The sequence below is a fragment of the Desulfovibrio sp. genome (assembly GCF_009712225.1).
Lineage (GTDB): Bacteria > Desulfobacterota > Desulfovibrionia > Desulfovibrionales > Desulfovibrionaceae > Desulfovibrio.
This window is the reverse complement of record NZ_WASP01000006.1, coordinates 816,826-874,496: the sequence shown is the minus strand read 5'-3', so window position 1 is coordinate 874,496 and position 57,671 is coordinate 816,826. Positions and strand designations below refer to the sequence as shown.

Here is a 57,671-nt window from a genome sequence, read left to right as displayed (position 1 = left end):
TATGCTGGCTGCGGTCTCCACATTTTTTATGACCTGGGAAAAGTCTTTGGCTGCAGTGCGGTGCACGCGCGCGTATTCTTCCGCGGTGGCGGCGTTGCAGCTTACCTTGATCCATGAGGTAACAGGCAGCAGCCGTGCGGCGTGTTCTTCATCAAGAAAAACGCCATTGGTGGTGAATGCTACATCAATGCCGGATGCGTGGGCGACTTCAGCCATGCTGCAGATATCTTTATGCAGCAGAGGTTCGCCTTCGCCGGCAAACATGACGGAGCGCACACCCAGTTTTCCGCATTCACGCAATCGCTCGTACATGACGGCAGAATCGAGGAAGCGTTTTTTGTAGCCCATAAAGTCCATGCTGCAAAAAATGCATCGGTGATTGCAGGTCCCCGAAGGGGATATCTCGATATAAAGCGGAGCAATGGTTTCGCCATTAAGCCATTGGCTGACCCGCTCAGGATGAAGATGCAGCTTATGACCGTCTATATTATATTTGTCTGAGCCCATGACCGTTTACCGCCAGTGTTGTAGGCATGCGACAATTTCGTCCGCTGAAAGCGGCACATTGCCCTGCCGTCCTACCTGAATGCCCGCCGCCACCGATCCCAGACAGGCAGATTCCCATATGTTGCCGCCAGCGGCCAGAGCCAGACTGGCAACCACCAGTAAAGAATCGCCTGCGCCAACTACATCACGTGCCGCAGGGTTCAAAGCTGGCAGCTGATCCGTTGCGGAGCTGTCCTGCTGTACGAGAACCCCAGATTCACCCAGGGTAAGTATGACATTTCGGGCTGTTGCCTTTTTTAACAGCAGATCCGCCAGCACAACCAGACCCGCCTCAAAATCGTGTACAGCCAGCCGTGCTTCGCGCTCTGTGGGGGTCAGAAGGTGGGTAGAGCGGAAACGTGAAACATCTCCCATCTGCGAGGAGGACTGGCTGTCTGCTGCAATCAGGGTTTGTTTGGCGTTTGCCCATTCCGTCAATTGGTCCACCAGCGGTTGGGGCAGGCAGCCATAGTTGAAATCAGAAAAGATGAGCAGTTGTGCTTTTGCCACTTGAGGGCGAAGCTTTGCCAGCATTTCTTCAGTCAGTTTTTTATCAACTCCATGTTGCCTGAGATGGCTGACGCGCAACATGGTTTTTCCCCGGCAGCGAAAGCGTTGCTTCAAGGTAGTGGGACGCGTGGAGTCGGAAAAAAGGTCGCATGTAACGCCGTAATCCTGGCATTTTTCGCTGACAAATTCTGCTGCGTCGCCTTCTCCGCAAACGGCTGCAAAGTTTACACTGGCTCCCAGGCCTGCCGCATGAGCGGCGACAATTCCAGCACCGCCAAGGTATCTTTGCGTATCAATCGGCGTAACTACAACGGTGGGGTCCTCTTGAGACATCCCCAATGCATCGCAATTGATATATTCATCAACAATAACATCGCCAACAACGCATACCTCTACCTTTTTTATGCGCTCAACAAGATTTGCGAGTGACTGCACTGAAAGGGAATGGCGGTCCATATAGGCATGAGGCTGGATCAGGCGTGTTGATGCCTGAACCGGAGCGGCAGAAACGCAATCCATGGCTGAGGGAAGCGGCTGGCCCGATGAAAAGATCAGCTTTCCGCCAATTTCTTCCAGCACCTGCCATTCAATGTTTTCAGCCTGCTCATGTTCTTTGCCCTTGATCACAAAATCAGGGCGAAGCGCACGCAGGGTCTCGCCCAGCGGGTCGTTCACCATGCAGGCGTAGTCAACCATGCTTAAGGCCTGCACGTTGTACAGCCTGTCCTGTTCATCAATGTCTGCATTGAAATCATTGCGGGGCAAAACACCCACTACGAGCAGGTCGGCCATTTCTTTTGCAAAACGCAGCAGTCGAATATGCCCAGGGTGGATAACCTTGAAGTTGCCTGAAACAAAACTGATACGCTGCTGCGCGTGTTGACGTCGAAAGGTGCGCAGGATGGATAGTAATTGTTCCATATTAAATCCTGTTGGTCGTCAGCATGTCCATCCAGCAATGCAGGATAGCAGCGTGGCAGCTTTCCGCCAGCCCATAGCTGTGAGTCTGCACAAATATATTGCAGTCGCCAAAGTTTCGAAGCGGGTTATCTTCAGAAAATGCAGAAACTGTGGCTATATAAGCACCTTTTTTTCGCGCTGCTGAAACCGCATGTAAAATGTTGGGAGACCGCCCAGAGCTGCTTATTGCAACGAGCATGTCTGTATTTTTCATGCATTGCTGTATGGGCAGCATAAAAACTTTTTCGTATCCTTCGTCATTGCCCATGGCGGTGAGCATGGATAAATCAGTGAAAACGCGTGTTGTAATGCAGGCATTTTTCATTATGTCTGCAGCGCAATGGCTGGCAATTGATGCACTGGCGCCATTGCCAACGAATACAATCTCACCCTGCTCACGGCACTTGATTGCCGCATCTCTCCACAGTGCCAGGGCGCTGTCCATATCCATCTCCAATCCAGAACCATCGGTGGCGCAAGATTCGGATAGAAGTTTTTCAATGGTGGAGGCATAGCATTGCCAGTTTTTGTAGGCGTTGCTTTCGGATTGTTTGCCGATGGACATGGAACTACGCCTTGTGTTTGTATTGTTGCGGCATTTTATTTAAAATATGAATATTATTTTTTACCCATATTATTACTTCATTGATACCTTTTTGAAGGTCGAATGTCGTTTTCCAGTTAAATTTATTCTGCAATTTAGAAGAGTCTAGCAGGTACGCTGCATCCTTACCAAGCCGTTCTTCGCCAGATATTACATGTTTGTCAGAATCTACTTTCATTTCTTGCGCTATGAGGAGCACAAGATCGCGGATAGACAGAATGTCGGGACTTGATATGTGGAATATTTCTCCAGCATCTGCCATTGTCATTATTTTCCATGTGGCATCGCACACATCCGCAATATGGATAAAGGAACGCACGGATTTACCACCGCCATGCAGCGTTATTGTATCTCCGGCAAGAAATTTAAGTATGGTAAGCGGAATGATTCTGTATAGCTGCTGGCAAGGGCCATAAACATTGGCGGCACGGGTAAAAACCACGGGAAAATTATATGCTTTGAAAAAGCACATCAGATTCATGTCGGCGGTAGCCTTTGAGACCGCGTAAGGAGTGCTTGGGGTGTAGCAGGTGTTTTCCTTAATGGCTTCACCCGCTGTTCCGTACACTTCTGGCGTTGATATCTGAACAAATTTTTCCAGCCATGAGCATTTTCTGAGCCGGTCATGGAGAATGAGGGGGGAGAGGGCATTGGTTCGGAGCCACTGCTCGGGATGCTGCCAACTCTCTGCAACCATGCCCTGCGCTGCAAAATTGACAATGTATGAAGGCTGATCTTCAGACATGCGCGCAGTGAGGGCATCAAGGTCGTGATTGAGATCTGCCTGCAAAAAAGAAAAGCCTTCGGGCTGTTTGCCGTGTTCATCATAATACGGCAAAAAAACAGGATGTGTCTCTGGGGAGCGGCTAACCCCAGTCACGGTAAATCCCTGTTTCAGGGCATGCTTAACAAAGTGTGCACCAGAAAAAGAGTTGCTGCCGAGAATGTAGATATGCTTGTTCATTTTTGCAGGTAACCTGGAGAGTCAAGGTCATTGTGAGTGGATTGCAATACTGCAAATTCCTTCTGTGCCGCAATATAACTTTTTACAGTGCCAATATCCCGGTGGTACGTTACATCTTTAAAGGTAAAGATTTGCCCAAGGCACTGAGGAATAAGATCCAGGCTGATATCTGGATTCTCTGTTTTGCAGTTTTCCAGCAGGGGCAAAACCTCTGGTTCCATCAGGTATACGGCTCCGTTTGCTGATGTCTCTTTAATTCCAGGAACTTTTTCGTGAAATTCCTGCACGACGCCCCGGCTGTCCAAAGATACAATGCCGCAGGATTCGGGAGTTGGCGTTTCAAAAAGCAGCATGGTCATGAGGCAGCCCTGAGGTCTATTTGAATGTGCTGTTAGAAACTTTGCCATATCAAAAACACTCAGGTTATCCGCGTGGGCAACAAAGAACGTTCCCGTTAGCAATTTTTTTAAAGCAAGTATCGTGCCGCCTGTGCCCAAAAGTTCCTTTTCGTGAACAAGCACAACGTCCTTGCTCAGTGGGGATTTCTGCACATATTGTTCGACCTGTTCAGCCAAATGATTCGTGTTTATTATAATTGGGCCAAATTCTGCCTCGTGGCATGCTGTAATCCAAAAATCGAGCAGTGGTCGGCCCCTGATAGGGACCATGCATTTAGGTATATGGTCTGTTAATGGGCGAAGGCGTGTTCCCTTTCCTGCTGCCAACAAAATTGCGGGTATCGACATTGAACATCGCCTTGAAATGAAAGTGTGCCTGTTAACAGCCTTGCAGATTCTTTTTGCTTGCGCATATTGCCATAAGGTAGTGGCTCATTGGCGCATAGCCAGTATGAATGACCTCATCATTCATGGAAAAAAGAAAAACATGCTGAAAATACTGGGCAAGGCTTTCTTTCAGGGTTGCGGCGGATTTCAGGTTGATATGCCCTTTTTTGCTTATTTCTGAAGCATATTGGTTTGCAGTAATATTCGGCGTTCCAATAATGCACACGCCGTGATCAGTCATTGATGCAACAATGTTTTCCAGGAATTTTTTTTCTTCACCTGGTTCGACGTGCTCAATTACATCGAGGCTGTACACGGCATCAAATACTTTATCGGGATGGTTTTTTGTAAAGTCATGGCAGCCAAATGACAGCCGCTCTCCAAATTCGTTCATTGCCCTGTTCTGTTCAATGACAATTGGTTCGATATCAACAGCGTGCAATTCGCCCACAGTTTGCAGTATTATAGGTGCGCCAACGGCATCTCCGCAGCCGACTTCAAGAACGCTGTTTTTTCCTTCAAGCATTTTTGCGCAAAATTTATACCTTGAAAGTGTAAACAGCAAATGGCGAGGGTCGGTTCTTATACTATGGCTTGTTCTTGCACCGAGGCGATATGCAGATTGTGTCTGATATTGTTCATAGAATTCGTGCTCATAATCAAATACAGATGTCTTTTTCATTTGTGTAATCCTGTTTTATATAGATATTTCGCCATGGTGTACATCACGCATAAGTGAATTTGATTCATGGGGCAGATGTTTTTCTGCTTTCGGAATGTTATCCACATCGGTAAATCCACTAAGCTTTCGTATTCAGTATGTCTCTTTTTTTAGGTTTAACGCGTATCAAATGATTAAATTAACTGTAAAAAAATACTTAAATAAAAAACTGTTATAATGTGATATTGTGACGAATGCTCTGTTCTGCGCTACCATGCGCTCCTGTGATCCAGATAAAAATACAGCAAGAATTTTAAACACACAGTTCGGAGCATAATGGAATCTGTGGGTTTATTAAACTGTACCAATTGTTAGTGCAGGATTGCCCGCAAGGCGGCAATTGTTGCGGCAACCTTTGTATATTACGCTGGATGGAGCAATGATATTGTCGTCCCCGATACGCGCGCCCGGCAACAGGGTAGTGCGCGCTGCAAGAAGATTTCGCGAGCCTACGCTGCAATTGCCAAGAATGAGTGAGAACGGGCCGACAAAATTATAATCTCCCACTGTTGCATCGTGCGAGAGATTGACTGCACCGTTAAGATAATTGGCATTGCCAAGCGATACATCGCAAAAAACCGTGCTATTGCGCTGAAAAATGTTGGCCTCACCTACATTGCTATCAGGATTAATGTCTGCCAGTGGATGGCACAAAGTAAAGAATGAAGCCCCACGCGATTTCATGGTCACATAGACATCTTCACGTAAATTTGGATTGCCTATACCAATGACAAAAATATCTTCATCATTAATGGAATAATCGAGAGCATCACCCAGAAACATGTTCTGTAGTTTTTTCAGATCGCCGCTATAATTACGCCAGGACAGGAACCCATGAAATCTGCAACGCGTCTTCAGGCTGGCATCTGCCGCGCACATGTCCTGAAAGAGCCAGTAGCATTCGCGGGCTGCACCAGAGTTGCCAATAATTTTGAGGCGTTGCATATCAGCGGCCTCCGGCAAGCATAATATTTTGCCCTGTAAGCCAGGATGCTTCTTGTGAAAGCATGAAGGCAGCCATGTTGGCGACATCTTGCGGTTTGCCAAAACCAAGAGGGTAGAGGGGCTGTTCCTTTTCCAGAAATGACTGCCCAAGTTGCTCTACTGTTGCGTCCATCATGGGTCCTTGCACCAGACCGGGAGAAATGCAGTTAACGCGAACTCCGCGCGGGGCCGCTTCTTTGGCAAGGCATACTGCGCCCGCAACCAGCGCTGCCTTGGCTGCGCCGTACGCCCCTTGCCCGGGATTGGGCGCAACTGCGGCAGCTGCGGCAATGAAAACAATTGCCGCGCCCGCGCCAGTATTTGCGCGGCGGTCGCAAAAAGCGCCGCCAAGCAGCAGGGGCGCATGGCAGCACAAGTCAAAAAGCTGGCGTGCTTTCGTCAGATCATAGAGGGCCATTGGGGCGTTCCAGGTTGCCCCTGCGCTGCATACAAGGCCGTGCAGGGGGCCGAACTGACGGCTCAGCCCTTTGAGCCATGCGGGCAGGGCATCCATGTCCGCCGTCATATCGCGCGGCGCAAGCAGCATGCGCGATGGATCGGCTGATTCATTTCGTACCTGCTCCAGCCGTTCTGTAGCACGGCCATTGGCAAGCACAGTGGCCCCGCGCTCGTTGAGCAGCAAGGCGATGGCACGGCCTATGCCAGAGCTGGCACCTGTGACCAGAATGCGCTGCGCGGCGGAAAATGTCGTCATGCCTCAAAACCGGGCACCAGAAGGGCAACATCGCGAACGCATTTCAGCGCGTGCAACTGGTCAAAAGTTACCGTGATGCCAAGCTTTACGTCGAAATAGGCGATCAGGGCCATCATGGCCATCGAATCCCATTCCTCTATTCCTTCCAGAGTCGAATCCATGGCAATGTCGGAATCACTTTGGATGACGTCTTTAAATATATCAATAAATTCATTATGTTGCATCACGTTCTCCTTGAAGGTATTTGCACCAGAACCTTACCTGGGCTTCCGGGGATGCAGATTCGGAATCGGGGGCAGGTACGCTCAGCACTGGAGCACATGCGCAGTTTGCCGCTTCCCACAGGCAGGAGGCCCATGTGAGGCCGATGCCGTAACCGCAAAGCATGATTTTGCGCTTGCCGGTGCTTCCATCCTGACCAAAGAGGTCACAAAGCGAGGCAGGGATGGAAGCTGAGGAAAGGTTGCCGTAGCGGCTGAAAGTTTCAGACGGTGTTTTTTCCAGTGGCAGGCCTGCCTTTCGCGCGATTTCGCTGATAATCTGGCGATTGGCCTGATGCAGCACAAAGTAGTCTATGGTCGCAGGGTCAGCGCCGCTTCGCGCAAGGAATTCACGGATATGTTCCGGGATTACCCGCAGGGTAAAATTGAAGACTGCCGCTCCATCCATGTAAGTATCGCAAAGCCGCCAGGGATAGCCGTCGGCCCCTTGAATATCTTCAAAAAATGCGCGGTTGTTTTCAAATTTTTCTGAAAAAGGAACCCGTGCCCTGCCGCCGGGCTGAATAATATGGGCAAAGCCAGCTCCGTCTGTGCCGATGGAAAAAATCAGGGGAGCAGCGTCCACATCCCGTGTGATAAGCGTGGCGCTGCCAGCATCGCCAAAAATGGGGGCCATGATCCGGTTGCGCGGGTCGCGCGGCCTGTAGGGCGCATCGCCCACCAGCAGCAGAACCGAGCCGCAACTGCCGGAGGCTACCATGGTTCCTGCAAGCCAGAGGCCGTAGACAAAACCAGCGCAGCCTTGATTGACATCAAAGGTGGCGCAGGATTGCGGCAGGCCAAGGCGGTGTTGCAGGGCGCAGGCCGTTGCAGGCTGGTCAAAATCTGGCGATTGCGTCACAAAAATAAGCGCGTCTACACGCTGCTTTTCTTCAGGATGCGCGGCAAACATATCTGTTGCAGCGGCCTGACACAGGTCTGACGCGGTCTGGCCGGGAAAGGCCACCCTGCGGCGGTCAGTGCCGATCATGGATTTAGCCCGTTCGGCCTTTTTCAGGCTGCCGCCATAGTATTCCAGTTCATCCTCAATGCGGATTTCCTGTTGCGGTACAGCCGTGTGGATGGCTGCTATGCGTGCTCCATGAAGTTGTGCGAACACGATTTTTTCTCCTGAGCTGGGCACATTGGGGCAGCTGCATTATTGGCAGAACTGGCTGCGCGCTTTGCAATGTGCGGATAAACTCGCGGGGCGAGGGCTGCCGCAGGGCCTTGGTTACGTCGTATTTTTGGCTTTGGCGCAGTCAGAACATATATTTCGCTGAGTCTTTTGTACTGGCTGCTAAAAAATAAGTAAATAATCTCGAATGATTATTTTGATAAATGCTTGGCGCAGTCACGGTTTTGGCCTGTAGTGCGGGCCCCCGATAGCCAAATACAATGCATGAACCGTGCCTTCTGCAAAATATTCAATCAGCCCGCTTGGGGGGGCTTAATGTGGCCGTCATTGCACGAATGGCTTCCACGCGTACTGCCAAGCTGCCCATGTTTCAGTGGTCAGCTATGCTGCAATAGATACGTTCACTGCTGAAATATTTACAGATACTGTACGCGTGCCTTTTATGAATCGCAAGATGGTCACCCCTTGGGGCTGTCAGTTCAGTACTGTGAGAGCCATACCTATGGGGCCTTAACAGCAACTAACTGCATTTTGCGTATGCGACACGGTGTAAAAAGTTTCCTGCTGAGGCGATTTATTACCGTCAGTATGGTTTGTGACGCCATTATTCACTATAAGTCACTTGAAAAACAAATTTTTTTGTGCACCATGCTTCTGAGCGGTATCCGTCCGTTTCAGTCTGTTTAACCGTTATCGCAATCAAAAAAATCTGCCATGGGCATCCCGTCTTTTAAAGGGGTGCTTATGCGTTGAGAAAGCTGCACCTGTCTTTATAAATATGGCAGTCAGGCCTGCCTGTCTGTTATCGGGGCATTATTGCCGATACATAATTTTGTGCTGTAATCGAAAATATCGTTCTTCACCATGCTCAATGAATCAGATAAAAACAGGATCATCCAATGCCGTTTTCTTGGCAAAGCCAATAAAATTGATTATTAACGAATAGCTGTATAATGTTAATCAGGCCCTTATTTTTCCAGATTTTTATCCAGAATTGATTTTTCCATTTTTATCTGTTTTTTTAACATAATATCTTAATAAATACTACGCGTCCCCACGTGCAAACAGGGAACATCAATCTATGGAAAACAAGCTCTATGTCACAAAATCCAGATTACCCGATAAAGAAATTTTTTTTCGTCGGCTGGAGGAGGTTTTTCAGACAGCCTGGGTAACAAACCACGGTTGCCATGTCAGAAATCTGGAAACGTCTCTTTGTGATTACCTTGCGGTTGATGAACTCCTGCTCTGCAACAACGGCACTACGGCCCTTATGCTGGCCTTGCAGTGCGCAGGCCTTGCAGGGAAAAAAATTGCACTAACACCGTATACCTACGTTGCAACACTTTCTGCCATTCTCTGGATGGGCTGCACGCCGGTTTTTGTGGATGTTGATCCTGAAACCATGTGCCTTTCTCCTGAAAAACTGCGCAAATGCCTTCAGGATTCTCCTGACATAGCTGGCGTTCTTCCTGTGCATGTTTACGGTCTGGCCTGCGATGTGGAATCCCTTGGCGATATCTGCCGCGAGAACGGCCTTCCGCTTATTTATGATGCCGCGCAGGCTTTCGGCTGCCGCTATGACCGTAGTGGTTTGTTGAACTACGGTGATTATTCGGTCTGCAGCTTTCACGCCACCAAGCTTTTTCACACGGCCGAGGGGGGCTGTGTTGTGTCCCATTCTGCAGCTGCTCATCAGGCACTGTCACGCGCCAGGGCATTTGGTCATGAGGGTGATACCCACTATTGCCTGGGCATCAATGCAAAGATGAGCGAACTCCATGCGGCCATGGGCCTCTCGCTTCTGCCAGGAACGGAGGATGAGATCGCGCGGCGCAAGCGTGTGCATACCACCTATGATACCTTGCTGGCGGGCATGAATCTGGCTTTCCCCAAGCGCAGCAGTAAGCTGGATTGGAACTACGCCTATTATCCGGTCTTGCTGCCCGACGAAAGCAGCCTCTTGCGGGTGCAGGATGCGCTGGCTCAGCAAGATATCTACACGCGCCGGTATTTTTATCCTGCGCTGAATACCTTGCCCTATCTGAAGGCCGAATGGCAGATATCGTGCCCGGTGGCAGAGAATCTGGCCAGTCGCGCCCTTTGCCTGCCCATGTACGGCGATCTTGAGGAAGAACAGATCGCGAGGGTAGCTGCCAGCCTCGGTGAGGCATTGGCGCATTAGGGCTGTAGCCGGTGGCAATTGAAATGCTGTAAATACTGAGCCCCGCACACTGGCCCATATGCTGCGGTTAAAAGGCGGACGGTCAGACATCCCCGTAGCTGGGTTGGGGCTGACCGTCCGCTGTTTTTGCTAGGGGGAATCTGCGCAGGCCGACCAAATGTCTCAGCCGTGCTGCCCCTGAACCCCTCGCAGCAATAAGCCGGTGGTTATGGTTTGGGGCATTCCTGTTTGTATTTGTACATGCTGGCGTCGGCCCGCGAGATGGTGTCCTTGATACTGGCATCAGTGTCTTTGTCAAAAGCGGCAATGCCATACGAAAACGAGAGGCTGTATTCCCCAAAGGTAATCTGCTGTGCCTCCGCACACAGATCAAGCATGGCTGTTTCCAGGGCTTCTGGTGTCAGGTCGTGCAGAAGGGTAACAAATTCGTCACCGCCAATCCTATACGTTTCGGCTTTGCCCTTGAACCTGCGCAGCAGCAACTGCGCCATGGAGCGTATGTACTGATCGCCTGTGGTGTGCCCCATCTGGTCATTGATGGCTTTGAGCCTGTTGATGTCACAGGTAAGCACCAGCAGATTGGGTTGCGGGGTGCTGTCACACAGCGTGTGCATGGCAAGTTCATAGGCGTTACGGTTCAAGGCGCCGGTAAGCAGGTCTGTGTAGGCAAGCCACCTGTACAGGGGAATGGAAAAGCTGCGGATCAGCAAAATGGCCACCAGCCCCACCGAAATGGCAACGCAGATGCAAACAATTATTCCGTACCGTTGTGAATTTTTGGTATTTTCAGAAAAATAGCTGCCGTCAAATTCGATGGCCAGAGCGCCCACTGTTATGCCGTTCTTTTTAATGGGTTCACACGCGGGTATGACCATGCCCCATGATGTGTCAAGAATCTCTGTTCCGTGAACAATTTGTCCATCAAGGCATTTATTCACCACTGGCAAAATTTCTTCTTCAATGGGTGACCCGTAAGGGCGAAAATCGTCGTCTGTGTCCGGCAGGCCATCAACAACATATATGGCATTGCCATCTGAGTTGCGCTTAACTGTGTACAGATAGCGTACAGATGTGATCTTGCGTACATTGTTAAGCTCGCTCTGCACAATATTGTACAGTTCAGAATCAGCTATATTTCCCTTGTTAATATTTATGAGGCTTTCTGGTGGGATAAGTTCAAGGAGCAGAGAAAAAATTGAATCTGTCCTCATGACAGTTATCAATTTAAGCTCCATATTTCTATAATAGTTGAATATGGTAATAAGAGAAGCAGTTGTAATAAATATTGCAATAACTACAAGAGCTAAAATTTTTAATTCAGCTCGAGAAAATGCTTTATCAAACTTGCTGCGTGAAATTGAATCATCATAGTATTTTTTCAGCATGGTGCATTCTCCTGTACGGAATATGCGTGATACAACCAACTAATTAACTACAGTAAATAATAGTTTTTATCAACTTGAATAAAATTAAGAAATAATTAATATATTGCATATAGGATAATAAAGCTTGCATATTCAGTATAAATACAGGTTAAATATGAAATAAATTTATATATAAAGTTTAATAATCATGCTTTTTCCTGTCGTTATTTTTTGTTTTGCCTGAGTGGAGGCCTAATTGCATATGATGGCAGGGTAGAAACTGGGCAACTATTCGATTTATCAGTCTGATTTTAGGTGATGCAGTGGGGTTTGCAAGAGCCGGGTCATGTCCGCTTGTGAAAAGTGTTTTTTTGCACTGTTGCAAAAAAACACTTTTTTATTTTATCATTTTATTTTGGTATGTTATGCAAAAAATGTTGCAAATTTACAACAATGGTGCCGCCTGTTATTTTGCTAACCTTTTTAAAATAAACATAAAAATTTAATGAAAACATAGTGTTAATGACAATGGCACGGATGATGCTCATAGGGAGGCATTGAGATGAATATCACAAGCATCTCGCTTGAAAATAATCACCATTCAGGAGTTTCATCATGAGTCAGTGCGGTTGCTGCATGTCCCCCCAGGAAGATCGCGTTGTTAACAAGAGCGTAGACCGGAATGGCCGCGAGCGCGTTTATGGCATTCTGGAACAGAACCAGTTTACCTTGCCCCACGTGGACGTTGAACGCGCCAAGTATTTCACCGAATCCATGCGTGAAACCGAAGGTGAGCTGCTGACTCTGCGCTGGGCCAAGGCCCTCAAGAATGTGGCCGAAAAAATCACCGTCTACATCACCCCCAACCAGCTTATTGCTGGCCGCGTGGGCAAGTTTGGTCGCTACGGCATTCTGTATCCCGAAATCGACGGTGACTTTTACCGCGAAGTGCTCGCCGACCTCGAGCACCGCGACAAGAGCCCCTTCCAGATTTCGCAGGAAGACATCAAGGTCGTTATGGAAGAGATCGCTCCCTACTGGGAAGGCAAGACCTACCACGAACACCTCAACAATACCCTGCCCGCCGAAATCCGCAACGTCACCTATGTTGACGAACGCGGCCTCAAGTCCAAGTTTGTGGTGAGCGAAACCTCTTCGTACCGCTCGGCCCTTCAGTGGGTGCCGGACTACGAAAAGGTCATCAATCGCGGTTTCCTCGACATTCAGAAAGAAGCCTGCGAAAAGCTGGGCACCCTTGACCTGACCAACTCTGTGGACCTGTGGGACAAAAAGCCTTTCCTCGAAGCCATGATCATAGTGTGCGACGCCATCATGATCTGGGCCAAGCGCCACGCCGACCTGGCCCGTGAACTGGCCGCCAAGGAAGGCAACGCCAAACGCAAGGCCGAACTTTTGCAGATCGCCGAAACCTGCGATCACGTGCCCGCACACCCTGCCCGCAGCTTCCGCGAAGCCATGCAGTGCCAGTGGTTTGTGCAGATGTTCTCGCGCATTGAACAGAAGGCCAGCGCCATCATCTCCAATGGCCGCATGGACCAGTACCTGTACCCCCTGTACAAAAAGGATATCGAAGAGGGCAAAATCTCCCGCGAAGAAGCCAAGGAACTGCTTGAATGCATGTGGGTGGACATGGCCCAGTTCATTGACCTGTACATCAACCCCACAGGTGTTGAATTCCAGGAAGGCTACGCCCACTGGGAAGCCGTGACCATCGGCGGCCAGACTCCCGAAGGCGAAGACGCCACCAACGATCTGACCTACCTGTTCCTTGAATCCAAGCGCGAATTCCCGCTCAACTACCCCGACCTTGCCGCGCGTATCCATTCCCGTTCGCCCGAACGCTTTCTGCGCGAAGTGGCCCTGACCATCAAGGACGGCTCTGGTTTCCCCAAGCTGATCAATGACGAAGAGGTGGTGTTCCTCAACACCATCAAGGGTTGCCCGGTTAACGAAGCTCTGGATTACGCCGTTTCGGGCTGCACCGAAACCCGCATGCCAAACCGCGATACCTACACCTCGGGCTGCGTGTATGTGAACTTTGCCACCGCGCTTGAAATGACCATGTACAATGGCCGCATGCAGCACTACGGCGAAGAGGTCGTGGGCATTGAAACGGGCGAAGCCACCAGATTCAAGAACTGGGAAGAATTCTACACCGCCTATCAGGCCCAGCACCTCAACTTGCTGCGCAAGGCCTTCCAGCAGCAGCACGTGGTAGACAAACTGCGCCCGCAGCACTTTGCCGCGCCGCTTTCTTCCGTGCTGCACAACCTGTGCATGGAAAACCTCATGGACCTGCACTGCGAAAAGATTCCCGGCGGTGTGGACTACTCATACTTCGAATTTCTGGGTTACGGCACGGTGGTAGACTCCCTTGCCGCCATCAAAAAGCTCGTGTTTGAAGAAAAGCGCCTGTCCATGAAGGAAGTTGTGGAAGCCTGCAAGGCTGACTTCAAGGGCTACGAACCCGTGCGCGAAATGCTGCGCAACGCCCCCTGCTACGGCAACAACGATCCCTATGTGGACAGCATCGCCAAGGACGTGGACCGCTTTACCCAGGTGGAAGCCGAAAAGAGCTCGCGTGACCGCGGCGTGCATGTTGACGTGCGCTACGTGCCCATCACCTCGCATGTGCCCTTTGGCAAGGTGGTTTCTGCCACTCCCAATGGCCGGCATGCCTGGACCGCTCTTTCCGACGGTTCCTCGGCTTCGCACGGCGCAGACAAAAACGGCCCCACCGCGGTGCTGCTCTCCAACTACCATTCCAAGAACTACGGCATGGTCAACCGCGCTTCGCGCCTGCTGAACATCAAGCTGTCGCCCAAGTGCGTTTCTGGCGATGACGGCACGCAGAAGATCGTCAACCTCATCCGCACCTGGTGCGATCTCAAGCTGTGGCACCTGCAGTTCAACATTGTGAACAAGCAGACACTGGTCAACGCGCAGAAAGACCCCGACAACTACCGCAGCCTGCTGGTGCGTATCGCAGGTTACAGCGCATACTTCTGCGATCTTTCCCGCGATCTGCAGAACGACATTATCGACCGCACCGAGCACGCACAGTTCTAAAACCTGCTGTGGCGGGCAGCCGTTGCCCCTTTCCGGCTGCATAACTCTCCTTGCCGGAACAGACTGCCGCCCGCCACAATTCTCTCCAAGCCTTCAGTCCCCACAGGTAAACAGGCAAACAGACCAGAAGGGGAGGGGGGCGCCCCTCCCTTTTTGTTTTCTCCCGGCCAAGCCTGATCCTCCCTTTTCAACCAGTGCGCCGGTGCTGGCCGCACATGAAGGATACCCCCATGACTGACGCACAAGTACAAGGCATTGTTTTTAATATTCAGAAGTTCAGCGTGCACGACGGCGAAGGCATCCGCACCCTTGTGTTCCTCAAGGGCTGCCCTCTGCGTTGCCGCTGGTGCAGCAACCCCGAATCGCAACATCTGCAGCCCGAGCACGCCTTCAATCCATCACGTTGCCTCACCGCCGAGGTGTGCGGGCGCTGCCTCAAGGCCTGTAAAACGGGTGCGCTCACCCTCATCAACGGCCTGATCATGCACGACCGCTCCAAGTGCACCGAGTGTTTTGACTGTGTGCGCGCCTGCCCGTCTGGTGCGCAGAGCGTGTATGGAGAAGCCATGACCGTCGAACAGGTGCTTGATAAGGTTGAAGAAGACGGCGTGTTCTATCATCGTTCCGGCGGCGGCATGACGCTCTCTGGAGGCGAGGCCATGATGCAGCACGAATTTGCCACTGCCCTGCTGCGCGAGGCGCACAAGCACCACATCAACACTACCATCGAAACCTGTGGCTGCTACCCCTACGAGCACCTGTACGAGGCCTGCAAACACCTGGACAAGCTGATATTTGATATCAAAAGCCTTGATCCGGTGCTGCACAAAAAGCATACCGGTGTGGATAACATGCTGATTATGCGCAACTTTGCACGAGTGATCGAAGATTTTCCTCAGCTGCCTATACTGGCGCGCACCCCGGTGATACCGGGCTTCAACGATACGGAAGACGATATACTGGCCATCCGCGAATCCATCCCCCGTCGTCCCAACATTGAGTTTGAGCTACTTGCCTACCACCGCATGGGGCAGCCCAAGTACGCCTACCTGGGGCGCGAATATGAGCTGGAAGGCGCTAAACTTGACGAGGAAAAGATGCAGCGTTTGAGAGAAATAGCATCATAACATTCATGCTTTGTTATATTTTTAATTGCGAAAAACGCCAGGGTAGTATTGCTCTGGCGTTTCTTTTTGGGGGAGAAATATTGGTTGTGTAAAAATGCACAGAGTGTGCGGCGGGGTGTGTTTTTTTGCACAGCATGGGGGTTTAATATTTATTTAATTACCATGAATAGTTGTGTTTTTACTAAAATTCCTATTGTTGCAAATTTGCAACAATTTTTATTTTGGTTGCCGCGCTGGAGAATAATTATCATTACTAATAAAATAAATAAATAATATCATCATGTTAAATATTAAAAATGTGAGTGCCATCACCATTTTTACCACGCGAGGGGCCCATTTTTAGCAGCGAATCTGGGCTACGCATTTTGTGAAATCGAGTTTGGGAAAGAAATTTAGATATTGTTTATATAACTATTTGTAATTAAACATATTATTTAACAATATCAGTATCTAACAGTGTTAAGATGACTGTTTTTGCACTCAATTTCACAATAGGCACGCTTTTTGCCTTTAGGGGTTCATAGCCGAGAGGCACAATTTTTTATTCCTAAAGGCACACATATGAACATCATTGATTTTCGTTTTCGCCCCAGTACTCCGGACGCCGTTAAGGGAATGCTCTCCAACAAGGTTTTTGGCGGCATGTTTGAACTTTTCAAATACGCTGACCGCGCCAAGCCGGAACCCATTGAAAAGATCGTGGCCGACATGGAAAAGCAGGGCGTGGTCAAGGGTGTTGTGACTGGCCGCGATGCAGAAACCACCTATGGCCTTGGCTCTGCCAACCCCGGCATTCTTGAGCTTATGCGCCAGTACCCCGACAAGTTTATCGGTTTTGCAGGCCTTGACCCGCACAAGGGCATGGACGCGACCGCAGAGCTTACCCGCATGATCGGGCTTGGCATGAAGGGCGCTGCCATTGATCCGTATCTTGCCCGCATACCCGCCAGCCACGCCAAGTATTACCCCATCTACGCCAAATGCTGCGAGCTTGATGTGCCCATCGTCATCACCACCGGCCCGGCCACCCTGGTTGACGGCGCTGTTATGGACGACGCCCACCCCCGGCACATAGACCGCATCGCCGCCGACTTCCCCAAACTCAAGATCGTTATCAGCCACGGCTGTTACCCTTGGGTGAGCGAAGTCATCATGACCGTGCACCGCAACCGCAACGTGTACATCGACCTTGCGGAATATGAAGAACAGCCTTTTTCCGAAGGGTATATCAAGGCTGCCAACAGCCTTATCGGCGACAAGGTGCTCTTTGCCAGTGCCGCGCCCTTTATGGACTTTCAGGAACAGATCGAACTCTACAAGCGCCTGCCCTTCACCCCTGAAACGCTTGAAAACGTTATGTACAACAACGCGGCGCGCCTGCTTAACCTGTAATTATTACAGCATAATAGTACCCAATCAAGAGCTTTGACCGGGAGCGAAAGATAGGCTTCGTGTCCTGGCAAAAATAGCCGAAGTGGCATTACGGGAATGTTCCCCCCATGGCTCTGGCGCTTTGTCGCAAAGGCCAGTATGAACATCCAGGCAAAAGGATCAAAAGGAAAACCATGCATAGCGAACAAATGACTCACGAGCAGAAGAAGAACCTGCGCCGCGTTGTGGCCTCGTCCATTATTGGCGCCGTCATTGAGTGGTATGACTTCTTTCTGTACGGCGTTGTTGCCGGGCTTTTCTTCAACAAGCTGTATTTCCCCGATTTTGACGCGCGCATTGGTACCATGCTCGCTTTTGCCACCTTTGCGGTTGGCTTTGTGGCGCGTCCCTTGGGCGGCGTGATTTTCGGCCACTTCGGCGACAAGCTTGGTCGTAAAAAGATGCTCATCCTGACCCTTGAAATCATGGGCATCGCCACGGTGTGCATTGGTCTTATCCCCACCTATCACAGCATTGGCATCTGGGCGCCTATTCTGCTCATTCTCTGCCGTCTTGCCCAGGGCATCGGCCTTGGCGGCGAGTGGGGCGGCGCTGTGCTTATGTCTTACGAATCTGCCCCTGCCGACAAGCGCGCTTTTTACGCCAGCCTGCCGCAGATCGGCATGTCGCTTGGTCTGCTGCTTGCCTCTGGTATTGTTGGCTTCTTCTCTGTGATTCTTACCGACGAAGCCTTTCTTAACTGGGGCTGGCGCGTGGCCTTCCTGCTTTCTGCCGTACTGCTTGCCGTTGGTGGCTACATGCGTAGCACCGTGCAGGAAACCAAGGACTTTTCTGAAGCCAAACAGCAGATGCCCGAAGCCAAGTTTCCCCTGCTGGACGCTTTCAAGCGCTACCCCAAGATGATGCTGGCCTGCATGGGTGCCCGTTTTATCGACGGCGTTTCTTTCAACGTCTTTGGCGTGTACTCGCTCACCTACCTTACGCAGCAGCACGGCATTGGCCGCTCTGCCGCCCTTACCGCAGTTATGATTTCTTCGCTTGTCATGTCGTGCTTCATTCCTTTCTGGGGTCACATGGCCGACAAGCACGGTAAGGCCAAGATCTACGGCGTGTGCGCTGTGCTGCTTGGTCTCTCCAGCTTCCCGGCCTTCTGGGTGCTGCACAACTTCTCTGGCAACTACCTGTGCGTGGTGCTGGCCCTGGCTCTGCCCTTCGGCATCCTGCACGCCGCAGTTTTCGGCACCATGTCCAGCGTGTTTTCTGAAAGCTTCGACGCTTCCGTGCGCTACTCTGGCATCTCCTTTGTGTATCAGTTCACCGCCATCTTTGCCTCGGGCATGACCCCCATGGTTGCCGCCATGCTCACCGGCTATGCCGATGGCGCTCCGTGGTACCTCTGCGGTTACCTTGCCGGTATCGGCGTGCTCAGCGCTCTCTCCACCCTGTGGCTGAGCCGTATGGCCCGCGCCCGTCGCAATGCCCAGGAAGTCCGCACCGCTGCTACCCAAGCCCCTCAGGGTGTGATGGCTGAAGCCACCAGCGCCGAAGGGTTCTAAAATGGAACACGCTGTCGGCTTTTGCCGGACGGCAGCGCCTTTCATCTGCTCCCATGCCCGCAAGACGGGCATGGGGGCACACTTGCGCCCTGGGAGTTAATGCATGTACAATCCTCACATGCTAGCAGAATACGTAGAACAACTTTGCGATACCTTTCGCGATGCCATATGCGTGACCGACCGCGAGGGCATTGTCACGCTGGTCAACAAGCGCCACGCCGAGCTCACGGGTATTGCCCGCGAAAAGATGATGGGCAGCCGCATTCAGGACATGGTGCAGAACGGTATTTTTGACGTGGTGCTCAATCCGCGCATTGTGGAAACCGGGCAAAAGGTATCGAGCGTGCAGAACCTGTACAACGGGCGCACGCTGCTGCTCGATGGACATCCCGTAAAGGATTCCACCGGCAAGGTTGCCTACGTTGTAACCGTCATACGCGATATCACGGCTCTGACAGAACTGCGCGAAGAAATCACCGCCCAGCGCGAACTGCTTGAAACTTTTCAGAATCTCAGCAGCGAGGGCGCAAGCGGCAACCAGTACCCCCGTGTGGTGCAAAGCCCTGTGATGCAACGCCTGTACGCCGAGGCTTCAGCCATTGCAGAGACAGACGCCACCGTGTTGCTACTGGGTGAAACCGGCGTGGGCAAGGATGTTGTGGCGCGGCACATCCACCGTAACAGTTTGCGGGCCGACGCGCCCTTTATCAAGGTAGACTGCGGCAGTATCCCTGAAAATCTTATTGAAACCGAGCTGTTTGGCTATGTTCCGGGCAGTTTTTCCGGTGCCAGCAAGCACGGCAAAGCGGGGCTTGTGGAGGCGGCATCTACCGGCACGCTGTTTCTTGATGAAATTGGCGAGCTGCCCATGACCATGCAGTCGCGGCTGTTACGTGTGCTGCAGGACTGGGAGGTGCTGCGCGTGGGCGCTACCGTGCCCAAAAAGGTGGACGTGCGCGTTGTGGCTGCCACCAACAAGGAGCTGGAACGCGAGGTTGCCAAGGGCACCTTCCGTTCGGACCTGTACTATCGCCTCAAGGTGGCTGTGCTCAACATTCCGCCCCTGCGCTCGCGCCGCGTGGATATTCTGCCGCTGGCGCAGAGCTTTTTGACCTTTTATGGCAAAAAATACCGCAAGTCGGTGAATCTTTCAGAAGAAGCCAAGCAGGTTCTGCAAAACCACACCTGGCCCGGCAATGTGCGAGAGCTTGAAAATCTTGTGCAAGGTCTTGTGGTTACCTGTAAACATGGGCTTGTGGGCATACGCGATCTGGCGGGTATTCGCCCCTTGCCACCGTGCGAATCGGGCGAGGGCCAGTACGCGCTGCCTTCCATTGAAGGCCGTTCGCTCAAAAGCATCATGAAAGAAGTGGAAACCGCCGTCATTGAAAAAGGCATGCAGCGCTATGGCTCCATCAGCGAACTTTCACGCCATTTTCAAATGGACCGCAGCACCATCTTTCGCAAGGTCAAGGAAATTGAAGCCATCAAGCCCGGTTAGCCCCGATACCGCAGTTTCCCGCCCCGCCACATCATGCGCGATAAAACCAGAAGGCAATGCCGTGGGCTGCACCAGTTTTGCCAGCTCCCTTCCGGAGCTGGCCGCTGTGCCTTGCGCTGGCCCTGTCGGCGCGCCAAATGATCAGGAGAATCTATGCAGGGTCTGAAACTTGCCCGTGAATTTTATCAGGTTTGCCGGCCCATACTGCGGGCAGAACTTACGGGAATCATGGATGCCGCGGCTGTGGGGCTGGTGGGCGAAGGGTCCGAATGCTTTGGCTGCGACGATGCCCAGTCGCGAGATCACGACTTTGGCCCGGCTTTTTGCCTTTGGCTGCCGCGTGAGATGCTGCTGGCGGAACAATCGCGCATAGAGGCCGCTTTTGCCAAACTGCCGGGCGAGTTTCAGGGCTTTGAAAGCAGGCTTGCGCCGCAACGCAGGCAGGGCAGGGTGGGTCCGCTGCCGCTGGAAGATTTTTACGCATTCTTTACGGGGCTCAATCGTGCTCCGGTCACATGGCAGGAATGGCTGGCCATTCCTGAATACCAGCTTGCGGCTTGCACCAACGGCGAGATTTTTGAGGATAAGGGCGGTGTGTTCACCCGCTGGCGCGATGTTCTGCTGGGCTGCTACCCGCGCGATGTGCTGCTCAAAAAAATGGCCGCGCGCTGCATGGTCATGGCGCAGACCGGGCAGTACAACCTGCCCCGCAGTCTGCAGCGCAATGACCCCGTGGCGGCCATGCTGGCTTCGGCGCGGTTTGCCGAGGCGGCGCTTTCCTTTGTCTTTCTGTGCAACCGCCGTTACATGCCTTTTTACAAGTGGGCGGGCAAGCTGGCTGGTGAGCTTCCGGTGCTTGGGGCGCAGGTTTCGCAGGTTCTGCATGCGCTGGCGTTCGCACCCATGCAGGCAGAACAGGGCAGCCAGGTTGTGGCCGCTGTTGAGGATTTTTGCACCCATGCGGCCAACCATCTGCGCGCCGTGGGCTTAAGCACGGCCCCCGGAAACTGGCTTTGGGAACACGGTCCGCAGATCATGCGGCATGTTGAAGAACCGGCACTGCTGCGTATGGATATGCTGCAAGGCTGAAAGGAGTTGCCCTATGGCATCGCAACGCCAATGGCTGGGTGATTTGCGCGCGGCGCTTGATCTGATGAAGCAGGGCCAGCCGCAAAGCTGTATTGAAGCGCTTGAAAAACTTGCCGCGCGTTACCCTGATGACGCCCTGTGCCGCGCCCTTGTGCTTGACGGCATGGGACGCGCCAACTTTGCGCTGCAACGGCCAGAAGCGGCCATAAAGGCACTGGAAGACAGTGTAGAGCTTTTGCGTTCCACCCTTGGGCCAACAGCGCCCATGACCCTTGGAGCCATGCAGAATCTTGCCCACGCGCTGCTTGGTATTGGCAAGGTAGAAGAAAGTCTGGCCATTGGCCGCGAATCGCTGCACCTGACCGTTGAGGTGTGCGGGCCTGATTCGCCTCAGGTGGCGGAAGCCCAGTTGCGCCTTTCTGCGGCATATTACCGCAAGCGCGATTTTGACCGGGCCGAATCCCTTATGCGCAAGGCCAAGGAAATATGGGAAAAACAGGGCTTCTGCGTCCCCCAACTGGGCGTGTGTCTCAATAATCTTGGGCGCATCTGCGAAGAACGCGGCCAGATCAACGAGGGTATTGCCCTGCACCGTCAGGCGCTGGCCCTGCGGCGCGAACTGCTGGGCGAGAACGACGAAACGGCCTTTTCGCTGGGCAACCTTGGCGTTGCCCTTGCCTCTGACGGCCAGTGGCGCGAGGCTGCTGAATCGTTGCAGGCAGCGGTAGAAATGTATGATCGCCTTGGCCTGGGCAATGGCGAAGAAGCCCAAGGCTACAAAAAGAATCTTGAGGTCTGCCTTCAGGCCATGGCGGATACCCCGTCCAAAGCCTAAGCAGAAGGAGCTGGCAATGCAGGAGAACACGAGCCGTGAGGCAGTGCTTGCAGAAATTGTGGAGCGCGAGCTGGCCATGTTTTTGGCCACCAATAATGAGGGCGGCGTTTCTGTCTGCCAGACACGCCCCGAGACCTTTCGCGCCATGCGCAAAATGTCCCATTCCGCCCACGATGAAGCGCTGCTGGTTTCATATCTGGACGATCTGCGACAGGCAGAGCTACACGGGCGCAATTTTATGGTTGAAAAATATGCCCGTATGGACGACCGGCTGCCGCCCCTGAGCACAAGCCCTCTACTTGACCAGATTGCCGATGCGGAAGAGGCCTTTTTGCAGGATGCCCAGCGGCGTTACCCCCATGTCATCAAAAGCAACGGGCAGGGCATGTTCCGGCGCTATCTGCGGTGCGAGCTGGAGACCCTTTCGTCCCGTACCCTTGAGCTCTACGCCGTGCAGGTCAGCCGTGCGCAGCACGAGGGCCGCAACCTTGTGGTAGAGCGCCACGATTATCTGATGCGCCTGCTGGGCAAGGGCGGCATTGATGCCTGTAATACCGCCGGTGATGCGACAGGCAGTGCCGCAGATATGGGTAAAAAGCAGGAGCACTAGGCATGGAATTTGGCTTTATCGGCGTGGGTGCCATGGGCGGCCCGCTGGCCCGGAATCTTATTCGTGCGGGCAAAAACGTGCACGTTTACAACCGCAGTGCTGCGGGCAGGGATAAAACCCTGGCAGCCGGTGCAAGCGGCATCGCCGCCATGAGCATGGCCGACATGACCTCGTGCAAAGTGGTTTTTACCTGCCTGGCCCTGCCGGAACACCTTGCGGAAAAGGCTCTTGGTCCGGATGGCCTGTATGCCCACATGCAGCCCGGAACAGTGCACGTGGAGCTTTCAACCATCGATTCGCAAACGGCCTTTACGCTTGCCGAGGCTGCAGGCAAACAGGGCGTTGCCTACATTCAGTGCACCCTTGGCAAAACACCCGCCCATGCGGAACGTGGCGAAGCCCCGCTGTTTGTGGGTGGCGACCAGCAGGCCATTGCAGCGCTGGGTGATGTGTGGCCCCTCCTTGGGGTGTTCAACAATGTTGGTACGGTAGAGGCGGCCTGCGCGGTAAAGCTGGTCAGCAACCTTGTGGGCATGGCCAACCTGGCCGTGCTGAGCGAGGGGCTGCGCATCGGCGAAGCCGCCGGGGTGGAAAAAAAACTGCTGCTGCGCCTGTTGGGCGAAACCGGTGCCCACAGCTTTCAGCTTGACGCACGTGGAAAAAACATGGCCGAGGGCGAATATGCTCCACCGCGTTTTACGCTGGATCTTGCCCTCAAGGATCTGCGGCTGGGCTGTGGTATGGCCCATGCCCTGAACGTGGATGTGGCGCTGCTGGATATGGTTTTTGCGCGCTTTGGCCGAGGCTCTGCCGCCGGTCTTGGCAACAGGGATTGCGCAGCCGTACACGAAGTGTAAGAGCGGCTGCCCATTTTTGTAGTCAGAGGCATCTGCAATTATAAAACCCCCGTCAGGCGGGCAGGCATTACCGAGAGGGGGCCTGCCTTTCTGGCGGGGGTGTTTTATTTGTTGGTTTATGCAGCGGGCTGTATGCAGGCCCTGAAATATTGGGTGTGTGAAACGTCCTTGCTCCGTGCACGGATGCTTACTTTAACGCCGCAGCGCCAGCCTTTGAAACGGCGGTATCTTCAGCCACGCTGCCGCCGCTCACGCCAATAGCGCCAACAATAACGCCGTTGCGGATCAGCAGTTCGCCGCCGCCAAAGATAACCAGACCCCGGTTGGTAACTTCAATGCCGTAAAGTTCCTTGCCCGGCTGGGCGGCAGCACCAAGATCTGCCGTAGACATGTTGAAATAGCGGGCCGTTATGGCCTTTTTTTGTGCAATGTCTATGCTGCCAATAAATGCCCCGTCCTCACGGGCAAATGCCTTGAGGTTGCCCCCGGCATCAACAACGGCGATATTCATGGGTATGCCCTGTTTTACCGAGTGGGCGAGGGCTGCGTTGAGCACGGTCTGGGCTTCGGCCAGCGTAAGATCACCGGGAAGCTGCTTGGCAGGTGGAGCCGCGTGGACGTTGAAGGCGAACAACAGAAGAACCAGAAAAAACGGTATGATGCGACGCACGGGTTACTCCTTAGCTAATGTTGGGGAAATAAGGCTTTAACCGTGGTGGGGGGAACCGGCAGATGCGGGTTCGGCCTCCGCTTGTTTTTAGTCTAGGCTTTTGTGCAAAAAAGTACAATATCTGCTTTGGCTGCTCTCGTCAGTCACAGGTCATCCGCTGGCAAACCATCTCACTCAAGACCCTGCTCCAACAGCAAAGTGCTGCTTGTGCGGCATGCGACTGCAAAGCTTCCATACGTGTGGAACGTTTTAAAGGTTTTGCTTGCCGGACAGAATAATGCTGTTATACTTGCGCACAAAATTTCTGACAGTAGATTGTAGCTGCCAGGAGATATTGGAGAGAAATTCCAGATGCAACAAACAGCTTCTGTCAGCTATGCTGGCCCAATCGCAGCCATTGTTTCTACTGTTTTGTGGGGTGGGGCATACGTGGCAATGAAATTTGCCCTTGAGTGTTTTCACCCCATGATAATGATATTTTTGCTGCTGGTGGTATCTTCTGCCACCTTTCTTGCCCTGTTGCCCTCCATGTGGGCAAAACAGCGGTACACAAAGGGTGACTGGCGCATCTTTCTTGTTCTTGTGATCTGCGAACCCTGTCTTTACTTTGCTTTTGAGGGCTATGCGCTCAACTACACCTCTGCCTCGCAGGCAGGCATGCTCAGCGCCACCTTGCCCATATTTGTAGGGGCATTTGGGTATTTTCTGCTCAAGGAAAAGATAGGTCTTGTGGCCTGGATTGGCTGCGTAATTGCCATAGTGGGCGCGGTGTGGCTGAGCGTGGGATCCGTGGCCGACGAACATGCGCCAAACCCACTGCTAGGCAACACTCTGCAGATATCTGCCATGGTTTTTGCGGCACTGTACGCCATTTGTGTGCGGCGGCTTTCGCGCGGGTATACGCCCATGTTCATCACCGCGGTGCAGGCCTGGGCAGGGGTTGTTTTTTTCTTTCCCACGCTGTTTTTGCCCGGCATGGGTATGCCGCAGGACGGGGCCACCGCGCTGGCCTGGGCAAGCATTGTTTACCTTGGGCTTGGGGTCTCTGTGGGCGCGTATTCGCTTTACGGGTTCAGCATCAGCCGCATGCCCGCTGCCAGAGCCAGCATGTTCATGAATCTCATACCCGTTTTCACACTCATATTTAGCATGATCATACTTGGCGAGCGCCTTGCGCCCTCGCAATACATGGCCTCAGCCCTGGTGCTGGGGGGCGTGATTATAAGCCAGCGTCGCTGACATGTTGATTTGCAGATAAAAAAACGGCCACCGGATTTGTCCGGTGGCCGTTGTGCTTTGTAAGCCGGTTTGCCTTCTAGGCTGCCGCGCCCTGGTTTTTCATTTCGAGAATAAGCTTTTTAAGCACCTGCGCCTGCTGCATCAATTCGGCAACGGCATTTGTGGCATGCCCCATGGCCTGAGCTGTCTCGGCGGAGATGGTGGCAACCTGCTCGACAGACTGGTTGATTTCATCACTGGCGGCAGACTGCTGCTCACTGGCCGTGGCAATGGAGCGCACCTGATCGTTGACCTGATCAACAAAGGCCAATATCTGGGTGAGCGACTCGCCCGACTTGACCGAAAGCAGGGTGGCGTTTTCAATGGATGCCGCCACGTGCTCCACATTATCAATGTTTTTGCGCGTACCATGCTGAATTTCGGTAATGGCTTTGCCCACTTCCTGCGTGGCGGTCATGGTTTTTTCCGCCAGTTTTCTCACTTCATCGGCCACAACGGCAAAACCGCGTCCGGCCTCACCCGCGCGGGCTGCTTCAATGGCGGCGTTAAGGGCCAGCAGGTTGGTCTGGTCTGCAATATCGGCAATAACGTCAAGCACCTGTCCAATGCCCTCGGCCTGTTTGCCCAGTTGTGACATGTCTTCCATGATCGACAGAGACTGGGTTCGCACCGCTTCAATGCTCCTTACAGCCTCATTGAGAATGCCCGAACCTTCAGATGCCTGCTGCTTGGTCTGATTTGAGGCCGAAGCCGCCTGCTGGGCATTGCGCGCCACCTCAAGCACCGTGGCGTTCATTTCTTCCATGGCGGTGGCGGTTTCGTGCACCCGGTTCGACTGCTCGTCTGCGCCACGGCTGGACTGAACAATCTGGGCAGAAAGCGATTCAGACGCGGAAGAAACAACTTCCACAACGTGTTCAAGCTGTGTTGCGGCATGGAACATGCCCTCGGCCTTGGCCTTCTCTGCCTTCTTGGTGGCCTCGTCGGCCATGGCTTTGGCCTCGCGTGCGGCCAGCGCTTCCTGCTCTGCCTGCTGTGATTTGGTTTCTGCCAGCGCTATTTCTTCCTTCAGTTTGTCGACCATCTTGATAATGACGCCGTAAACGCCGCCATCACCCTTAACGGGCTTGAACTGAACATCCAGATTACCCGATGCAATCTCGTTTGCAACAGCGTGCAGATAGCCGGGGTCATCTCCCAGCTGCTTCAATACACCCTTGATGATAATCGCAGAAATGATGACGGCAGCGGAAAGTGAAAAAATGATAAGGCAGATGTTAAGCAGTTTTCCCTTATTGTATGCATTTTCTACATCAATTGCAGACTGCTTGCTGCCCTTGTTGTTAACCTCAATAATTGTTGCAAGGTGCTTGAGGGCACTCAGATACTGTTCGCGGGCCCCGCCAAGTACCTTTTTTGTCGCTTCTTCAGTTTTGTTTTCCCGCGAAAGCATTTCTACTATTTTATGGTTTTCAATGTAGCTGTTCCATGCAGCAAGAAACAGCGGAAAGACCGCTTTTTCTTCCGGTTCGCTTATCATTGGTTCATATTCTTTTATCTTTTGTTTGATGTCAGATTCTGTCTTGCGAAGCCTGTTTTCATATTCTTTTGTCAGCGCTTCGTCATCTGAAAGGATATGAACCAGCTCATTGCGTCTGTATTCATTCACAAGCCCGTTAAGCTCGCCAACTACTTTTATTGCCGGGAGCCAGTTTTGGGAAAGATCCTGAGCTTCTTCATTCATGCTCGACATGCCAAGCATGGACAGAATTCCAATTATTACAGAAAAAGATGAAAGAACTGCTGACAAGGTAATCAGCTTTGTTGACAGCTTCATTATATGGCTCCAATTTTTTTATAGGCGTTATTATATTTGTTAAATAAAGAGTGTCTTTTTGATTTTGTTGCGTTTATGCGACTATTTTGGGCACTGTTTGTCGCGTGAAATTGCTTAACGATGAAAAATCACAAAACATTATGGTATTCAATGTGGTTACCCAATTGCAAAGGCCGATATTTTAGTTTATTACGCTGAAATATAACGAAAATTTTAATAAAAATTTTTCTTGTTAGTTTAGTGCGAATGTTATTGGCTTGTTGCCAAATAATAGAAAATTGATTTCAGTAGAGCTGCAAATAATAGTTGGCGAACAATCTGTAGCATTCACCTTGAAAATTTTGCTTTAAACTACTGGTGACAGGGCTTGCTGTATGTGATTTGCGGCATCAACCGCCGTGGAGGTGCAGCAACTGCGAGAGGCGAATGCGGCATGGCAGGGTAGTGAAGGTGAATACTGGTGGCGCTGTTCTGAAAACGCGGAAGTCTGGTTGCGGCGGTAGCTGACAGGCATTGTCCAACCTGTTATAACCCTTGCAAGATAAAAATATGCGCAACCATTTGACACGACAACAACTTGAAAGCCTTACCCTGTGCTGGGAACAGTGGGAAGCCGAGGCAACGACACGCACGCAAAAAATTTTGCGGGCGCGTCTGCATCTGATTTTTTTGCTTATGCGCTACGGCGGATTGCGACTGGGTGAGGTGCTTGCGCTTGAGCCGCAATCATCCATTGATACGGTCACCGGCATGCTGCGAGTTTCTGGTTCCAACGCGCGCGAAATTCTGCTGCCAGTAAGCGCCATGCGCAACATCCGCCGTATTCTTGGTCTGCCGCAGGCGGCAGAACCTGATTTTATGCAGTTTGATCAGAGCTTTCTGCGAAAGAAATTTTATGCCGTGGGCAGCATAATGGGTTTGTCTTCAGCCTCTGTGGGCCCGCGCGCCATTCGCTATTCACGCGGGCTGGAGCTGCTGGAGCTGCATGTTCCCATGCCGCTGGTACTCAAATTTTTGGGTCAGCAGGATGCGGACCAGCTGCTTGCCTTTCTGAATTTTTCTGACGGTGAGGCGCGCAGGCTGCTCACCAGCCAGGCCCACGGCAAAGACAACGCCGGGGCTCCTTGTCATGGCGGCGAAGCCGACGACGGAACCAATCTTTTTTGGGGAATAGTTACCCGCATATATGCAGGCATGCGCAAGGTATATGTGGAGGTGACCACTTTTTCTGATTTCAGGCTTGCGGCTGCCTGCACCCCGGAAGAAGCCGCTTTGCTTGAAGTGCACGAAAACCAGGTGCTAAGCGTGCGGGTTGACCCCGAGCGAATAGTGCTGAGCCCGGAAAAGTCTTCCATGAGCCTTGCCAACTGTATCAAGGGCGTGGTGGAAAGCCTGCACTCTGACATGGTGGAAACCTTTGTCTGCGTGGGCCTGCCAGACGGCACAACCCTGCGGGCCACCGTGGACACCTGCACGCTTGAGAACACGCATCTGCGTGACGGTAAAAAGGTTTATGCCCATTTTTCTTCCAGCGCCGTTCGTCTGGTCGCCGACTAGCCCCGAAAACGGGCTGATGGCCCCATGAATCGTTTTGTTGCCCCCCATATTTGCACCTTCTTTGCAATCTTTTATGTCCCGATTTTTCATGATAGCGTGATTATTATCTCGTTGAAGAGATTTGTCTGTTTGCGATTACCTTTTGCAAAAGGAGTCTGATTCATGTTTCGTTTTTCCCGTTTTCTGCTTACGGCCTGCGCTGCAGGCTACATGACCTGTGCCGCGCCTGTTCTGGCCGCCGATACCCTTATGATGGCCACCACCACCAGTACGCAGGATTCCGGCCTGCTTGAATATCTCGAACCTGTCTTCAAGCAGGAAACCGGTATTGAGCTCAAATGGGTGGCAGTGGGAACTGGCAAGGCGCTTGAGATCGCAAAAAACTGCGATGCCGACGTGCTGCTGGTGCATGCCCCTTCGGCCGAGCTTGAATTTGTAAAGGCCGGGCATGGCGTGGACCGCCGCCAGGTCATGTACAATGACTTTGTGATCGTTGGCCCTGTGGCCGACCCCGCCAGCGTGAAAGGGCAGACCACTGCCGAAGCCCTCAAGCGCATTCTGGATACCAAGGCTGGCTTTGTGAGCCGTGGCGACCAGTCTGGCACGCACAAGGCCGAGCAGAAGCTGTGGCAGCAGAGCAACATTGTGCCCGACAAGGACCCCAAGTATTTTTCTGCCGGGCAGGGCATGATCTCTACGTTGAACATGGCTGCCGAGAAGCAGGCCTATGCCCTTACAGACCGTGGAACCTGGATCACCTTTGCCGACAAGATGGGCGACAAAAACCCGCTGGCCATCGTGGTTGAGGGCGACACGGCGCTGTTTAACCAGTACAGCGTCATTACGGTCAACCCCGCCCAGTGCCCCAAGGTGAACCCCGCTCTGGCCAAAAAGTTTGAAGACTGGTGGGTTGCCTCGGCTACCCAGCAAAAGATTGCCGGGTACACCCTCAAGGGCAAGCAGCTTTTCTTTCCCAATGCCAACAGGTAATGCTTTTCGGTAATGCAGGCATGTAACGTGCATTCGTCCGGGGCCGGCGGTGTGTCCGGCTTCGGGCGAATGCCTTTTTGATCAGCAGCGAGCGGCCGCAATGGATTATCTCGTCAACGGGTTCAGCAACGCCCTTTATCTGCTTACGCATATGGATGCAGCCACGCTTTCGGCCATTTATGCGACGGTTGCGTCCACCTGCTACGCCATGGCTGCAGCTCTGCTGCTGGGCGTGCCGTTGGGCTTTCTGCTCGGACATTGCTCCTTTCCCGGCAAGCGCGCGGTCAGGCTTGTTTCAGACACTCTGCTGGCCTTTCCCACTGTGCTGATCGGTCTGCTGGTCTATGCCTTCATCACCGCACGCGGCCCTCTTGGCGAGTACGGCCTGCTGTTTACCCTGCCGGGCATGGCCATCGGCCAGGCGGTGCTGGCCCTGCCCATTGTGGTTTCATGGACCGCGCAGGCGCTGGAAGACCTCGACCCCCGTTGCCGCGAGACCCTGCTTACGCTTGGCGCAAACGGCAGGCAGCTTGCCATGTATTCTCTGTGGGAGTGCCGGTATGCCGTGGGCATGGTGTGTGTCACGGCCTTTGGGCGCGTCATTACAGAGGTTGGCGTGGCCATGATGCTGGGGGGAAACATCCGCTATGCCACCCGCACCATGACAACGGCCATTGCGCTTGAAACAAGCAAGGGTGATTTTGCCCAGGGCATTGCCCTTGGCCTTGTGCTGCTGCTCATGGCTTTTGTGGTCAATCTGGCGTTGGCGTTTTTTCGGCGCAGGGGGCGGGCATGAGCATGCCTCTGTACGAAGCGCACAACCTCGTGCAGCGCTACAACGGGCGCGAGGCGCTGAACGTGCCGCACCTTGTCATAGGGCAGGGCGAAACCGTATTTCTCACCGGGCCCAACGGTTGCGGCAAATCAACCCTGCTGCGTTTGCTGGCCTTTCTTGAGCGCCCCGCAGCGGGTGTGCTGCATTATGCCGGTGGGGCAGAAGGGCGCAAGGAGGCAACCCTTCTTTTGCAGGATCCCTACCTGCTGCACATGAGTGTTTTCAACAACGTGCTGCTTGGGCTGAAGTTTCGCGGCCAGTCGGCAGGTCATGCGCCCGATCATGTGTTGGGCATGCGGCAAACCTTTGAACGCTGCATGAAGGCTGCTGGTTTTGACGACCCATGGAATTTTGCCGATCGCGGCCCGCGTGAACTTTCTGGCGGCGAGCGCCAGAGGGTTGCCCTGGCATCGCGCCTTGCCCTGCACCCAAAAGTGCTGCTGCTTGATGAACCAACGGCAAATGTGGATGCCGCAAGCGCCCGTGCCCTGGCACAGGCCGTAAAAAACTGTCAGACAGACGGTATAACCGTTGTCTGCGCCACACACGACCCCGCCCTTCTGCGTGCCATCGATGCCCGTGAAATCAGGCTTGGTTCAGCCTGGGATATGGACGGGCCTGCCTGATTTTTGCGGCCTGGTTTTTTGGCCGGTCTTTCACTGGTCTGATTTCGTAAGAGCCTGATTGACCACAATCCACGCCACAAGCGGTGATTTGCCGTTTTTGTTTGTATATTCATATAATTCAGTAGATTATCAAAAAAATACCCTTTTTTGTCTTTGATTTTACCTCAATGGGTAAAAAGCGCGTCATTTTTTTCAGGTACTTGCACTTTTTTCATTGAGGGGGGTATCAGACAATAAACACGTACAGGCGTTGCCACGCCTTTTTAAGGAGGCTCCATGTTCCGTTTTTTGCGCGTCAATATGGCGACCAAGACCTGTGTTTTTGAAGAAATCCCTCAGGAATACGCTGGCCTTGGTGGCCGTGCGTTGACCTCTACCATTGTGGCCCGTGAGGTTCCGCCCACCTGTACCCCCATCGGCCCGCACAACAAGCTTGTTTTTGCTCCCGGCCTGCTGGGTGCCACCAACAGTCCCAACGCCAACCGTATTTCTGTGGGCTGCAAAAGCCCGCTTACCGAAGGCATCAAGGAATCCAACGCTGGCGGCCAGCCCGGCGGCCATCTGGCCCGTCTGGGCATCCTGGCTGTTATTGTGGAAGACATGGCCAAGGAAGGCGAATGGTGGCAGCTCGAAGTGAGCAAGGACCACGCCAAGCTGATTCCCGCTGAAGTGGCGGGCCTCAACAACTTTGAAGCCGTTGCCAAACTGGTGGAAAAGTACGGCAAGGATTGCAGCTACATCACCATTGGCCGAGGTGGCGAATTTAAGCTTACCGCAGCCTCCATTGCCTGCACCGACCGCGAGCTGCGCCCCATGCGTCATGCCGGTCGTGGCGGCGTGGGTGCTGTTATGGGTTCCAAGGGCCTCAAGGCCATCATTGTGAATCCCGAAGGCGGCAAAACTCAGCCTCTGGCCGACGAAAAGGCTTTTCGCGAGGCTTCCAAGCGTTTTGCCACTGCACTTTCCGAGCACCCGATCACCAGCAAGGGCCTTGCTGAATACGGCACGGCCGTGCTCGTCAACATTTTGCACGAGGCGGGCGGCCTGCCCACCGCCAACTTTACTGTTGGCCAGTTTGACAAGCACGAGGCCGTTTCGGGCGAGCTTCTGAACCAGCTCACCAAGGAACGCGGCGGCGAGGGCAAGGTTGCCCACGGCTGCATGAGCGGCTGCATGATCCGTTGCAGTGGTATTCTGCCCGACAAAAAGGGCAAGTTCCAGAGCAAGTGGCCCGAATACGAAACCCTGTGGTGCTTTGGTCCGCACTCTGGCATTGGCGATCTTGATGCCATCTCCAAGTACGATTACATGTGCGACGACATCGGCGTGGACACCATTGATGTGGGCGTTGCCGTGGGCGTTGCCATGGCTGGCGGTGCCATTCCTTACGGTGATGCCAAGGCTGTGCTTGATGTTATGAACGGCATCAGCGAGGGCTCTGCCCTGGGCCGCATCATCGGTTGCGGCGCGGCCACCACTGGCCGTGTGTTTGGCGTGCGGCGTGTGCCTGCCGTCAAGGGCCAGAGCCTGCCCGCGTACGATCCGCGCGCGGTCAAGGGCCAGGGCGTTACCTACGCTACCTCTCCCATGGGCGCCGACCACACTGCTGGCTACGCCGTTACGGCCAACATTCTCAACTGTGGCGGCTCGGTTGACCCACTCAAGAAGGAAGGCCAGATCGAGCTGTCGCGCAATCTTCAGGTGGCGACCGCCTCTGTGGATTCCGTGGGCCTGTGCCTGTTCACGGCCTTTGCCATCCTTGACGTGCCGGACGCCCTGCCCGCCATTGTGGACATGCTCAACGCCAAGTTTGGCTGGAAGCTCACCGGCGACGACGTGGTGACTCTGGGCCAGCGCATCCTCTCGACAGAAATCGACTTCAACCGCCGCGCGGGCATCACCCAGGCTGCGGACGTGCTGCCCGATTTCTTTACCGACGAAAAGCTGCCCCCGCACAACACTACCTTTGATATCACCCACGAAGAACTCAAGACGGTCTTCAACTGGGTTGAAGAAAAGAAGTAAGCAACCCCTGGCTGCCGCTCCGGTCTGATCGGGGCGGCGGCCTTAAATTTTGTCTTTCGGCGGTGCGGGCTTGTGCGCCCAGGTTGGCTTGACTGTTTTCGGGCAGGGCGGGCATAATGGTTTGAGCCCTTGGGGCAAGGAGTGTCCATGAAACTGACCGTTAAACTGAGCACCACCCTGCGCGACCATGTTAAGGACTACGCACCGGAAACGGGCCTGCAGGTGGAAATGCCGGAAGGCAGCACTGTGGCCCAGTTGGCCCGGCATCTGGGCCTGCCGCTGCAAGACATCAAGATTGTCATGGTCAACGGACGCCAGCATCAGGTGGACGATCCCATGCGCGACGGTGACCGTATTGCCTATTTTCCGGCTGTCGGAGGAGGCTAGGCCCGTTGACCATGACAAAGCCTGATCCCCATACCCTTTTGCGCCCGTATGTGCGGGCAACCTACCTCACGAAAACCGCCGCCGGTCAACAGCAAACGCTGTTTGTGAGCCTTGAGGGGCTGCGGGCCTGGGCGGGAGTGCTGGGGCTTCCCTTGCGCGATGCCATGTGCGACCTGCTTGAGCATCATATCTGGCCCGAGCGCTTCAGGCGCAACTTCGGAATGGTTGCGGCGGGCGATCTGGCGCGTCGGCTGCAAAGCCGGGTGCTGGTGCTGGGTTGCGGCGGTCTGGGCGGCCATGTGGCCGAGCTGCTGGCCCGTGCTGGCGTGGGCGGCATACGCCTTGTGGACAACGATACTTTTGACGAGAGCAATCTCAACCGCCAGCGGTTTTGTTCTGAACGCGTGCTGGGGCAACCCAAGGTTATTGTGGTGCGCGATGCTTTGGCCGATATTGCCAGCCATGTGGAAACAGAAGCCCTTGAACTTGTTGCCGACAGCACCAATCTTTCCAGCCTTGTCTCGGGTATGGATGTAGCGCTGGACTGTCTGGACAGCATAAGCGCAAAAACCGCCCTTGAGCAGGCGGCCCTTGCTGCGGGCGTGGCCTTTGTGCACGGATCAGTGCTGCGCGATGAAGGCTTCTGCTACGCCAGCTCTGGCCCCCAGGCACGTCTGGAGGAACTCTATCCCTTTGGGCAGAGTGCCAGAGAGCTTGAGCAGGCGCGTCGTGAAAGTGTGGGAGCTCTGGCCCCGGCCTCTGTCGCCTGCCTTATGGTCAAGCTGGCCTTGCGGGCCATATTGCAGCGTACAGCCAGCAGTGCCCTGTACCACCTTGACCTATCCGTGCCAGAGCTGGAAAGGTTTGACTGGGCGGACAACGATTAGCCGCCCGCCCTGTTTTCCCGCCCTGTTCCCCTTTCTATTTTCCGGGGTATTCCCAGATAATCTGCCCGGTCTTTTGCGTGCCGTAACCGCCCATGCCTTCCACCGTCTGGCGAAAGGCCTCGCTGCGTATTACTTCAAGCAGTGCCTGAACCGCCTCTGTTTCAAAAAAGCGCCTGGGAATAACCAGATCGTACTCCTCCACACCAATGGGCATAAAGGGCAGCCCCAGCGCATTGGCCGCGGCCCGCACCGCAAGCCCGGCATCCACACGGCCAGAAAGCACCGCCGCAGCAACGTTCATGTGGGTGTATTCCTCGTCGCGATAACCGTTGATGCCTGTGGGCGCTATGCCAAGGCAGCTCAGGCGGTAATCTAGCAGCACGCGGGTTCCACTGCCGCGCTGGCGGTTGATAAAGCGTACCTCTGGTCTGGCGAGGTCTTCGATACTGTTGATGCCAAGGGGGTTGCCGGGCGCTGTCAGAATGCCCTGTTCCCTGTCCACAAGGCGCAGCAGCACTGTGGGTTCTTCCAGATTATCTTCAATGGCCTTGATGTTGTACGCGCCCGTTGCGGGGTCGAGCAGGTGACTGCCCGCCAGATGGCACTGCCCGCGCTTGAGTGCCATAAGCCCGCCCAGCGAGCCCACATGGGCAGAGGTAAGGCGAAACTGGGGGTGCGCCTTGCGCAGCATGCTGTCGAGCAGGTCCAGAGTGTTGTCGTGGCTGCCGATGGCCAGCAGTGCGCCAGCAAGGGCCGTAGCCGGGCGCAGCAGCTCGACGGTAACCGGTTCACCGGCATTGCAGCCTTCGCTGTCACGCGGAATGCGGATAATGCCGTCGGCCCGGCTGAGGCTGGTGATGGTTCCTGCGCCACGCGGTAGCGGCACGGCCACAACCGTATCACCCACGCAGCCCAGCTTGACCCGCAGCCGTTCCTCCATGCCAGGGCGCGAGGGCAGGGGATTGCAGGGCACAGCCGTGATTTTTTGCCGTTCGCTCATGGCGCGTTTTTGCCACAGGGCCAGGAGGGGCAGAACGAACTCTTCCATGGATATGCCCGCAGAAACGGGATACCCCGGCACGCCCACAACCGGCTTGCCGTTCACAACCGCAAGCACCGTGGGTTTGCCCGGCATGACCGAAATGCCGTGGGTTACGACCGTATCCATCTGTTCCAGCACATGAGCCGTAAAGTCGTGGCTGCCCGCAGAAGACCCGGCGTTGAGAATAACCATGTCGGCGTTTGTGATAGCGCCGGCAATGGCGGTGCGGATAGCCTCCGGCTCGTCGGGAACCACGGGCAGGGTGGCGGCTTCGCCTCCGGCCTCCGAAATCATGGCCGAAAAAATCAGGGAATTGAATTCGGGCAACACGCGGCCTGCACGCAGGTCTTCATCGCGCGCATCTACAAGCGGTACAATTTCAGAACCGCTGGGAATGATGGAAACGCGGGGCCGCCGGAAAACAGGCACCTCAAGCGCGCCTCCAGCCGCCAGCGCCCCTAGGTCGTAGGGGCCGATGCACGTGCCGGGCGGCAGTATGATTTCTGTGGCCACCATGTCTTCGCCCATCTTGCGCACATGCTGCCAGGGAAAAGCGGCCTTTTCGATGACGGCCCACAGCGTTTCGCCGTGCGCATCTGGCCTGATTTCCGTGTTGATGTTTTCCATCATCACCACAGCATTGCAGCCCACGGGCAGGGGGTGCCCCGTATTGATCCAGTGGGCCTGTTCGCCGATTTTGAGCCGCAAGGGTGTGCGGACAGAAGCGTTGAATGTGTCCTCTGCATGCACGGCAATGCCGTCCATTGCCGCGCCGTGGAATGCGGGCGAAGAACGCAGGGCCGCCACAGGCCTGCTGAGCACGCGGCGCAGTGCCTGAGCCAGAGGTATGCGTTCTTCGCCAAGGGTAAAGGCTTTGGCGTCAAGGCACGAAAACCAGTTGGCGCGGGCTTCTTCCGGGGGTAGCAGGGTAAGATATGTGTTACGCTTCACTCTAGTTCTCCCAGATATTTTATGCGTGCTGATTAGCGAAAAAGTTCCACCAGAACCGTATCGCCAGCGTCATAGCCCTCGCGGTTTTCAGGGCAGACCATAAGCCCGTCTGCCGCTGCAATGCCTGAAATAAGACCCGATGCGCCCATGATGGGCTCTGCCTCGTACAACGGCTGAAGGGTGTTGCCCGTTTGTGGTCTGGTGGTGGGCTGGCCCGCTGGCTGACAAGACAGGGGGTGCAGCTTCACGCGCAGATAGTCGCGCCTGCCCTGGGCGGAAGCAACCGAGCGTGTGAGCACTGCAGCAACCTGTGGAGGCTTTGTAGAACCGGCATAACCCTGAAGGTGTTCCAGCAGTGGCGTGAGAAAAACGCGGGCGCAGACAAGGGCGCTGGTAACGTGGCCGGGCAAGCCCACAAGGCAGATATGACGCCCGTTAACACTGGCTGTTGCCAGAATGAAGGGCTTGCCGGGGCTGATGGCAACCCCGTGTACCAGCAGCTGGGCCTGTGGGAGGGATTCGAATATTTCCACGGTGTGGTCGCGCATGCCAGCAGATGAACCGCCTGAAACCACCACCACATCATGCGTTTCTGCAAGCCGGGCAATGGAGGTCTTGAGCCTGGCGGCGTCATCATTGACAATTCCGGCCCGAGTGGCTTGGGCACCGGCCTCGTGGCACAGGGCGGCAATGCTGTGGGCGTTGACGTCGCGTATTTTGCCCGGCGGCGGTGTTTCTGATGCGGGTACAACCTCGTCGCCCGTAGAGAGCACGGCAACCAGCGGTTTGCGGCGCACCTCTACATTCACAACGCCAAAAGCCGCCAACAGTCCTATATCCTGCGGGCGCAAACGGTGACCAGCCTTGAGAAGCAGGCTTCCGGCGGCAGCGTCGTCATCGCGAAAAATTATATTGTCGCCCGGGGCCTGACTGCGGGTAACCTCGATAAAATTGCCCCCGGCGGGGCGGGAGTATTCAACCATCACCACGCAGTCCGCGCCCTGCGGCAGCATGCCTCCGGTGAGGATGCGCGCCGCCTGACCTTCTTCAAGCGTGATGTCTGGCACTTCGCCCATACGGCAGTCGGCAATGCACTCCACTAGCGCGGGGTTGGCCTCCTGCGCGCCAAAAAGATCGCGCGCGCGAAGGGCAAAACCGTCTACTGTTGAACGGTCAAAGCCGGGCAGGTCTTCTGTGGCGTAAAAATCCTGCGCCAGAAAACGCCCAGCTGCTTCGTCCAGCGTGGCGGGTTCGGCCTCCACAAGGGGGAAGGCCCCAATGTGCCCAAGTACTGATTCAACTGATTGCAGTGTTAAAAAAGGCTTCACCCGGCCCTCCGGTTCATGTGCGCGACGGTATGTTAACTGCTTGTATATTGGCGCAAATAGAAGCAAAGGGCAACATTGTGACCAGGAACAGACACCAGGGGTATGGAGTTTGCGGGCAGAGGGGCTGATCTCTCTTTTACGGGCAGCAGCAGGTATAAACAACAAAGCCATATGCGTAACTCGCGCATATGGCTTTGTGTGGTTTGCGAAAGCGGACTGGGTGGTGAACCGTGCCCAATGAATCCTCACACGCTCAGCGTGTAGCAAGGTTGGTCAGTGTCCCTTTATCCGTTTGCGCACATGAGGCCGCTGAGGGTTAGCGGCCCTTGATGGTCAGAATAAGCATGGCAATGCCGCCTACGCAGGCGCAGCCCACAAGGTACAGCAGGCCACCCACATAGCTGCCAGTGACAGAAATGAGGAAGCCGATGGCCAGAGGCGCAAGGGCAGAAAAACCATTGCCCACGCCGTTCATGACGCCTGCAGCCGTGGAAATGCCCCGGGCGGGAACGATATCCTGCATCAGGGTCCATGCGGTGGGGCCGCCAAGACCAATCGACCCGATGCCGATGGCAAGGAATATGGCAGAGGTCATGTTGTCTTCGGCATTGGCACCAAAGTACACGCCCACAGCAACGCCAATCATTGCCACCAGAATGATGGGAGCGCGGCGGCCCATTTTGTCGGCCAGAATGCCCGACATGATCTTGGTTACCACGCCGAGAATCCACGGCAGGGATGAGAGAGCGCCCATGGCGGCCCAGGAGAAACCACGCGCTTCTTTAAGATATGAGGGCAGCCAGGTCATGGAACCCCACAGAACCGAGGTGTGCACAATATAGTACACAACAATGAGCCAGAACTGATAGTTGCCGGCAAAAGACTTGAGGCCCTCGGCAAAGGTGGCCTTGCCGACGGTCTGAGCCGATTTTTCCGCTGCCAGGCCGTTTTCGATGTGTTCCAGCTCGGCCTTGTTTATGCGCTTGTTGGTCTGAGGGGTGTCTGAGGTGTGGAACCAGACGAGATAAAGGGGGATCAAGCCCATACAGAGCAGGACAAAGAAGCTTTCACGCCAGCCAGAAACGTGGATAATCCAGGTAAAAAAGGGCATGGCGATGGCAGGCGCAAGGGCCATGCCTGTTTGCCATACGGCGTTGGCCTTGCCGCGCTCAGTTGGGGGAAACCATTCCTTGATAAATTTGCTTTGCATGGGAAAGTGCATGCCTTCACCCAGGCCAAGCAGCACGCGTGACGCAAGCATGATGGTAAACACGCTTGCAAGCCCGCCGATGACCAACGAAATGCCCCACATCAAAATGGAAAGCGACATGGCCTTGCGGGGTCCAAGAATATCACCCAGCGGGCTCAGCACCACGTTGCCCACTCCGTAGGCCGCCAGGAAAAGGGTCATCAGAAGGCCCTTTTGCACTGAATCACCCTCAATTCCCATGATTTTGAGAAATTCAGGGTCAACCACAAGAATGGATACGTTGACGCGGTCAATGTACGAAAAAAACACAACTGCCAGCAAGATTGCTGCAAGAAGGTGGCGTTGGCGCGTTGGTTTTTCTTCCTGAACGGCTTCTTTATCGATAGCGATTGACATAAAAACCCCTTTCAAAACGTGTACATCAATGAACAGCAGACGTGCCTGGCGGTAACTGGATCAAAAAAGAGTGTTGCCGTTCATATGAAATTTGTCTGTGTATATTGGCTATGGCTGCCGGGGTAACCGGAAAACCCCTCGCTGGCTGTAAGTTCGCGTGTGCTCTGCGGAGCCTTTGCGGCTCCGCAGAAACTCCGTGCCACTACATGTATTTTTTGGCGCGAGTAACGGTAACGATGTTGCACTTCTTGATAGTTTCGGGCGTCAATTCTTGGCCGATACCGGGCTTGTCCGGCACAGCGTAGCGGCCGTTGACGGGCTGGTAGTCATACAGGCAGGTTTCGCGGCTTTCGGGGTTGAGGGCGCGCTGATGGTGCTCGTGGATGATGAAGTTGGGGATGACCGCTTCAATCTGCAGGGCTGCCGCCTTGGAGATGGGGCTGCCGCAAACATGGATCTGCACGGCGCAGTCGTAGGTGTGGGCCATGTCGCAGATTTTTTTGGCTTCTGTGAGGCCGCCGCACAGGCAGATATCGGGCTGGATAACGTGCAGGGCCCGCTTTTCGAGGAAAGGCCTGTATCCATAGCGGGTGTAAATGCGTTCGCCAGAAGCGATGGGAATGTTAACCTTGTTTTTGATTTCAACCATGGATTCCACGTTGAGGGGGTGGCAGGGTTCCTCGTAGTAGAAAATGCGCAGGTCTTCGAGAGCGCGGCCAATCTGGATGGCGGAAATCGTATCGGTGTTGGAGTGGTTTTCAATGATGATGTCGAGATCATCGCCGCCAGCCTTGCGCATGGCCGCAATGCGGTCGTAAACCGTTTTGATGACCTTGTGCTCGAGGGGGCCGGTTATTTTCCAGGGACCCTTGCCGTCGGGTTGGTTACTGAAAATCAGCGGGTCAACCTTGATGGAGTCGTAACCCTCGGCCATGGCAACGCGCGTAACTTCCGCGTATTCTTCGGGTTCAATGAGCCGCTGCTTGCTGAGGTTGTTGCCCCAGTTGAACTGCAGCTGGCTGGCGTAGGTGCGCAGGTTGTCGTTGGTCTTGCCGCCCATGAGCTGCCAAACCGGCAGGCCAAGCGCCTTGCCCTTGATGTCCCACAGGGCAATGTCAATGCCGCTCATGGCAGCGCTTACAACCGTGCCGCCGCCCATACCCCAGAAGGTGGTGCGGAAAATCATTTCCCATATGCGTTCGATCTGCATGGGGTCTTCGCCCATGATCACTTCGGCAAAGTCCTGCACCATGCCCATGCCAGCGCGCCAGCCCTTGCCGTAAGCAAGGCCCACTTCGCCAAAGCCGCTGATGCCTTCATCCGTGTTGATACGCACGATAACCGGGCACCAGTCGCCGCGTGAGGCGCCCGCATTGCCGCTGGGAACCTGCATTACGTCTACGCTAACAATCTTCATGGCAAACATCCTTTCTCACCAAGGTGAGGTAATATGTTAAAAGCCCAACAAGACGTCTATTATATGCTCCAATAGCATTTTAAGCGTTTATATGCGTTTGTGTTCATTAAATTTGTAAATTGAAATGCATCCAATAAACAGGCCAGCGGCAGCGGTAATAAATATCATTTTGTATGCGTCATGCCCATAACTTCCGTCACTACCACGACCATAACTGTTAAGGATTATGCCAAGTGTGTATTGATAAAATGCAGCACCAAATGCAAGTAGCATATTAAGTGTGCCAATTGCTGTTCCTGAAAATGCAGAATGTGCAATTTCTTTGGCACAGGCAAAGCAGGATACAAAGAATCCGCCAGAAATACCGAAGTAGAAGAACAGACAGTAAAGCCCAAGAGGGGGAATCTGATCTGTAAAAAAGATAAATGGAATATACGCCAGCAGATGCAGAAAGCTGCCATAGAGCAGCACCAGACGGCGCGAGCGTAGCACTTTGTCCGAGAGGTAACCGCTGAGGGGGCAACCCACGGTCATGCCTATGGGAAAGAACATGAGCACGGAAGCTGCGCCCTGACGTGACAGGCCGTATACATCCTGAAGGTAAGGCCCAGCCCAAAGCGCACCCACACCCATGAATGTGCCGTAATACATGAATGAAAGTATGCTCAGAAGATAAAAATTCCTTGTGGATAACAACTGGAGCAGGGCAGCCATTACCGAAGGCTGCGGCTCTGTGTTCGACATTGCCTCGGGTGCTACGGCTTCAACAGGGCTGAAGCCCAGCTCAGTGGGCGAGTTGCGTATGAGAATATACGAAATTACGGCCACAATGACCGTGTACCAGCCGAGCCCCTCAAAAGTTGAGCGCCAGCCAAAGCCGCCAATAAGTACAACCAGCGGCGCGGTGGAAAGCAGCGCGCCGACATTGCCAACGGCCAGCAATGCTCCGGAGCAGGTGGCCAGCTCATTTTTTTTGTACCAGTCCGAGAATATTTTCATGGCTGCTATGTACACAGAGCTGACGCCAAAGCCGATCATGGAGCGGGCGGCTCCAAGCAGGGGAACAGAAGAAGAAACGGCAAACAGTATTGTTCCGGCTGCGGCAATGCCAAGGCAGAAGGTAATTGTCTTGCGCGCTCCGATGGCGTCGGTCAGCAGGCCAGAAGGCAGACAGGCAACTGCATAGGCCCAGAAGTACATGGAGCCGATGAACCCCAGATCGGTAGGCGAAATATTCAGATCATCCATCAAAACCGGGCCGACCACTGCCGAGGATGATCTGTGAAAATACGAGACCACATAGCTTAACGAAATGACCACAAAGATCAGCATTCGGTAGCGGTGCATCTTGTCATTGCGCGAAGAAGTGGCAGCGGTAGCGCAAGAATTGGAATTCTGGAATTCCAATTTTGACAGATTATTCATGATCTTGCTCCTATGAATGCGGTCTTGGAATGCTGGAATTCCAGCAACGGTTTAAAAAAATGGCGCTGTAAACGCCAGATTAATGATGGGTTGGCAGCACCCGCAAGTGTTCGCGCATGAGCATGGCGGCCTTTTCGCTGTCTCGGTCAATGACAGCCTGCAAAATTTCGCGGTGCTGCTGCACAGCAAGGGAAAGCTGGGCAGGGTCGCGCAGTGTTTCCTGCCGCGAACTTTTAAGCATTTCGCGCAGAAAATCGTTGACCTTGACCAGTATGTCGTTGTGAGAAGCCTTGACCAGTTCCTCGTGAAAGCTCAGTGAGGCCTGTGCCGCGCTTTTGCCGTGTACAATTCGTGCTTCCATCTCGGCCAGGGCAGCGGTGGCCCGTGTGATGTCTTCGTCCGTGCGGCGTTGGGCGGCCAGGGTTGCAGCCTGAACTTCAATGCCCTCGCGGGCTTCCTGAATGTCTGTTATGTCGTTTTGTTCAGACATAACCATAAAGCCGATGCACTTGATAATGTGGTGCAGGTTGATGCTTTTGACGCAAAAACCCTTGCCTCGAATAAAACGCACAACACCCAGAAATTCAAGAATTTTGAGCGCCTGCGTGACGGGCATGCGGCTTACGTCAAACAGGGCGGCAATTTCCCTCTCTGAGGGAAGGTATTCGCCTTCTTTGATATAGCCTTTTAAAATCCACAGGCGGATCTTTTCAAGAACCTGAATATAAAGAACATTGGAGTTCTCATCCGAGCCCTTGTTCAGCTTGCGGCAATCTTCGGGAATAGTGACCATGCACCTGACCTTTTTTTTCAACGTAGAGTGTCAGGGCGGGTTCGTCAAGCGGAATCTCAGAATACTGGAATTCCAGTTTGTAAATTTATTGGTGCAATATACTGATTTTAAAACAATAAAAATTTGATACTCTCGTGTCCTGGCGAAAGTGGTGATCTTGCCCTTTGGATTCATGCTTGCTGAACAGTATATCAACCAAGGCAGTTTTGCCTGTTTGGGGCTAGTGGTGTGATCAGCGAGTTTGCGTAAAAGTATCTGAATCCTGCAAAGCCCGCGCACTGGAAATCGGGCGGTTCAATCGGCAGAGCGAGGTCTGCGCTATAACTGCCACCACAGGGTGCCCAGCCCATAACACGCCATGTCCCCCGTACCAGTTCTGGCCCGGGGGACATGGCTTCATGCTGCGTAGCCCCGAAGGGCAATTCTTCGGGGCTACCAGTGGGGGAGTCTGCCTTTGATGCTGTTAGCTGGACACCGCCTGGGCATATTCCTCGGCTGTAATGCAGCCACCTTCATCCGGTGCCGTGGGTTGCACCTTTATCAGCCATCCCTGGGTGTAGGGATCGTTGTTGAGCAGTTCTGGTGCGTCGGCAAGGGCCTCGTTAATGGCCGTAACCTGCCCGGAGATGGGCATGATGGCCTCGCTGGTAACCTTTACGGATTCAATGGAAGCACACGATTCGCCCTGCCGGAAGCTGACCCCGACAGCGGGAAGATCCACAAAGATCACCCCGCCAAGCTGGTCCTGCGCAAAGTCGGTAATACCAATGATGCAGGTTCCGTCCGGCTGGCTTTGCGCCCACAGATGTTCCGCATGGTATTTTCTGTCGTGAGGAAAATTCACCTTGATCTCCTTGGCGGTTGCCGGGCTAGTTTTGTTCCACACGCGCTCTGGGAGCCAGAATGGACATGGACACAATTTCATCCAGTGTGGGGTGGGCAAACATGATTTCATGCAGGTTTTGTTCTGTGTAGCCTTCCTTGATCAGCAGAAGGGCAACCATCACAAGGTGCGACACGCCAGCGCCTACCGCGGCAATGCCTGCAATACGGCCATCACTCCACACTGTTTTGACAAAACCGGCTGTTCCGCCGCTTGCTTGGGCAATTGGATTGAGGGACAAGGCCGCCTGCGAGACTTTCACGTTTTTACCCTCACGCAACAGGGTATCTGCCGTCTGCCCCACGCGCATGACTTCCATGCCGCCGTATACGCATGAAGGCACCGGCCCGGACTGGTATTCCTCAGGGCGCTGGCCAAGAATGCGTTCGGCCACATACGCCCCCTGATGCTCCGCAGCATGCGCCAGCAGTACACGCCCGTTGACATCGCCCACGGCGTAGATATTGGGCGCGGCTTCAAGAAAGGTATCCGTTTCAACATAGCCGCGTTTGTTGAGCTTGCAGCCAAGCTGCTCGGCCTGCAGTCCGCCGGTGTTGGGCGTGCGGCCCACAGCCACCAGTGCCTTGGCGGCGGTAATGACTGTGCCGTCATCAAGGGTAAGCTGGGCCTGTCCGTTGACCGTGCGCAAATCCTTGGCGCGCGCACCTTCGTGACAGGTGATGCCGTTTTTCTGCAGAGCGCGGCGCAATTCGGCCGCCACATCTGCATCTTCAAGCGGGGCGATGTGGGGCGCGGCTTCCACAATGGTGACCTTGCTGCCCATTGCCGAGAAAAAGTCACCAAGTTCAAGGCCGATAGCCCCTGCGCCGATGATAACCAGGCTTTCGGGCACAGATGCGATGCCCAGCAGGTCGGTGCTGTCCAGCACGCAGTCATGATCGGGCGTCAGACCGGGAAAGGAAGCCGATGAAGACCCGCAGGCAAGAATAACGTGTTGTGCCTTGATATCTGTATGGCCGTCTGCTGCATGAACCCGGATTGTGCCCGGCGCGATGGCTTCTCCCCGACCGGAAAAAAGCATCACGCCCAGGCTGGCAAGGCTTTTGCCAAGAGTCTGGCTTGTGCCCTTTGTAAAGCGGCTCACACGCGTTTGCAGGGCTGCAAAGTCAACGGCAATTTCACCCTTGGCCACGCGGATTCTTTGCTGGGCGTGCAGAAGTGCCAGCGGGGCAACCGCGCCCAGCAGCATCTTGGTGGGTATGCAGCCGCAGTTAAGGCAGGTGCCGCCAAGATGGTTTTTTTCCACAAGGGCAACGCTCTTGCCCGCCCGCGCCAGAATGCGCGCAGCTGTTGTTCCGCCGGGGCCGCCACCGAGAATGATTGTATCAAAGGACTGCATGTGCGGCCTCCTATTTAACGATGTCGGCTTTGAACATGTGCTGACGCGATGCCGACCGGTAGACAAGAAGGTTTTGCTCCGGCAACGACTCAAGCCCGCGCATGTCCCAAACCGAATCTGCCGCAACGGCTGTGATGCTGTAGGGCAGGGTGGGCTGGCCGCAAGCCTCTGCCACCAGCCTGGCTGCCGCTGCGGCATCTTCCCTTTGTGGCCACTGCCAGCCGTCGCCAGAGGGAAGCGGCATGGCCAGAAAGCGCACCACGCCGTCGGGCGTAGCCTGAACAAGGGATATGGTTTTTGCCAGTTCTTCCCTGCTTGGCGCTCCGCCAAAAATTTTTGTGCACGTCTCGTGGCCGCCCACCATGTTGCAGATCACGTGCACGTCCTTGATCTTCAGCAGTTTTTCCAGCAGGTCCGGCTTGCGGCCATCAGTTTGCAGCCATACCTGCAACCCGCCAGCGGCCAGACGGTTTACCAGTATCTCAAAGTTGTCTTCCTGCCCTGCGGGGCATTGCGAAGGGTAAAGGCCAGCGATCTTGCCATGGAGCATGTCGCTGCGGGTTACGCAGCGCTCAAGCGTGTGGCCGGAAAGCAGGTAGGCAATGACTTCGCCGGATCCCTGCTTGATAACCTCGCCATCAGAAAACAGGGGAAATTCCACCCCTTCGGGATTGCGGTAAATGGCCTTGCGGTTCGCGCGGTAAAACGTGTTGAATTCCTGCGCGTCAGCCTTGAAATCTATGGTGTCGTATGCCAACCCGCGCTCGGCAAGAAAGGCTTTGACGATCTTGCAGCGTATGCAGTCTGGCGCCGTATAAAGGGTTATGCCCATGTGAGTCCTCCTGTGACGAAACGCTCAAATGCGGATGTTAAAAATTCCTGTCATGAAGAGTGGTTAGGCAATGTCTTCAAGCGACTTGCCACCCGTGCGCGCGCCCCAAACGGCCACAATAATGGCAGGGATGACGCACAGCAGGCTGAAAATGTAAAACACTCCGTCAAAGCTGTATGCTGCATAGACAACAGGAATGAGAGGTTGTGAGAAGGCAACGGCCAGACGCCCCACAGAGGAATGGAAGCCAGTGGCGGTATTGCGCAGGTGAGTGGGGTAGGATTCTGCCGTGTAGGAAAAGATGGTGAAACCAACGCCCATGACAAAGGCCGTAAGCACGGCGCCGATAAGCACCAGAACCCAGTACTGGCTTACATTGCCAAAGATGGGCGCCAGCACCGCCATGACAAGCAGCATGATGACGATGGGAATTTTGCGACCGCCCATATCAGTAAAGGCGCTGGAGGCAAACAGGCCGAGCGGCACACCAATGGAAATGAGCGTGGTCGCCATAAGGGTGTCTTCAAGCGGGAAGCCGTGCGCCTTGAGCAGGGTGGCTGTCCAGTTGGTGACCACAAAGGTGGCGGGGTTGGTGCAAACCACCAGCAAAAAGATGACGATAGTGCGCTTGAGATATTTGGAGCTGCACATGCCAAGCAGCACATCCTTGAGCGGGGGCTTGGTGGTCAGGCATTTGCTGGCAGCTTCTGCAAGGTCAACATCCCTGCCGGTAAGGTCTTTCATGACGGCTTCGGCTTCTGCAATGCGGCCCCGGGCCACCAGCCAGCGAGGTGATTCATCAAGATAGCGCCAGGCGATGGCAAGGGCGATGTAGCCCACGCCGCCCATATAGAAAATGTAGCGCCAGGCTTCTTCGTGCAGGGGAATAATCAGGCGGCACAGCATGCCTATGACCGGCACGGCGCAAAAACCAACACCAGCTATCATGTTTTGCCATTTGCCGCGGCTTTCGGCCGGGGCCATTTCTGCAATATACGCCTGTGAACACACCATGAGGCAGAACACGCCAAAGCCGGTCAGGGCTCGAGACGCCACAAATACGGGAAAGCTGTTGGTGAGGCCGTTGATGATGGAGGCTGTGGAAAACAGAGTAATGGCAATGAGAAAGGTTTTGCGACGCCCGATGATATCCGAAATAAATCCGCCGACAAATCCGCCCAGGGTCATGGATGCAAAATACCAGAAGGTTACAGTGCCAATGTCCTTCATGGTCAGACCCCAGTTGTGCATCAGTGCCGGGGCGATAAAGCCAAAGTTCCAGTTATCCATCTGCTCGCAAAAGTAGGCGACCATTATGATAAAGAACACAGCCTTATGGCGTGCTGTTACTGCAAGGCCGTCAAAGTAGTTATTGCTGATGCGCGGCGAATCCTGCATTGCGCCTCTCCTTTTCATTGTCTGCCATTTTGCATTTTTTGTGAAAAAAATCATCCACTGCCTATCCTGGTTCAAAAACCTAGGGCAGCAGGAGTTTTAGCGACGTTGTTTCGGCAACGTTTTCTGAATATTTTTTTCACATTCAAAAAAATATGTTTTAAATTGGCATATTATATGCGTGTTGAGGCGTTTTGTGCTGTCTTTGTGAAAAAATAAACTTTTTTCAAAAAACGTTGTTGCGGCAACGGTGCGGGGCTTGGGAAAGCGCCAATACAGAGCATTAGCGGAAGAGGTTTCTGTTTGGTTGCACCAACTTGCACAGGAGGAGTGATGAAAGCTGTTCGCGACAACGTATTGGGAATGTTGCTTGCCGGGGGCCTGCTGTTATCGCCGCAGGCGGCAAACGCGGTTGACTTCAAGATCAAGGGGGCATTTGACGTAAGCTTTGAAATGTCCAACGTGCTGCCCCGGGGCGTTAAGGGCAACGATACCTTTGGCGCCATTGAACGTTTGCGTACGCAGATCGACGCCGTTGCCAGCGAAAACGTGTCTGGCAGCCTGATGTTTACCGTGGGTACAGGAACAATGAACTGGGGGCGGGCTGGCGACGGCGCGGCCCTTGGGGCAGACAGCACAAAAAACCTTGGTGTACGCCACGCCTATATTGACTGGCTAGTTCCCCAAACGGACGTGAAGGTGCGCATGGGCATGCAGCCGCAGCTGCTGCCCGGCTATGTCACCGACTGGAGTGCGGTTTACGGCCATTATTCCACCGGCATTACCGTCAGCACTCCCTTGGTGACCAGCGGTAATTACAAGATCGGACTCACAAGCTTTTGGGCGCGGCCCTTCAACGACAATTCTGAAATCACGCAAAACGGTCAGACGCAGAAAAATTACCTCGACAACCTCGATCTGTTCGCGCTGACATTGCCCATAACCGGCAATGGCATGAAAATAACCCCCTGGGGCATGTACGGCCTTATCGGCGAAAACAGCCTGCGTGGCATCAATACCAATACCGATCAGCGCGAACCTGCCATTTACGCCCCGCGCGGCGGGCTTATGCCTGTGCTCGGCAGCGGGGGCAACTACTTCAGCACGTTTGAAAAAAACTATCGCAACGCAAACAACACCTGGGGTAACGGCTTCTGGGGCGGTTTGACCTCTGACTTCACGGCCATTGAGCCCTTTGATATCGCTGCCGAGTTCACTTATGGCCGCGTGGATATGGGCGAAATCAAGAATTACACCCAATTCAGTTCCAGCGGTCAGGCCAGGACCTTTGATCTGGTGCGCCAGGGTTGGTATGCGGCCTTGCGGGTTGACTACAAATGCAACTGGGGTACGCCCGGCGTTACCGCCTGGTATGGCAGCGGCGACGACAGCAACCCCTATAACGGTTCGGAACGCCTGCCCGTGTTCAACACACCCTGGCCGGTCACGCCCCTGGGCTTTGGCGGCGGATTTTTTGATCTCAATACCTGGAAGGTGCTGGGGCACAACCCCGGCGGCATGGCTGGTATCGTGGGCTCCATCAAGGACGTAAGCTTTATCAACGACCTTACCCACACCTTCAAGCTTGCGTATTTTCATGGCACCAACAGTGCTGAAATGCCCCGCAAGGCCAATATGACAAGCTATCCCAGCCGGGCCGACGGCCCCATGGCCTATCTCACCACCACCGACCATGCCTGGGAAGGCAGCGTTTCAAACACCTACAAGATTTACGACAACCTGCTGATGAATGTCGAAGCCGCATATGTGAACCTGCATCTCGACGGCAGCACGTGGCGCGGGGTAGAGGATTCGCAGTATCGTGATAACTGGCGGGTTTCCCTAACCTTCCGTTATATGTTCTGATTCTTGCAGGCCCTTGGGGCTTAACTGGCGGGGGAGTGCGCTCCCCCGCCTTTTTTATGCGCCAGAACCTATGCACCAGAATCAGGGGCGTATCACATCCCTGCATCCTGACCTCGTTCTGGCCATGCGGGGCATTGCCAGAACAGCAAGCGTGTTCCTGTGCCGATTCCCCTTGCGAATACCGCATGTGGTGGCGTTGCGTCGCATTGGGGTCATTCTTGGGCATTCAGGGGTTGCTGCTTGCAGCGGGGAACCGCCTGCATAAAAACAGGGGCCCCGTTCAAAGACGGAGCCCCCGAAGGAAGGTATGGCGAACAGGCTGTTACTCGGTAGCGGCCACGCAGTGGCCTGCGCCGCTGTAGTAGCCGATGGTTCCTTCAACCTTTACTTCAGACATGGGGCCAAAGGGCGCCGCGCCGGGCACGCGGAAGGTTTTGACTTCCAGGGGTTCAATGGCCTTTTCTTCCGGCACGTCCGCCTGGGGCACCCAGGAGTAGGGCAGGCGGTAAGCGCGGTACACCCAGTTCATGGGCAGGCTGATATGCCCCTTGTAAGGGCAGATGTATTCCCACACGATTTCGTGCTCGGCGGTGACTTCAAACACGCGGCCGTCAGAACCTTCGCAGATCAGCGTGTTGCCGTTGGGCAAACGCTGGGCAGAGCTGATGAAGGGGCTGTAAAAACGGCTGGCGTCCAGAGGCACAAGGAAGCCTGCTTCGTGCGGTGTATACTGCCACACAATCTTGCGGGCCACGGGGTCTATTTCCAGCACGCGCGAGTAGTCGCGCTGTGCGGCCTTGACGCCCTTGGGCGCGCCGGGGTTGGGGTTGCCATAGCCACCCCAGCCGCCATTGTCATACACAAGAATATTGCCTTCACCGGGCAAACCACGGGGAATCATATGCGCGTGGTGCTGGCCGATGATCCAGCCGATGGCCTTGTCTTCGGGGCTGCGGTCATAATCGGGGCCGAGCTGCCAAACAATCTTGCCGGTTTTTTTGTCCAGAATCAGAATGATGTTGGTTTCGCGCCCGTCAATGATGATGTTGTCGGGGTGGAAGCGGGAATCGCCAGCCTCAAACCATTTGTTGGGTCCAAGGGTGGACATGGAGTTGACGTGCATCCAGTCGCCCACGCCGGGGGCGTCTTCCATGAGCGTGCCGCCACGATAGTTGGGGTCGCGGCACATGGCATTGAGCGCAGCTTCGGTGAAGCCCATTTCTTCCACGTGGTCAGAGCAGTTCCATTCCCATACAATGTCGCCGTCCCACGTTACTTCGTAGATAACGTCGTCAACCAGCGTTTTGTCGCTGATATAGGGCTGAACAGTGTTTTTGTGGCAGAGCACAAGGGTGTTGCCGGAGTCAATCTTGGGTTCCTGACCGGGTGCGTAATAGCCCGTAGAACTGCCTTCTCGCTGAAAATCGTGGTGCTGGCGTGCCATCCACTGGCTCTTCTGGCCGGGGTCTTCGACAAATTCGGCGCGGTCGAACTTCCACACAATCTTTCCGTCCCAGTCGATCTGCACAAGGTCAAGCTGGTCCTGCAGGCCATGCTTGGGGTGCCGGGTGCCGGTGCTGCCCATAAGCATACCGCCGGGGAACATCTTGTTGGGAAAACCGTGTACGTCTTTCCACATGCGGATTTCGTGGCCGTTCATGCCAAGAAGCAATGCACCGTTGTCCGGTGCCTGAATGATGGTGAATCCGCTCCAGGCTTTTTCCGGATTATATACCGTAACGCCTGTGGGATAGATAGTCGGGTGTCCCATGACAACCTCCTTGGGTTGGCTGAATGTGCTTACATTGAACCGTTGATGGCTTTCCGGCAAGCCGTGCAACAACACGCAATGCCTTAGTGAAAGTCTCAAGGTGGTTGGCCGATGGCCTTGGCCGTTTGACCGTTTCCGCAGAAATGCTGCCACAAGCTAAATGGTCAAAACGTTGTCCTTGCAACATAATTCACAAAAAGGGTACGGTAATTCTGAAAACACATTATGGAATGCTGGCCGGGTACCGACCTGAATCCGAACATCAGCGGTGAACTCACCATTTCTGGGGGGCTGACGTGTCATTTACTGAACTGCTCAGACAGAATGAGTGTTGGCGAAGCGTGGCGCTCACAAAGCCGCGCCTGTTTCGTAAAGGCTACAAATTTTATGACAGTCAGCCAGAAATGTATTTTCTGGTCAGTGGCAGGGTTCGCCTTATGGCTCTGGCCCCTGATGGAAGTGAAAAAACGCTCTGGTACCTTGGCGATGGCTCATGCTTTAATGAAACGCCGATGTTCATGGAAGACGAAAAGCACATGGCTTTCGGGCAGAATGAAGTGCGATTTTTTCATGAATGTGCTGAAGACTGCTATATCTGCACGTTTACAAGAGATGACGTCTATCGCCTGGGAATGGAAAAACCAGAGCTGTTTTATAACCTATGCAAAAGTTACAGTGTTAAGGTTACATTGCTGTCGCGGAACTCTGTTTCCCTGAGCATAGAGTCGCAGCTCACACGCATCTGCAAATTTTTGGCATCGCGCATTGTGCCGGGCTCAAACCCGCTCTGTGCCAAGCGCGATATTTCTTACCGTGATATGGCTGATCTGCTGGGCATGCACCGCATAACCCTCTATAAGGTCATGCGGCAGGCGCAGTCACGCGGGCTGTTCTCTTTTGACAAGAACAGCGACGAAATCTTTATTCTCAGGCAGGATGAGTTTTACAGGGAAGCGCGCATGTAGGCTGCCAGCAGGCTTGTGCAGGGGCCAGCAGCATGTGCCCGCCCCGTGGTTCGCTGGCGTATGTGGATGCGATAAATACCCGGGCGACGGCTGTCGGGCTGGGGTTGCCCGCGTATTCAGCACTGCCATGTGCATCGGCGTAGAATCATGCGGTATGGATTCCACGCTTTAGATCTGCCGGACTTTGACCAAAATAGCGCTTGAATTCACGGCTAAACTGAGAGGGGCTTTCATAGCCCACTTCCGTTGCGGCCAGACAGGCCGTCATCCTTTTTTGAATGATCAGATCCTTGGCGCGTGTCAGCCTGATTTTTTTCAGATACTGCAGTGGTGAATCTGCCGTGATCTCTTTGAATGCCTTGTGAAAAGACGAGATGCTCATATTTGCCTTTGTTGCGAGCAGCTGAACGTCTATCTTGTCTGAAAAGTTTTCCTCCATGATGCTTAACACCTGAGCAACCTGTGTGAAAACGCTGCTTCCGCGTACCAGCGAGTAGAGCATGGACGCCTGACTACCGCACAATGCCCTGTAATATATTTCTTTAATAAGCCCTGGAACCAGAATTCTGGTTTCACGGTCTGAGCGCAGAGCCTTGAGCAGCTTGACGGCTGCGTCCCTCATGTCGTCATCCAGCATGGAAGGTCCCATGGCAAGGAGGGTTTCTTCTTCAGCTAAATCGTCATCAAGCCTCATTCCCATCTGGCTAATCATCAGGTTTGGCTGTGCTATATCTATATCAATATACAATCCGAGCAGAGGTTCACTTTCTGTGGCGAATGATTCGCATTCAACCGGCATGACCACAGATGTCACCAGGTAGTTGTTCGCATCATACCTGAATGACACATCACCCACGTGGCCAACCTTATATCCCGATGCAACTATGCAGATCCCTGGGTTGTACAGCAGGGGGCGGCAACGGACATGCCGGGATTCCTTGAAAAATCTTACGCCAGCATATTTTGACTCCACAGCGCCTCCATCAACGGTGGCAAGTTCGCTCAACAGTTCGACCATGGTAGACATTGTGCTAACCTCCAGATTTTGGTCGTTTTTGACATGAATTTTGATCGAACTTCAATATGATGGCGTTTAAAAAAGAGAAATGGGCAATCTTTAGAGAGAAATATGCCTTCAGCGCGGTCTTCCAAAGTCATAGTAACAGGCAACAGGTCTGCAGTTTGTTAGCCTGTCTGCGTTTTTATGCACAAACAGTGTGCCGAACGCCACCATGATTGAAAGGAGACTGTAATGATAGCCTTGTTAAAGAAAGTTGTTGTGATGTGTGCTGCAGGGTTGGCTTGTGGATTTGTCAGTGTCGCCCACGCTATGGACAAGCCGGCTGATGCTGACAACTTTTATAAAAGCACGAATGTAAAAATGCAGAAGGTGGGTTTTAAAAACCAGTATGACATGACTGTTGCCGGTAACCTATTTTTGCCTGCCAATGTAAAAAAAGACGAGCAGCTTCCCGCAATAGTTGTGGGGCATCCCATGGGGGCGGTTAAGGAACAGAGCGCAACCCTTTACGCAACAAAGATGGCAGAATTGGGGTTTGTCACACTGGCCATCGATCTTTCATTTTGGGGCGAAAGTGAGGGACAACCCAGAAATGCGGTTTCACCCGACATATATGCAGAAGATTTTAGCGCAGCCGTTGACTATCTTGGCACCCGGCCCTTTGTGAATCGAGAAAAAATTGGCGTGATTGGCATTTGCGGCAGCGGCGGCTTTGCAATCAGCGCTGCGAAGATTGATCCGCGCCTCAAGGCTGTTGCCACAATCAGCATGTACGACATGGGCGGAGCAAACCGTAATGCCCTCAGACATTCTCTGACTCTGGAACAGAGAAAACAGATACTTGAGGAGGCGGCAGCGCAGCGCTATCAGGAGTTTTCCGGCAAGCCCGCAAAGTACACAAGCGGCACAGTCGACGAGCTGAAAGCCGATGCACACCCCATTGAACGCGAGTTTTACGAATTTTACCGCACCCCCCGTGGGGAGTATACCCCCAAGGGGTCTTCACGCCTGCTCACGACACATCCTACGCTGACCAGCAACGTTAAATTCATGAATTTTTATCCCTTCAATGACATGGAAACCATTTCTCCCCGCCCCTTGCTGTTTATCGCGGGTGAGGATGCGCATTCCATTGAATTTAGCGAAGAAGCGTACAATCTGGCGGCAGAGCCCAAGGAGTTGTTTATTGTGCCGGGAGCAGGTCATGTTGACTTGTACGACCGGGTTTCGCTCATCCCCTTTGGCAAGCTGAACGACTTTTTTGCAAAGGCCCTTGGCAAATGATCGTAATTGCGTGTTTACATGCCTAATCCAGCAAGGCTCTCTGGAAAATCCAGGGGGCCATTTTTTTAGGGGCTGGATTTTCTGCTTTTTGTCATATTTTGTAATCGTAGTATCTTGTCATAAACTGCATCATGATGATTTTATTATACAAGAGAGCATTCAGTCTCCTTTTTTGAGGCCGTACCATCCGCAATATGCGCCAGCCTTACACACGCTTTGTGTAAATACATCAAAAAAGAAAGCACATAAAAAATTATCAGCATACTTGTCACCATGACATGTCTATACTAGTCTTAAACCAGCTTTTTGTCTCATCGGTTGTACTCAAGGTTGCATGGATAACCATTCTGAGAGGTGCCAGATGCAGCAAAGCCGCAGAGATTTCATTTCTCTTTCAACCCGGGCACTCATGCTCGCCATTGGGGCCGATCTTGGCCTGTTTGCACTGCCTCAAGCCGCAACCGGCAACTTCGGCTCTGCCCGGTTACCTGTGCCGGGCAGGCAAGGTCTGTTTGGTCTGCTGACCCCCGAAGGAAAGCTCACCCTTACGGCTGCGGAGGTTAAAGGAGCCCTGCCAGCCACAGGCGCGCCCATGCTTGTCTATTCGGCCAGGCATAAAGGAGAGGCGTACCTGAATCCTGTTCTTGTGCTGCGCAAGGGGCAACCTTTTGAAGCAACGCTTGTAAACAGTCTGCAAGAGCCCACCATAATTCACTGGCATGGCGTAGATTGCCCCTGGAAGCAGGCAGGGCATCCATCATACGCCATTGGGCCAAACGGCAGTTATGAATACTCATTCCCCATCACCAACCGGGCCGGTACCTACTGGTATCATCCACACCCTCACGGCCTGACAGCAAAACAGGCCTACATGGGGTTGGCTTCCTTCTTCATAGTACGCGATGATGAGGAAGAAGCCCTTGCCAAAGAGCTTGATCTGCAGCTGGGCGAAACGGATATTCCCATGGTGATTCAGGACAAGCGCCTTACCCACCAGGGACTTCTTGATTATTCTCCATCAAGGGATGACCTGATGATGGGCTACCTGGGAGACACCATACTGGTCAACGGGCAGAGCAGCCCCACACTCAAAACTTCTACGCGACTGTACCGCTTCCGCCTGCTCAATGGATCAACCGCACGCATTTACAACCTTTCGTTTGTTGCAGACGGCAGGCAGCTTCCCTTCCTGCTGATCGGCAACGATGGGGGCTTTCTGCCTGCGCCGCAGCAGACTGACGGCCTGTTTCTTGCGCCGGGAGAACGTGCGGACGTGCTGCTGGACATGAGCTCGCTTGCCCCGGGGCAGGAAGTATTTCTCCAGAACATGCCTTTTGATTCCATGCACAATGAAGGCGACATGATGGGAATGGGCGGCATGATGAACATGGGGCATGCCGTGGGTGGCGCCTCCATGAATCACGCTCAGGGTGGTGAAGGTCACGTCATGAGCGCGGGTGGACATGGCGGCGGCCACGGAACGCATGGTGTGCTGGAAGAAGGCGTCAGTTACCCCATTGCGCGGCTGTTGGTTGATAGGGCAGTGGTGTATACCAGAAAACCGCCAACGCGTTTGCCCGACATGCCCGAGCCGCCCTCCGGAGGGCTGGAGCGCCCCATCAGCCTGGCAATGCGTCACATGGGGGGCTGGACCATTAATGACCTGACCTTTGATATGGATAGTGCCCCCATCGTTGTTAACAGGCGTGGGCCGGAAATCTGGCATATCAGCAATGCCAAGGCCAGCATGCCTCACCCCATGCATCTTCATGGGTACTTTTACCGGGTGCAGCAAAGAAGCGGCAGCCCCGAACAGGTTAAAAAGCGGGCTGTGGATGCTCAAGGGCGGCTGGCTACGGACCTCGGCTACAAGGATACCGTACTGGTCTGGCCCGGCGAGACTGTTTCTGTGAGCATAGATTTTTCACGCCCGCAATATCCGGGAGAGCAGTTATTCCTCTTCCATTGCCATAACCTTGAACACGAAGATCAAGGCATGATGCTTAATGTCAGGGTGGTCTAACCCACCAGCGAGCCCCTGCTTGGCTCGATGGCGGCAGGCAGATCCAGTATCTGCACACTGAGGACTGGACATTTCATATCAATTGGCTATGTAATAGAAGTGGATTTAAAAGCAGTCGCGCAAACACCCCCCAACACGGAGAGGTATCATGAAATCTTCAAAAATTATTCTTCCCATCCTTTTGGCCGCCACAATGATTGGCACCGCTGTCTATTCAACAACAGCGGCAGCCATGGACGGCAAAATGGGGATGGGAGGTTGCGGCATGATGGGTGGTTCTGAAATGGGCCCCATGATGCCGCATATGGGAATGGGGGCAATCCCCCCCGGTATGGTAAAGCATGTCAAAGGTCAGCTGAAGCCCGAACAGATGGCCCCGTTTGACGCGGCCCTCAAGGATTACAGCAAAAAACTTGATCCCCTTCAGCAGGCCCTGTTTGTAAAACATGAGGAACTGAAAGCCCTGCAGCATGCGGCAAACCCCGATGTGAAGGCTGTAAGCAAGACTGCCACCGAGCTTGCGCAGCTTGTCAGCAAAATCAAGTCAGAGCGTGAAGCCTTTGAAGACAAGATCACAAAAGATTTTGGCATCAAAGACCTGCACGGCGGTATGATGGGCGGCATGATGGGCGGCGGTATGATGGGCGGCGGTATGATGGGCGGTATGAAGCATGATGCCATGGGCCAGACTCCTCCGGCTGCAGACCCGGCTCCCACCGGGCATGAAGGGCACAAGCAGTAACTGGTGCGGTACAAACCGAACTCTTGTGGTGGTAACGTCTGACAGGACGCAAACAACCATTGCGGGCATGGCAAAAGCGCAAGCCCGAAAAAATCAGCTGAATACAGTCAGGGGCGCGCGC

48 protein-coding genes (1 of these 48 running past the window's edge) are annotated in these 57,671 nt (G+C 54.0%); 23 read left to right on the top strand and 25 right to left on the bottom strand.

The genetic code is table 11. The features are described 5' to 3' along the window. The 10 genes from F8N36_RS09135 to F8N36_RS09090 all read right to left on the bottom strand — a co-directional run. Positions 1-507: the 5' portion of a radical SAM protein gene (locus F8N36_RS09135; RefSeq protein ID WP_291332488.1), read on the bottom strand. It extends 567 nt beyond the left edge of the window; the window shows 507 of its 1,074 coding nt (coding positions 1-507); it begins with the start codon at positions 505-507; the stop codon falls past the left edge of the window. A 6-nt stretch (positions 508-513) separates the two neighbouring features. Further along, positions 514-1,977, bottom strand: a complete 1,464-nt coding sequence (locus F8N36_RS09130) for a PfkB family carbohydrate kinase (RefSeq protein WP_291332487.1) — start codon at positions 1,975-1,977, stop codon at positions 514-516. A gap of 1 nt (position 1,978) precedes the next feature. Continuing rightward, complete coding sequence (locus tag F8N36_RS09125; RefSeq protein ID WP_291332486.1) at positions 1,979-2,581, bottom strand: SIS domain-containing protein; 603 nt, start codon at positions 2,579-2,581, stop codon at positions 1,979-1,981. Positions 2,582-2,585: 4 nt separating this feature from the next. Continuing rightward, positions 2,586-3,584: a GDP-mannose 4,6-dehydratase gene (locus F8N36_RS09120; protein ID WP_291332485.1), complete on the bottom strand. Its 999-nt coding sequence runs from the start codon at positions 3,582-3,584 to the stop codon at positions 2,586-2,588. After that, entirely contained in the window at positions 3,581-4,330 is a 750-nt protein-coding gene (locus F8N36_RS09115) for a nucleotidyltransferase family protein (protein ID WP_291332484.1), read from the bottom strand. Before F8N36_RS09115 ends, F8N36_RS09120 begins: the two co-directional genes overlap by 4 nt. A gap of 31 nt (positions 4,331-4,361) precedes the next feature. Beyond that, positions 4,362-5,051, bottom strand: a complete 690-nt coding sequence (locus tag F8N36_RS09110) for a class I SAM-dependent methyltransferase (protein ID WP_291332483.1) — start codon at positions 5,049-5,051, stop codon at positions 4,362-4,364. A gap of 333 nt (positions 5,052-5,384) precedes the next feature. Beyond that, a complete protein-coding gene (locus F8N36_RS09105) occupies positions 5,385-6,035 on the bottom strand; it encodes a transferase (RefSeq protein ID WP_291332482.1) in 651 nt (216 codons plus the stop codon). 1 nt (position 6,036) lies between these two features. Continuing rightward, positions 6,037-6,789: an SDR family oxidoreductase gene (locus F8N36_RS09100; protein WP_291332481.1), complete on the bottom strand. Its 753-nt coding sequence runs from the start codon at positions 6,787-6,789 to the stop codon at positions 6,037-6,039. Continuing rightward, positions 6,786-7,013, bottom strand: coding sequence for a phosphopantetheine-binding protein (locus tag F8N36_RS09095; RefSeq protein ID WP_291332480.1), 228 nt, complete (start codon positions 7,011-7,013; stop codon positions 6,786-6,788). The genes F8N36_RS09100 and F8N36_RS09095 overlap by 4 nt, the downstream gene beginning before the upstream one ends. After that, a complete protein-coding gene (locus F8N36_RS09090; RefSeq protein WP_291332479.1) occupies positions 7,003-8,169 on the bottom strand; it encodes a ketoacyl-ACP synthase III in 1,167 nt (388 codons plus the stop codon). Before F8N36_RS09090 ends, F8N36_RS09095 begins: the two co-directional genes overlap by 11 nt. A 1,099-nt stretch (positions 8,170-9,268) precedes the next feature. Between F8N36_RS09090 and F8N36_RS09085 the strand changes: the two genes are divergently transcribed. Continuing rightward, positions 9,269-10,372 carry a DegT/DnrJ/EryC1/StrS family aminotransferase gene (locus F8N36_RS09085; protein ID WP_291332478.1) on the top strand — a complete coding sequence of 368 codons (1,104 nt, stop codon included), beginning with the start codon at positions 9,269-9,271 and terminating at the stop codon, positions 10,370-10,372. Between the two features lie 206 nt (positions 10,373-10,578). Here the strand turns inward: F8N36_RS09085 and F8N36_RS09080 are convergent, their stop codons facing one another. Beyond that, positions 10,579-11,478 carry a GGDEF domain-containing protein gene (locus F8N36_RS09080; protein WP_291332477.1) on the bottom strand — a complete coding sequence of 300 codons (900 nt, stop codon included), beginning with the start codon at positions 11,476-11,478 and terminating at the stop codon, positions 10,579-10,581. Positions 11,479-12,351: 873 nt separating this feature from the next. Between F8N36_RS09080 and F8N36_RS09075 the strand changes: the two genes are divergently transcribed. The 9 genes from F8N36_RS09075 (at position 12,352) to F8N36_RS09035 (ending at position 23,793) form a co-directional block, all read left to right on the top strand. Continuing rightward, positions 12,352-14,826: a glycyl radical protein gene (locus tag F8N36_RS09075; protein WP_291332476.1), complete on the top strand. Its 2,475-nt coding sequence runs from the start codon at positions 12,352-12,354 to the stop codon at positions 14,824-14,826. A gap of 230 nt (positions 14,827-15,056) precedes the next feature. Next, positions 15,057-15,953 carry a glycyl-radical enzyme activating protein gene (locus F8N36_RS09070; protein WP_291332475.1) on the top strand — a complete coding sequence of 299 codons (897 nt, stop codon included), beginning with the start codon at positions 15,057-15,059 and terminating at the stop codon, positions 15,951-15,953. 561 nt (positions 15,954-16,514) lie between these two features. Beyond that, entirely contained in the window at positions 16,515-17,345 is an 831-nt protein-coding gene (locus F8N36_RS09065; RefSeq protein ID WP_291332474.1) for an amidohydrolase family protein, read from the top strand. Positions 17,346-17,518: 173 nt separating this feature from the next. Beyond that, on the top strand, positions 17,519-18,901 hold the full coding sequence (locus F8N36_RS09060) for an MFS transporter (RefSeq protein WP_291332473.1): 1,383 nt from the start codon (positions 17,519-17,521) through the stop codon (positions 18,899-18,901). A gap of 103 nt (positions 18,902-19,004) precedes the next feature. Continuing rightward, the gene (locus F8N36_RS09055; protein ID WP_291332472.1) at positions 19,005-20,402 is read left to right on the top strand and encodes a sigma 54-interacting transcriptional regulator; all 1,398 of its coding nucleotides are present in this window, start codon (positions 19,005-19,007) and stop codon (positions 20,400-20,402) included. Positions 20,403-20,555: 153 nt separating this feature from the next. Continuing rightward, the gene (locus F8N36_RS09050) at positions 20,556-21,491 is read left to right on the top strand and encodes a DUF4037 domain-containing protein (protein WP_291332471.1); all 936 of its coding nucleotides are present in this window, start codon (positions 20,556-20,558) and stop codon (positions 21,489-21,491) included. Positions 21,492-21,504: 13 nt separating this feature from the next. Continuing rightward, the gene (locus tag F8N36_RS09045; RefSeq protein WP_291332470.1) at positions 21,505-22,326 is read left to right on the top strand and encodes a tetratricopeptide repeat protein; all 822 of its coding nucleotides are present in this window, start codon (positions 21,505-21,507) and stop codon (positions 22,324-22,326) included. A gap of 16 nt (positions 22,327-22,342) precedes the next feature. Further along, positions 22,343-22,936 (top strand): DUF4125 family protein, encoded by a 594-nt coding sequence (locus F8N36_RS09040; RefSeq protein ID WP_291332469.1) that lies wholly within the window; start codon positions 22,343-22,345, stop codon positions 22,934-22,936. 2 nt (positions 22,937-22,938) lie between these two features. Beyond that, on the top strand, positions 22,939-23,793 hold the full coding sequence (locus F8N36_RS09035) for an NAD(P)-dependent oxidoreductase (protein WP_291332468.1): 855 nt from the start codon (positions 22,939-22,941) through the stop codon (positions 23,791-23,793). A 187-nt stretch (positions 23,794-23,980) separates the two neighbouring features. Here F8N36_RS09035 and F8N36_RS09030 read toward each other — a convergent pair whose 3' ends face one another. Then, positions 23,981-24,463 carry a heme-binding protein gene (locus F8N36_RS09030; protein ID WP_291332467.1) on the bottom strand — a complete coding sequence of 161 codons (483 nt, stop codon included), beginning with the start codon at positions 24,461-24,463 and terminating at the stop codon, positions 23,981-23,983. A gap of 351 nt (positions 24,464-24,814) precedes the next feature. Here F8N36_RS09030 and F8N36_RS09025 point away from each other — a divergent pair, with 351 nt between their 5' ends. Continuing rightward, positions 24,815-25,702 (top strand): DMT family transporter, encoded by an 888-nt coding sequence (locus F8N36_RS09025; protein ID WP_291332466.1) that lies wholly within the window; start codon positions 24,815-24,817, stop codon positions 25,700-25,702. A 76-nt stretch (positions 25,703-25,778) separates the two neighbouring features. On the opposite strand, the gene F8N36_RS09020 is transcribed toward F8N36_RS09025, so the two are convergent. Then, entirely contained in the window at positions 25,779-27,539 is a 1,761-nt protein-coding gene (locus F8N36_RS09020) for a methyl-accepting chemotaxis protein (RefSeq protein ID WP_291332465.1), read from the bottom strand. Between the two features lie 549 nt (positions 27,540-28,088). On the opposite strand from F8N36_RS09020, the gene F8N36_RS09015 reads away from it, so the two are divergent. The 7 genes from F8N36_RS09015 (at position 28,089) to F8N36_RS08985 (ending at position 34,846) form a co-directional block, all read left to right on the top strand. After that, positions 28,089-29,096 (top strand): transporter, encoded by a 1,008-nt coding sequence (locus F8N36_RS09015; protein WP_291332464.1) that lies wholly within the window; start codon positions 28,089-28,091, stop codon positions 29,094-29,096. Positions 29,097-29,258: 162 nt separating this feature from the next. Beyond that, entirely contained in the window at positions 29,259-30,086 is an 828-nt protein-coding gene (locus tag F8N36_RS09010; RefSeq protein ID WP_291332463.1) for a substrate-binding domain-containing protein, read from the top strand. 100 nt (positions 30,087-30,186) lie between these two features. Further along, a complete protein-coding gene (locus F8N36_RS09005; RefSeq protein ID WP_291332462.1) occupies positions 30,187-30,882 on the top strand; it encodes an ABC transporter permease in 696 nt (231 codons plus the stop codon). Beyond that, positions 30,879-31,547, top strand: coding sequence for an ABC transporter ATP-binding protein (locus F8N36_RS09000; protein ID WP_291332461.1), 669 nt, complete (start codon positions 30,879-30,881; stop codon positions 31,545-31,547). Before F8N36_RS09005 ends, F8N36_RS09000 begins: the two co-directional genes overlap by 4 nt. Positions 31,548-31,823: 276 nt before the next feature. After that, entirely contained in the window at positions 31,824-33,572 is a 1,749-nt protein-coding gene (locus F8N36_RS08995) for an aldehyde ferredoxin oxidoreductase C-terminal domain-containing protein (RefSeq protein WP_291332460.1), read from the top strand. 147 nt (positions 33,573-33,719) lie between these two features. After that, positions 33,720-33,959: a MoaD/ThiS family protein gene (locus F8N36_RS08990; protein WP_291332459.1), complete on the top strand. Its 240-nt coding sequence runs from the start codon at positions 33,720-33,722 to the stop codon at positions 33,957-33,959. A gap of 11 nt (positions 33,960-33,970) precedes the next feature. Continuing rightward, positions 33,971-34,846, top strand: a complete 876-nt coding sequence (locus F8N36_RS08985; RefSeq protein ID WP_291332458.1) for a ThiF family adenylyltransferase — start codon at positions 33,971-33,973, stop codon at positions 34,844-34,846. A gap of 34 nt (positions 34,847-34,880) precedes the next feature. Here F8N36_RS08985 and F8N36_RS08980 read toward each other — a convergent pair whose 3' ends face one another. The 10 genes from F8N36_RS08980 to F8N36_RS08935 form a co-directional block, all read right to left on the bottom strand. After that, positions 34,881-36,839, bottom strand: a complete 1,959-nt coding sequence (locus F8N36_RS08980) for a molybdopterin biosynthesis protein (RefSeq protein WP_291332457.1) — start codon at positions 36,837-36,839, stop codon at positions 34,881-34,883. 32 nt (positions 36,840-36,871) lie between these two features. Further along, positions 36,872-38,167: a gephyrin-like molybdotransferase Glp gene (gene glp / locus F8N36_RS08975; RefSeq protein ID WP_291332456.1), complete on the bottom strand. Its 1,296-nt coding sequence runs from the start codon at positions 38,165-38,167 to the stop codon at positions 36,872-36,874. A gap of 316 nt (positions 38,168-38,483) precedes the next feature. Next, the gene (locus F8N36_RS08970) at positions 38,484-39,773 is read right to left on the bottom strand and encodes an MFS transporter (protein WP_291332455.1); all 1,290 of its coding nucleotides are present in this window, start codon (positions 39,771-39,773) and stop codon (positions 38,484-38,486) included. Positions 39,774-39,975: 202 nt separating this feature from the next. Continuing rightward, entirely contained in the window at positions 39,976-41,190 is a 1,215-nt protein-coding gene (locus F8N36_RS08965) for a mandelate racemase/muconate lactonizing enzyme family protein (RefSeq protein WP_291332454.1), read from the bottom strand. A gap of 87 nt (positions 41,191-41,277) precedes the next feature. Beyond that, a complete protein-coding gene (locus F8N36_RS08960; protein WP_291332453.1) occupies positions 41,278-42,615 on the bottom strand; it encodes an MFS transporter in 1,338 nt (445 codons plus the stop codon). A gap of 79 nt (positions 42,616-42,694) precedes the next feature. Next, complete coding sequence (locus tag F8N36_RS08955; protein WP_291332452.1) at positions 42,695-43,408, bottom strand: FadR/GntR family transcriptional regulator; 714 nt, start codon at positions 43,406-43,408, stop codon at positions 42,695-42,697. A gap of 463 nt (positions 43,409-43,871) precedes the next feature. Beyond that, a complete protein-coding gene (gene gcvH / locus F8N36_RS08950) occupies positions 43,872-44,252 on the bottom strand; it encodes a glycine cleavage system protein GcvH (RefSeq protein ID WP_291332451.1) in 381 nt (126 codons plus the stop codon). Positions 44,253-44,277: 25 nt separating this feature from the next. Beyond that, positions 44,278-45,651: an FAD-dependent oxidoreductase gene (locus tag F8N36_RS08945; protein WP_291332450.1), complete on the bottom strand. Its 1,374-nt coding sequence runs from the start codon at positions 45,649-45,651 to the stop codon at positions 44,278-44,280. 10 nt (positions 45,652-45,661) lie between these two features. Next, positions 45,662-46,483 carry a glutaredoxin family protein gene (locus tag F8N36_RS08940; protein ID WP_291332449.1) on the bottom strand — a complete coding sequence of 274 codons (822 nt, stop codon included), beginning with the start codon at positions 46,481-46,483 and terminating at the stop codon, positions 45,662-45,664. A 63-nt stretch (positions 46,484-46,546) separates the two neighbouring features. Next, entirely contained in the window at positions 46,547-47,881 is a 1,335-nt protein-coding gene (locus F8N36_RS08935) for an MFS transporter (RefSeq protein ID WP_291332448.1), read from the bottom strand. 330 nt (positions 47,882-48,211) lie between these two features. Here F8N36_RS08935 and F8N36_RS08930 point away from each other — a divergent pair, with 330 nt between their 5' ends. Next, positions 48,212-49,744 carry an outer membrane homotrimeric porin gene (locus F8N36_RS08930; RefSeq protein WP_291332447.1) on the top strand — a complete coding sequence of 511 codons (1,533 nt, stop codon included), beginning with the start codon at positions 48,212-48,214 and terminating at the stop codon, positions 49,742-49,744. A 322-nt stretch (positions 49,745-50,066) separates the two neighbouring features. Here F8N36_RS08930 and F8N36_RS08925 read toward each other — a convergent pair whose 3' ends face one another. Continuing rightward, on the bottom strand, positions 50,067-51,515 hold the full coding sequence (locus F8N36_RS08925; protein ID WP_291332446.1) for an aryl-sulfate sulfotransferase: 1,449 nt from the start codon (positions 51,513-51,515) through the stop codon (positions 50,067-50,069). Between the two features lie 404 nt (positions 51,516-51,919). Between F8N36_RS08925 and F8N36_RS08920 the strand changes: the two genes are divergently transcribed. Next, entirely contained in the window at positions 51,920-52,480 is a 561-nt protein-coding gene (locus tag F8N36_RS08920) for a Crp/Fnr family transcriptional regulator (protein ID WP_291332445.1), read from the top strand. A 145-nt stretch (positions 52,481-52,625) separates the two neighbouring features. Here F8N36_RS08920 and F8N36_RS08915 read toward each other — a convergent pair whose 3' ends face one another. Then, on the bottom strand, positions 52,626-53,507 hold the full coding sequence (locus F8N36_RS08915; RefSeq protein ID WP_291332444.1) for an AraC family transcriptional regulator: 882 nt from the start codon (positions 53,505-53,507) through the stop codon (positions 52,626-52,628). Between the two features lie 225 nt (positions 53,508-53,732). Here F8N36_RS08915 and F8N36_RS08910 point away from each other — a divergent pair, with 225 nt between their 5' ends. The 3 genes from F8N36_RS08910 to F8N36_RS08900 all read left to right on the top strand — a co-directional run bounded on the left by F8N36_RS08910 (position 53,733) and on the right by F8N36_RS08900 (position 57,550). After that, positions 53,733-54,785, top strand: coding sequence for an alpha/beta hydrolase (locus F8N36_RS08910; protein ID WP_291332443.1), 1,053 nt, complete (start codon positions 53,733-53,735; stop codon positions 54,783-54,785). Positions 54,786-55,194: 409 nt separating this feature from the next. Continuing rightward, positions 55,195-56,808, top strand: coding sequence for a multicopper oxidase family protein (locus tag F8N36_RS08905; RefSeq protein WP_291332442.1), 1,614 nt, complete (start codon positions 55,195-55,197; stop codon positions 56,806-56,808). Positions 56,809-56,956: 148 nt separating this feature from the next. Then, positions 56,957-57,550 (top strand): periplasmic heavy metal sensor, encoded by a 594-nt coding sequence (locus F8N36_RS08900; RefSeq protein WP_291332441.1) that lies wholly within the window; start codon positions 56,957-56,959, stop codon positions 57,548-57,550. Positions 57,551-57,671: the final 121 nt, after the last annotated feature.

Excerpts from the sequence above, each read along its gene's own strand:
- F8N36_RS09040 (WP_291332469.1), top strand. The coding sequence starts at position 22,343 with ATGCAGGAGAACACGAGCCGTGAGGCAGTGCTTGCAGAAATTGTGGAG.
- F8N36_RS09025 (WP_291332466.1), top strand. The coding sequence starts at position 24,815 with ATGCAACAAACAGCTTCTGTCAGCTATGCTGGCCCAATCGCAGCCATT.
- F8N36_RS09130 (WP_291332487.1), bottom strand. The coding sequence starts at position 1,977 with ATGGAACAATTACTATCCATCCTGCGCACCTTTCGACGTCAACACGCG.
- F8N36_RS09075 (WP_291332476.1), top strand. The coding sequence starts at position 12,352 with ATGAGTCAGTGCGGTTGCTGCATGTCCCCCCAGGAAGATCGCGTTGTT.
- F8N36_RS09100 (WP_291332481.1), bottom strand. The coding sequence starts at position 6,789 with ATGACGACATTTTCCGCCGCGCAGCGCATTCTGGTCACAGGTGCCAGC.
- F8N36_RS09120 (WP_291332485.1), bottom strand. The coding sequence starts at position 3,584 with ATGAACAAGCATATCTACATTCTCGGCAGCAACTCTTTTTCTGGTGCA.
- F8N36_RS08990 (WP_291332459.1), top strand. The coding sequence starts at position 33,720 with ATGAAACTGACCGTTAAACTGAGCACCACCCTGCGCGACCATGTTAAG.
- F8N36_RS08985 (WP_291332458.1), top strand. The coding sequence starts at position 33,971 with ATGACAAAGCCTGATCCCCATACCCTTTTGCGCCCGTATGTGCGGGCA.
- F8N36_RS09085 (WP_291332478.1), top strand. The coding sequence starts at position 9,269 with ATGGAAAACAAGCTCTATGTCACAAAATCCAGATTACCCGATAAAGAA.
- F8N36_RS09115 (WP_291332484.1), bottom strand. The coding sequence starts at position 4,330 with ATGTCGATACCCGCAATTTTGTTGGCAGCAGGAAAGGGAACACGCCTT.
- F8N36_RS08920 (WP_291332445.1), top strand. The coding sequence starts at position 51,920 with ATGTATTTTCTGGTCAGTGGCAGGGTTCGCCTTATGGCTCTGGCCCCT.
- F8N36_RS09055 (WP_291332472.1), top strand. The coding sequence starts at position 19,005 with ATGTACAATCCTCACATGCTAGCAGAATACGTAGAACAACTTTGCGAT.
- F8N36_RS09045 (WP_291332470.1), top strand. The coding sequence starts at position 21,505 with ATGGCATCGCAACGCCAATGGCTGGGTGATTTGCGCGCGGCGCTTGAT.
- F8N36_RS08965 (WP_291332454.1), bottom strand. The coding sequence starts at position 41,190 with ATGAAGATTGTTAGCGTAGACGTAATGCAGGTTCCCAGCGGCAATGCG.
- F8N36_RS09125 (WP_291332486.1), bottom strand. The coding sequence starts at position 2,581 with ATGTCCATCGGCAAACAATCCGAAAGCAACGCCTACAAAAACTGGCAA.
- F8N36_RS08915 (WP_291332444.1), bottom strand. The coding sequence starts at position 53,507 with ATGTCTACCATGGTCGAACTGTTGAGCGAACTTGCCACCGTTGATGGA.
- F8N36_RS09105 (WP_291332482.1), bottom strand. The coding sequence starts at position 6,035 with ATGCAACGCCTCAAAATTATTGGCAACTCTGGTGCAGCCCGCGAATGC.
- F8N36_RS08935 (WP_291332448.1), bottom strand. The coding sequence starts at position 47,881 with ATGCAGGATTCGCCGCGCATCAGCAATAACTACTTTGACGGCCTTGCA.
- F8N36_RS09010 (WP_291332463.1), top strand. The coding sequence starts at position 29,259 with ATGTTTCGTTTTTCCCGTTTTCTGCTTACGGCCTGCGCTGCAGGCTAC.
- F8N36_RS09070 (WP_291332475.1), top strand. The coding sequence starts at position 15,057 with ATGACTGACGCACAAGTACAAGGCATTGTTTTTAATATTCAGAAGTTC.
- F8N36_RS08940 (WP_291332449.1), bottom strand. The coding sequence starts at position 46,483 with ATGGGCATAACCCTTTATACGGCGCCAGACTGCATACGCTGCAAGATC.
- F8N36_RS09000 (WP_291332461.1), top strand. The coding sequence starts at position 30,879 with ATGAGCATGCCTCTGTACGAAGCGCACAACCTCGTGCAGCGCTACAAC.
- F8N36_RS08970 (WP_291332455.1), bottom strand. The coding sequence starts at position 39,773 with ATGTCAATCGCTATCGATAAAGAAGCCGTTCAGGAAGAAAAACCAACG.
- F8N36_RS08900 (WP_291332441.1), top strand. The coding sequence starts at position 56,957 with ATGAAATCTTCAAAAATTATTCTTCCCATCCTTTTGGCCGCCACAATG.
- F8N36_RS09005 (WP_291332462.1), top strand. The coding sequence starts at position 30,187 with ATGGATTATCTCGTCAACGGGTTCAGCAACGCCCTTTATCTGCTTACG.
- F8N36_RS09095 (WP_291332480.1), bottom strand. The coding sequence starts at position 7,013 with ATGCAACATAATGAATTTATTGATATATTTAAAGACGTCATCCAAAGT.
- F8N36_RS08955 (WP_291332452.1), bottom strand. The coding sequence starts at position 43,408 with ATGGTCACTATTCCCGAAGATTGCCGCAAGCTGAACAAGGGCTCGGAT.
- F8N36_RS09015 (WP_291332464.1), top strand. The coding sequence starts at position 28,089 with ATGCGCAACCATTTGACACGACAACAACTTGAAAGCCTTACCCTGTGC.
- F8N36_RS09050 (WP_291332471.1), top strand. The coding sequence starts at position 20,556 with ATGCAGGGTCTGAAACTTGCCCGTGAATTTTATCAGGTTTGCCGGCCC.
- F8N36_RS08960 (WP_291332453.1), bottom strand. The coding sequence starts at position 42,615 with ATGAATAATCTGTCAAAATTGGAATTCCAGAATTCCAATTCTTGCGCT.
- F8N36_RS09065 (WP_291332474.1), top strand. The coding sequence starts at position 16,515 with ATGAACATCATTGATTTTCGTTTTCGCCCCAGTACTCCGGACGCCGTT.
- F8N36_RS09035 (WP_291332468.1), top strand. The coding sequence starts at position 22,939 with ATGGAATTTGGCTTTATCGGCGTGGGTGCCATGGGCGGCCCGCTGGCC.
- F8N36_RS09110 (WP_291332483.1), bottom strand. The coding sequence starts at position 5,051 with ATGAAAAAGACATCTGTATTTGATTATGAGCACGAATTCTATGAACAA.
- F8N36_RS08930 (WP_291332447.1), top strand. The coding sequence starts at position 48,212 with ATGAAAGCTGTTCGCGACAACGTATTGGGAATGTTGCTTGCCGGGGGC.
- F8N36_RS08945 (WP_291332450.1), bottom strand. The coding sequence starts at position 45,651 with ATGCAGTCCTTTGATACAATCATTCTCGGTGGCGGCCCCGGCGGAACA.
- F8N36_RS08910 (WP_291332443.1), top strand. The coding sequence starts at position 53,733 with ATGATAGCCTTGTTAAAGAAAGTTGTTGTGATGTGTGCTGCAGGGTTG.
- F8N36_RS08925 (WP_291332446.1), bottom strand. The coding sequence starts at position 51,515 with ATGGGACACCCGACTATCTATCCCACAGGCGTTACGGTATATAATCCG.
- F8N36_RS09060 (WP_291332473.1), top strand. The coding sequence starts at position 17,519 with ATGCATAGCGAACAAATGACTCACGAGCAGAAGAAGAACCTGCGCCGC.
- F8N36_RS09020 (WP_291332465.1), bottom strand. The coding sequence starts at position 27,539 with ATGAAGCTGTCAACAAAGCTGATTACCTTGTCAGCAGTTCTTTCATCT.
- F8N36_RS08905 (WP_291332442.1), top strand. The coding sequence starts at position 55,195 with ATGCTCGCCATTGGGGCCGATCTTGGCCTGTTTGCACTGCCTCAAGCC.
- F8N36_RS08995 (WP_291332460.1), top strand. The coding sequence starts at position 31,824 with ATGTTCCGTTTTTTGCGCGTCAATATGGCGACCAAGACCTGTGTTTTT.